This window comes from Escherichia sp. KTE52 (assembly GCF_000408325.1).
Lineage (GTDB): Bacteria > Pseudomonadota > Gammaproteobacteria > Enterobacterales > Enterobacteriaceae > Escherichia > Escherichia marmotae.
Map to the genome: position 1 here is coordinate 2,097,933 of NZ_KE138680.1, position 55,296 is coordinate 2,153,228.

64 protein-coding genes, 1 tRNA gene and 3 pseudogenes (1 of these 68 cut by a window edge) are annotated in these 55,296 nt (G+C 46.9%); 48 read left to right on the top strand and 20 right to left on the bottom strand.

Going from position 1 to position 55,296, the window contains the following annotated elements; all coding sequences use genetic code 11:
• Both A1SC_RS22815 and A1SC_RS0122545 read left to right on the top strand, forming a co-directional pair.
• Positions 1-1,418: RHS repeat-associated core domain-containing protein (locus tag A1SC_RS22815; RefSeq protein ID WP_187415757.1), on the top strand; the 1,418-nt coding region annotated here is incomplete at its 5' end.
• Positions 1,412-1,825: a hypothetical protein gene (locus A1SC_RS0122545; protein WP_016262914.1), complete on the top strand. Its 414-nt coding sequence runs from the start codon at positions 1,412-1,414 to the stop codon at positions 1,823-1,825. The genes A1SC_RS22815 and A1SC_RS0122545, both read left to right, overlap by 7 nt.
• Positions 1,826-2,063: 238 nt before the next feature.
• On the opposite strand, the gene yafV is transcribed toward A1SC_RS0122545, so the two are convergent.
• Complete coding sequence (gene yafV, locus A1SC_RS02040; RefSeq protein WP_001118059.1) at positions 2,064-2,834, bottom strand: 2-oxoglutaramate amidase; 771 nt, start codon at positions 2,832-2,834, stop codon at positions 2,064-2,066.
• Between the two features lie 180 nt (positions 2,835-3,014).
• Here yafV and ivy point away from each other — a divergent pair, with 180 nt between their 5' ends.
• Complete coding sequence (gene ivy, locus A1SC_RS02035; RefSeq protein ID WP_016248344.1) at positions 3,015-3,461, top strand: Ivy family C-type lysozyme inhibitor; 447 nt, start codon at positions 3,015-3,017, stop codon at positions 3,459-3,461.
• Between the two features lie 206 nt (positions 3,462-3,667).
• Here the strand turns inward: ivy and fadE are convergent, their stop codons facing one another.
• The gene (gene fadE, locus A1SC_RS02030) at positions 3,668-6,112 is read right to left on the bottom strand and encodes an acyl-CoA dehydrogenase FadE (RefSeq protein WP_016262915.1); all 2,445 of its coding nucleotides are present in this window, start codon (positions 6,110-6,112) and stop codon (positions 3,668-3,670) included.
• A 239-nt stretch (positions 6,113-6,351) separates the two neighbouring features.
• Between fadE and lpcA the strand changes: the two genes are divergently transcribed.
• Both lpcA and A1SC_RS02020 read left to right on the top strand, forming a co-directional pair.
• A complete protein-coding gene (gene lpcA / locus A1SC_RS02025; RefSeq protein ID WP_000284053.1) occupies positions 6,352-6,930 on the top strand; it encodes a D-sedoheptulose 7-phosphate isomerase in 579 nt (192 codons plus the stop codon).
• 202 nt (positions 6,931-7,132) lie between these two features.
• Positions 7,133-7,900, top strand: a complete 768-nt coding sequence (locus tag A1SC_RS02020; RefSeq protein WP_001515775.1) for a class II glutamine amidotransferase — start codon at positions 7,133-7,135, stop codon at positions 7,898-7,900.
• On the opposite strand, the gene dpaA is transcribed toward A1SC_RS02020, so the two are convergent.
• Entirely contained in the window at positions 7,871-8,611 is a 741-nt protein-coding gene (gene dpaA, locus A1SC_RS02015) for a peptidoglycan meso-diaminopimelic acid protein amidase (protein WP_001225687.1), read from the bottom strand. The genes A1SC_RS02020 and dpaA overlap by 30 nt on opposite strands.
• A 312-nt stretch (positions 8,612-8,923) precedes the next feature.
• Between dpaA and A1SC_RS02010 the strand changes: the two genes are divergently transcribed.
• Entirely contained in the window at positions 8,924-9,676 is a 753-nt protein-coding gene (locus A1SC_RS02010; protein ID WP_016262916.1) for a C40 family peptidase, read from the top strand.
• A 175-nt stretch (positions 9,677-9,851) separates the two neighbouring features.
• Complete coding sequence (gene rayT, locus A1SC_RS02005; protein WP_016248347.1) at positions 9,852-10,349, top strand: REP-associated tyrosine transposase RayT; 498 nt, start codon at positions 9,852-9,854, stop codon at positions 10,347-10,349.
• Between the two features lie 115 nt (positions 10,350-10,464).
• Here the strand turns inward: rayT and A1SC_RS02000 are convergent.
• Positions 10,465-12,183, bottom strand: a pseudogene (locus A1SC_RS02000) (flagellar biosynthesis protein FlhA); the annotation flags it as partial.
• On the opposite strand from A1SC_RS02000, the gene lafU reads away from it, so the two are divergent.
• The 6 genes from lafU (at position 12,149) to A1SC_RS01975 (ending at position 17,141) form a co-directional block, all read left to right on the top strand.
• Positions 12,149-12,916, top strand: coding sequence for a putative lateral flagellar export/assembly protein LafU (lafU, locus tag A1SC_RS0122550; protein WP_000207585.1), 768 nt, complete (start codon positions 12,149-12,151; stop codon positions 12,914-12,916). The pseudogene A1SC_RS02000 and the gene lafU sit on opposite strands and share 35 nt — an antisense overlap.
• 135 nt (positions 12,917-13,051) lie before the next feature.
• Positions 13,052-14,107 (top strand): DNA polymerase IV, encoded by a 1,056-nt coding sequence (dinB, locus tag A1SC_RS01995; protein WP_001226159.1) that lies wholly within the window; start codon positions 13,052-13,054, stop codon positions 14,105-14,107.
• Positions 14,104-14,556 carry a GNAT family N-acetyltransferase gene (locus A1SC_RS01990; protein WP_068981785.1) on the top strand — a complete coding sequence of 151 codons (453 nt, stop codon included), beginning with the start codon at positions 14,104-14,106 and terminating at the stop codon, positions 14,554-14,556. Before dinB ends, A1SC_RS01990 begins: the two co-directional genes overlap by 4 nt.
• A gap of 241 nt (positions 14,557-14,797) precedes the next feature.
• Positions 14,798-15,937 (top strand): RNA ligase RtcB family protein, encoded by a 1,140-nt coding sequence (locus A1SC_RS01985; protein ID WP_024214655.1) that lies wholly within the window; start codon positions 14,798-14,800, stop codon positions 15,935-15,937.
• Complete coding sequence (gene prfH, locus A1SC_RS01980) at positions 15,934-16,548, top strand: peptide chain release factor H (protein WP_000602119.1); 615 nt, start codon at positions 15,934-15,936, stop codon at positions 16,546-16,548. The genes A1SC_RS01985 and prfH overlap by 4 nt, the downstream gene beginning before the upstream one ends.
• Positions 16,549-16,610: 62 nt before the next feature.
• On the top strand, positions 16,611-17,141 hold the full coding sequence (locus tag A1SC_RS01975; RefSeq protein ID WP_016262919.1) for a metal-dependent hydrolase: 531 nt from the start codon (positions 16,611-16,613) through the stop codon (positions 17,139-17,141).
• A gap of 2 nt (positions 17,142-17,143) precedes the next feature.
• Here the strand turns inward: A1SC_RS01975 and A1SC_RS01970 are convergent, their stop codons facing one another.
• Both A1SC_RS01970 and pepD read right to left on the bottom strand, forming a co-directional pair.
• Positions 17,144-17,386, bottom strand: a complete 243-nt coding sequence (locus A1SC_RS01970; RefSeq protein WP_016262920.1) for a hypothetical protein — start codon at positions 17,384-17,386, stop codon at positions 17,144-17,146.
• A 58-nt stretch (positions 17,387-17,444) separates the two neighbouring features.
• Positions 17,445-18,902, bottom strand: a complete 1,458-nt coding sequence (pepD, locus tag A1SC_RS01965) for a cytosol nonspecific dipeptidase (protein ID WP_016262921.1) — start codon at positions 18,900-18,902, stop codon at positions 17,445-17,447.
• A gap of 260 nt (positions 18,903-19,162) precedes the next feature.
• Here pepD and gpt point away from each other — a divergent pair, with 260 nt between their 5' ends.
• The 3 genes from gpt (at position 19,163) to crl (ending at position 21,417) form a co-directional block, all read left to right on the top strand.
• Positions 19,163-19,621 (top strand): xanthine phosphoribosyltransferase, encoded by a 459-nt coding sequence (gpt, locus tag A1SC_RS01960; protein ID WP_001291991.1) that lies wholly within the window; start codon positions 19,163-19,165, stop codon positions 19,619-19,621.
• Between the two features lie 92 nt (positions 19,622-19,713).
• The gene (gene frsA, locus A1SC_RS01955; RefSeq protein WP_016262922.1) at positions 19,714-20,958 is read left to right on the top strand and encodes an esterase FrsA; all 1,245 of its coding nucleotides are present in this window, start codon (positions 19,714-19,716) and stop codon (positions 20,956-20,958) included.
• Positions 20,959-21,015: 57 nt separating this feature from the next.
• Positions 21,016-21,417, top strand: a complete 402-nt coding sequence (crl, locus tag A1SC_RS01950; RefSeq protein WP_000174683.1) for a sigma factor-binding protein Crl — start codon at positions 21,016-21,018, stop codon at positions 21,415-21,417.
• 38 nt (positions 21,418-21,455) lie between these two features.
• On the opposite strand, the gene phoE is transcribed toward crl, so the two are convergent.
• Complete coding sequence (gene phoE / locus A1SC_RS01945; protein WP_001515788.1) at positions 21,456-22,511, bottom strand: phosphoporin PhoE; 1,056 nt, start codon at positions 22,509-22,511, stop codon at positions 21,456-21,458.
• A 287-nt stretch (positions 22,512-22,798) separates the two neighbouring features.
• Here phoE and proB point away from each other — a divergent pair, with 287 nt between their 5' ends.
• The 7 genes from proB to A1SC_RS01910 all read left to right on the top strand — a co-directional run bounded on the left by proB (position 22,799) and on the right by A1SC_RS01910 (position 28,861).
• A complete protein-coding gene (gene proB, locus A1SC_RS01940; RefSeq protein ID WP_001285282.1) occupies positions 22,799-23,902 on the top strand; it encodes a glutamate 5-kinase in 1,104 nt (367 codons plus the stop codon).
• An 11-nt stretch (positions 23,903-23,913) separates the two neighbouring features.
• A complete protein-coding gene (gene proA, locus A1SC_RS01935) occupies positions 23,914-25,167 on the top strand; it encodes a glutamate-5-semialdehyde dehydrogenase (RefSeq protein ID WP_000893291.1) in 1,254 nt (417 codons plus the stop codon).
• A 115-nt stretch (positions 25,168-25,282) separates the two neighbouring features.
• A tRNA-Thr gene (locus A1SC_RS01930) sits at positions 25,283-25,358 on the top strand.
• Between the two features lie 166 nt (positions 25,359-25,524).
• Positions 25,525-26,739, top strand: a complete 1,215-nt coding sequence (locus A1SC_RS01925) for a tyrosine-type recombinase/integrase (RefSeq protein ID WP_016262923.1) — start codon at positions 25,525-25,527, stop codon at positions 26,737-26,739.
• Positions 26,740-26,867: 128 nt separating this feature from the next.
• Positions 26,868-27,623 (top strand): hypothetical protein, encoded by a 756-nt coding sequence (locus A1SC_RS01920; protein WP_016262924.1) that lies wholly within the window; start codon positions 26,868-26,870, stop codon positions 27,621-27,623.
• Positions 27,624-27,737: 114 nt separating this feature from the next.
• Positions 27,738-27,935 carry a helix-turn-helix transcriptional regulator gene (locus tag A1SC_RS01915; RefSeq protein WP_004027535.1) on the top strand — a complete coding sequence of 66 codons (198 nt, stop codon included), beginning with the start codon at positions 27,738-27,740 and terminating at the stop codon, positions 27,933-27,935.
• A gap of 77 nt (positions 27,936-28,012) precedes the next feature.
• A complete protein-coding gene (locus A1SC_RS01910) occupies positions 28,013-28,861 on the top strand; it encodes an antA/AntB antirepressor family protein (protein ID WP_016262925.1) in 849 nt (282 codons plus the stop codon).
• A gap of 414 nt (positions 28,862-29,275) precedes the next feature.
• Here A1SC_RS01910 and A1SC_RS26095 read toward each other — a convergent pair whose 3' ends face one another.
• Positions 29,276-29,476, bottom strand: a complete 201-nt coding sequence (locus A1SC_RS26095; protein ID WP_072024172.1) for a hypothetical protein — start codon at positions 29,474-29,476, stop codon at positions 29,276-29,278.
• 57 nt (positions 29,477-29,533) lie between these two features.
• Positions 29,534-29,836 carry a YlcI/YnfO family protein gene (locus A1SC_RS26100; RefSeq protein ID WP_016262926.1) on the bottom strand — a complete coding sequence of 101 codons (303 nt, stop codon included), beginning with the start codon at positions 29,834-29,836 and terminating at the stop codon, positions 29,534-29,536.
• A gap of 418 nt (positions 29,837-30,254) precedes the next feature.
• On the opposite strand from A1SC_RS26100, the pseudogene A1SC_RS26105 reads away from it, so the two are divergent.
• From A1SC_RS26105 to A1SC_RS01850, 11 genes and pseudogenes are all read left to right on the top strand, one after another.
• Positions 30,255-30,410, top strand: a pseudogene (locus A1SC_RS26105) (host cell division inhibitor Icd-like protein); the annotation flags it as partial.
• On the top strand, positions 30,403-30,627 hold the full coding sequence (locus A1SC_RS01895) for a hypothetical protein (protein WP_016262928.1): 225 nt from the start codon (positions 30,403-30,405) through the stop codon (positions 30,625-30,627). The pseudogene A1SC_RS26105 and the gene A1SC_RS01895, both read left to right, overlap by 8 nt.
• Complete coding sequence (locus A1SC_RS01890; protein ID WP_016262929.1) at positions 30,620-30,985, top strand: hypothetical protein; 366 nt, start codon at positions 30,620-30,622, stop codon at positions 30,983-30,985. The genes A1SC_RS01895 and A1SC_RS01890 overlap by 8 nt, the downstream gene beginning before the upstream one ends.
• Complete coding sequence (locus tag A1SC_RS01885) at positions 30,978-31,211, top strand: hypothetical protein (protein ID WP_016262930.1); 234 nt, start codon at positions 30,978-30,980, stop codon at positions 31,209-31,211. The genes A1SC_RS01890 and A1SC_RS01885 overlap by 8 nt, the downstream gene beginning before the upstream one ends.
• The gene (locus A1SC_RS01880; protein WP_000551489.1) at positions 31,204-31,404 is read left to right on the top strand and encodes a hypothetical protein; all 201 of its coding nucleotides are present in this window, start codon (positions 31,204-31,206) and stop codon (positions 31,402-31,404) included. Before A1SC_RS01885 ends, A1SC_RS01880 begins: the two co-directional genes overlap by 8 nt.
• A 4-nt stretch (positions 31,405-31,408) precedes the next feature.
• Positions 31,409-31,699 carry a DUF4222 domain-containing protein gene (locus tag A1SC_RS01875; protein WP_016262931.1) on the top strand — a complete coding sequence of 97 codons (291 nt, stop codon included), beginning with the start codon at positions 31,409-31,411 and terminating at the stop codon, positions 31,697-31,699.
• On the top strand, positions 31,696-33,501 hold the full coding sequence (locus tag A1SC_RS01870; protein WP_016262932.1) for a DNA primase family protein: 1,806 nt from the start codon (positions 31,696-31,698) through the stop codon (positions 33,499-33,501). Before A1SC_RS01875 ends, A1SC_RS01870 begins: the two co-directional genes overlap by 4 nt.
• A 380-nt stretch (positions 33,502-33,881) precedes the next feature.
• A complete protein-coding gene (locus A1SC_RS01865; RefSeq protein ID WP_024214656.1) occupies positions 33,882-34,412 on the top strand; it encodes a ProQ/FINO family protein in 531 nt (176 codons plus the stop codon).
• Positions 34,409-34,696 carry a PerC family transcriptional regulator gene (locus A1SC_RS01860; protein WP_016262934.1) on the top strand — a complete coding sequence of 96 codons (288 nt, stop codon included), beginning with the start codon at positions 34,409-34,411 and terminating at the stop codon, positions 34,694-34,696. The genes A1SC_RS01865 and A1SC_RS01860 overlap by 4 nt, the downstream gene beginning before the upstream one ends.
• A 134-nt stretch (positions 34,697-34,830) precedes the next feature.
• The gene (locus A1SC_RS01855; RefSeq protein ID WP_016262936.1) at positions 34,831-35,973 is read left to right on the top strand and encodes a hypothetical protein; all 1,143 of its coding nucleotides are present in this window, start codon (positions 34,831-34,833) and stop codon (positions 35,971-35,973) included.
• Positions 35,974-36,037: 64 nt separating this feature from the next.
• Positions 36,038-36,361: a hypothetical protein gene (locus tag A1SC_RS01850; protein WP_016262937.1), complete on the top strand. Its 324-nt coding sequence runs from the start codon at positions 36,038-36,040 to the stop codon at positions 36,359-36,361.
• Positions 36,362-36,423: 62 nt separating this feature from the next.
• Here A1SC_RS01850 and A1SC_RS0122560 read toward each other — a convergent pair whose 3' ends face one another.
• Positions 36,424-36,624 (bottom strand): hypothetical protein, encoded by a 201-nt coding sequence (locus A1SC_RS0122560; protein WP_024214657.1) that lies wholly within the window; start codon positions 36,622-36,624, stop codon positions 36,424-36,426.
• A gap of 15 nt (positions 36,625-36,639) precedes the next feature.
• On the opposite strand from A1SC_RS0122560, the gene A1SC_RS25555 reads away from it, so the two are divergent.
• The 7 genes from A1SC_RS25555 to A1SC_RS01815 all read left to right on the top strand — a co-directional run bounded on the left by A1SC_RS25555 (position 36,640) and on the right by A1SC_RS01815 (position 40,724).
• Positions 36,640-36,807: a hypothetical protein gene (locus tag A1SC_RS25555; RefSeq protein WP_016262938.1), complete on the top strand. Its 168-nt coding sequence runs from the start codon at positions 36,640-36,642 to the stop codon at positions 36,805-36,807.
• Positions 36,804-37,076: a hypothetical protein gene (locus tag A1SC_RS01840; RefSeq protein ID WP_001723130.1), complete on the top strand. Its 273-nt coding sequence runs from the start codon at positions 36,804-36,806 to the stop codon at positions 37,074-37,076. Before A1SC_RS25555 ends, A1SC_RS01840 begins: the two co-directional genes overlap by 4 nt.
• 99 nt (positions 37,077-37,175) lie before the next feature.
• Entirely contained in the window at positions 37,176-37,700 is a 525-nt protein-coding gene (locus A1SC_RS01835) for a MerR family transcriptional regulator (protein ID WP_016262939.1), read from the top strand.
• A 388-nt stretch (positions 37,701-38,088) separates the two neighbouring features.
• Positions 38,089-38,670: a hypothetical protein gene (locus A1SC_RS01830; protein WP_016262940.1), complete on the top strand. Its 582-nt coding sequence runs from the start codon at positions 38,089-38,091 to the stop codon at positions 38,668-38,670.
• Positions 38,671-38,719: 49 nt separating this feature from the next.
• Entirely contained in the window at positions 38,720-38,899 is a 180-nt protein-coding gene (locus A1SC_RS01825; protein WP_016262941.1) for a hypothetical protein, read from the top strand.
• Positions 38,900-39,231: 332 nt separating this feature from the next.
• The gene (locus A1SC_RS01820) at positions 39,232-40,125 is read left to right on the top strand and encodes a DUF4747 family protein (RefSeq protein WP_016262942.1); all 894 of its coding nucleotides are present in this window, start codon (positions 39,232-39,234) and stop codon (positions 40,123-40,125) included.
• A complete protein-coding gene (locus tag A1SC_RS01815) occupies positions 40,125-40,724 on the top strand; it encodes a hypothetical protein (RefSeq protein WP_016262943.1) in 600 nt (199 codons plus the stop codon). The genes A1SC_RS01820 and A1SC_RS01815 overlap by 1 nt, the downstream gene beginning before the upstream one ends.
• A 703-nt stretch (positions 40,725-41,427) precedes the next feature.
• Here the strand turns inward: A1SC_RS01815 and A1SC_RS25330 are convergent.
• Positions 41,428-41,601: pseudogene (locus tag A1SC_RS25330) on the bottom strand (integrase); the annotation flags it as partial.
• A 679-nt stretch (positions 41,602-42,280) separates the two neighbouring features.
• On the opposite strand from A1SC_RS25330, the gene A1SC_RS01810 reads away from it, so the two are divergent.
• Positions 42,281-42,895: a YagU family protein gene (locus A1SC_RS01810; protein ID WP_001019913.1), complete on the top strand. Its 615-nt coding sequence runs from the start codon at positions 42,281-42,283 to the stop codon at positions 42,893-42,895.
• A gap of 257 nt (positions 42,896-43,152) precedes the next feature.
• On the opposite strand, the gene A1SC_RS01805 is transcribed toward A1SC_RS01810, so the two are convergent.
• Positions 43,153-43,845 carry a substrate-binding domain-containing protein gene (locus A1SC_RS01805; RefSeq protein ID WP_016262944.1) on the bottom strand — a complete coding sequence of 231 codons (693 nt, stop codon included), beginning with the start codon at positions 43,843-43,845 and terminating at the stop codon, positions 43,153-43,155.
• Between the two features lie 2 nt (positions 43,846-43,847).
• Entirely contained in the window at positions 43,848-44,897 is a 1,050-nt protein-coding gene (locus A1SC_RS01800) for an ABC transporter substrate-binding protein (protein ID WP_000700644.1), read from the bottom strand.
• A gap of 209 nt (positions 44,898-45,106) precedes the next feature.
• On the opposite strand from A1SC_RS01800, the gene A1SC_RS01795 reads away from it, so the two are divergent.
• Both A1SC_RS01795 and A1SC_RS01790 read left to right on the top strand, forming a co-directional pair.
• Entirely contained in the window at positions 45,107-46,174 is a 1,068-nt protein-coding gene (locus A1SC_RS01795) for a FecCD family ABC transporter permease (RefSeq protein WP_016262945.1), read from the top strand.
• Entirely contained in the window at positions 46,171-46,944 is a 774-nt protein-coding gene (locus A1SC_RS01790) for an ABC transporter ATP-binding protein (protein WP_016248374.1), read from the top strand. The genes A1SC_RS01795 and A1SC_RS01790 overlap by 4 nt, the downstream gene beginning before the upstream one ends.
• Before the next feature lie 157 nt (positions 46,945-47,101).
• On the opposite strand, the gene A1SC_RS01785 is transcribed toward A1SC_RS01790, so the two are convergent.
• Entirely contained in the window at positions 47,102-47,779 is a 678-nt protein-coding gene (locus A1SC_RS01785; RefSeq protein ID WP_010377142.1) for a TetR/AcrR family transcriptional regulator, read from the bottom strand.
• A gap of 145 nt (positions 47,780-47,924) precedes the next feature.
• On the opposite strand from A1SC_RS01785, the gene A1SC_RS01780 reads away from it, so the two are divergent.
• The 3 genes from A1SC_RS01780 (at position 47,925) to A1SC_RS01770 (ending at position 50,693) form a co-directional block, all read left to right on the top strand.
• A complete protein-coding gene (locus A1SC_RS01780) occupies positions 47,925-48,572 on the top strand; it encodes an O-methyltransferase (protein ID WP_001515803.1) in 648 nt (215 codons plus the stop codon).
• An 88-nt stretch (positions 48,573-48,660) separates the two neighbouring features.
• Entirely contained in the window at positions 48,661-49,956 is a 1,296-nt protein-coding gene (locus A1SC_RS01775) for a prolyl oligopeptidase family serine peptidase (RefSeq protein WP_001143170.1), read from the top strand.
• Positions 49,957-50,015: 59 nt separating this feature from the next.
• Positions 50,016-50,693, top strand: a complete 678-nt coding sequence (locus A1SC_RS01770; RefSeq protein ID WP_001515804.1) for a tetratricopeptide repeat protein — start codon at positions 50,016-50,018, stop codon at positions 50,691-50,693.
• 94 nt (positions 50,694-50,787) lie between these two features.
• Here A1SC_RS01770 and ykgO read toward each other — a convergent pair whose 3' ends face one another.
• The 5 genes from ykgO to A1SC_RS01745 all read right to left on the bottom strand — a co-directional run bounded on the left by ykgO (position 50,788) and on the right by A1SC_RS01745 (position 53,243).
• Entirely contained in the window at positions 50,788-50,928 is a 141-nt protein-coding gene (gene ykgO / locus A1SC_RS01765) for a type B 50S ribosomal protein L36 (protein WP_000866436.1), read from the bottom strand.
• Positions 50,928-51,191, bottom strand: coding sequence for a type B 50S ribosomal protein L31 (locus A1SC_RS01760; protein WP_000812360.1), 264 nt, complete (start codon positions 51,189-51,191; stop codon positions 50,928-50,930). The genes ykgO and A1SC_RS01760 overlap by 1 nt, the downstream gene beginning before the upstream one ends.
• Positions 51,192-51,664: 473 nt before the next feature.
• Complete coding sequence (gene ykgR / locus A1SC_RS01755) at positions 51,665-51,766, bottom strand: small membrane protein YkgR (RefSeq protein ID WP_000662202.1); 102 nt, start codon at positions 51,764-51,766, stop codon at positions 51,665-51,667.
• A 317-nt stretch (positions 51,767-52,083) separates the two neighbouring features.
• Positions 52,084-52,335 carry a YdgH/BhsA/McbA family protein gene (locus tag A1SC_RS01750; RefSeq protein ID WP_000645741.1) on the bottom strand — a complete coding sequence of 84 codons (252 nt, stop codon included), beginning with the start codon at positions 52,333-52,335 and terminating at the stop codon, positions 52,084-52,086.
• A 125-nt stretch (positions 52,336-52,460) separates the two neighbouring features.
• Positions 52,461-53,243 (bottom strand): SDR family oxidoreductase, encoded by a 783-nt coding sequence (locus A1SC_RS01745; protein ID WP_016262946.1) that lies wholly within the window; start codon positions 53,241-53,243, stop codon positions 52,461-52,463.
• A 148-nt stretch (positions 53,244-53,391) separates the two neighbouring features.
• Between A1SC_RS01745 and A1SC_RS01740 the strand changes: the two genes are divergently transcribed.
• On the top strand, positions 53,392-54,285 hold the full coding sequence (locus A1SC_RS01740) for a LysR family transcriptional regulator (protein ID WP_000910707.1): 894 nt from the start codon (positions 53,392-53,394) through the stop codon (positions 54,283-54,285).
• A 34-nt stretch (positions 54,286-54,319) separates the two neighbouring features.
• On the opposite strand, the gene A1SC_RS01735 is transcribed toward A1SC_RS01740, so the two are convergent.
• Positions 54,320-55,296 carry the 3' portion of an aldo/keto reductase gene (locus tag A1SC_RS01735; RefSeq protein WP_016262947.1) on the bottom strand. Its footprint extends 13 nt past the window's final position, so 977 of the gene's 990 nt are visible here — the last part of the coding sequence; its start codon lies off the right edge, out of view — the gene reads right to left on this strand; it ends in the stop codon at positions 54,320-54,322.

Genomic DNA, 55,296 nt, shown 5'->3' on the forward strand with positions numbered 1-55,296 from the left:
AGGTGACGCTCACTCCCACGGAGGCGGGGGAACGGCTGCACCACATGCAGGCGGACACGGTGCGTTTTGCGTATGACCGCAGCGGGTGGCTGACGACGTTCAGCGGCTACAACGCCGACAACCGGTTAAGCTGGCAGCGCAGCCTGTCTGGCGGCAGCCAGAATCCGCAGCAGGCCGGTAAACCCCCGGCGCATAACGACAGCGTGACGGCGCGGGATTACATCTGGAACGCAGACGGTGAAGTCGGCGGCATCAATGACAAACTGCGCGGTTGCCTGGTGTTCAGCTATGACCGGAGCGGCTGGCTGACCAGCCGCACGGGTCAGATGTACGACCATGACCATTATTATTACGACAAAGCGGGCAACCTGCTGACGGACGAGTATCAGGGAGCGGTGCCGGATAACCGCCTGGCGGGCTACGGGCGTGACCGTTACCGCTATAACGAATGGGGCGAACTGACAGAGCGCAGGGACCAGCAACTGGAGTGGAACGCGCAGGGGCAGTTAACGCGGGTCATCAGCAGCAACAGCGAGACGTGGTATCAGTACGATGCGCTGGGCAGGCACATCAGCAAGGCGACGTATGGCCGCCATACGAACCAGCGGGAACAGTGGCGGACGACGTTTGTGTGGGAAGGATTCCGGCTGTTGCAGGAGACAACGTGGCAGGGAAAGCGGACGTACCTGTACGACGCGGAACAGCCGTACACGCCGGTGGCGGCTGTCACGGGGCGCGGGGAAAGCCGGAAAATCTGGTATTACCACACGGACGTGACGGGCACGGTGCAGGAGGTGAGCGCAGCGGACGGAACGCTGGTGTGGGCGGGCTACCAGGCGGGATTTGGTGAAAACCGGGGCGACATCAGCAACAGCGGGGCGTACTTTGAACAGCCGCTGCGACTGCCGGGGCAGTACTTTGACGAAGAAACGGGGCTGCATTACAATCTGTTCAGATATTATGCGCCGGAGTGCGGAAGGTTTATCAGCCAGGACCCGATAGGGCTGGCGGGTGGGTTAAATTTATATGCCTATGCGCCTAATCCTCTGTTATGGATAGATCCACTTGGATTAAGTGGTAGTGGTCTTGTAAATGGCGTACCTCAAAATCCTGGAATAGTTCGCCGTTTTATGTCAAAAGCTGAATATAAAGATTTCCTTAAAAATGGTTTTGTATTTGATCCAACAGATCCTCGAGGAGGAATAAGCGTCACCTCTGTTAAAGTTGATCCTAAAAACCCTGATGCGATAAAAAGAAGCACTGGGGCTTTAGGTGCTGATTATTATGTTGATATTGATACCACAAAGAAAAATGTTGAATTAAAAGGAAAAACGAAAGGTGGTGTAATGGACTGGAAAATTAAAGATAATGTCGATCCAACAGATATAGTAAATCGAGGGAAAGTCAGGAAATGTTAAGCGATACCTTAAAACAGTTCAGTGACATATATAACCAATTATGGCATGACATAAGAAGTTATAATGGAAAGCAAAATGACTTTAACCAGTTCTTATCTCCTGAAGATATTTCAATATTGGAGTTTTTAGTAACTAATAAAATATTTCAATTAAAAGCATTCGAAATTCTTTTACACGTTGCTCCAGATAATGCACTTAATTTATTAAAAAGACGCTATCTTTCCCTTGATCTTTCTAATAACGCTAAAGATCATGTGGCAGATCTTGAAGTTATGCTATCTGATATAAAGGAAATTCTCGGTAAAGATAAACTTGAAGACATATTAAGTTGGTCAGGTTTTTTATTAGCTAACAAAAAGAATCAGAGGGTAATAGATGCTATAGATTTTGCTCAGGGCAATGATTGAAACAAAAAATGCCGGAAGATTAATGATTTTCCGGCTTTTTATTATTTAACTCTCGTTCATCACACTAAACATCCCGTCCCGCATCCCCTTAACAGACTGTTTAACCTGATAAATTTCCTTCCTCAGTTCCTGTACTTCGTCGCTTTCAGCGATCAGGCTTAGGCATCCCTCCGAGATCTTCACGGTAAGGTTCGTGCCGATCTCAACTCCCGCTTCTCTCACCTATCTGGCGCTGATTTCACCACAACCTAAACTCATCCGCATCCTGCCATGCCGGGAATTTTTCGCGATACTCCCGTAACGCCACCATCGAAAGTTCAGCGTCTATACGCGTAGCCTGATGTGGTTCGGCGGTGGCGATAATCTCGCCTTGCGGATTAATCACCCGGCTGTCACCCCGATAATGACAGCCGTTGCCATCGCTGCCGACGCGATTGCATCCCGCCACATACGCCTGATTCTCAATCGCGCGGGCCGTCAGCAATGCTTGCCAGTGCAAAGAGCGCGGGGCAGGCCAGTTGGCAACGTAGATTGCGAGGTCATAATCATTGAGATTGCGCGACCACACCGGAAAGCGCAGGTCGTAGCACACCAGCGGCAAAATACGCCAGCCGCGCCATTGCACAATCACTCGCTCATTGCCTGCTTTATAATGCAGATGCTCATCTGCCATTCGGAACAGATGACGCTTATCATAAAAATGCACCGTGCCGCCTGGCTCTACCAGCAAAAATCGATTAACCGAACCAGCGTCCGTTTGCAATGCAACACTGCCTGCAATCAGCGCATTGCACTGTTGCGCTTTAGCGGTCATCCAGTTCACAACATCATCTTGCGCTAGCGATGAAACCGCAGCTTCCATGGCAAAGCCGCTGGTAAACATCTCCGGTAGAACGATCACATCGCGCCCGGTAATACCTTCCAGTTGACGATCAAAATGGCGCAGGTTGGCAGGACCATCCATCCACACCAACGGTTGCTGCAAAAGCGTAATCTTCAAACCAGGCACGGTGTACAACTCCTTTATTTGAGGGGTTTTATAACTTTAACACTTTATCGGGTTATTACCTTACTGCGGTAGAGATTGATAACAAATGCTGATATTGGAAATATCTTATTTGCAAATTACTGTGTTATAGCCAATCTTTAGGGCGTTAATAACATGGGCAGGATAAGCTCGGGAGGAATGATGTTTAAGGCAATAACGACAGTCGCCGCTTTGGTCATCGCCACCAGTGCAATGGCGCAGGATGATTTAACCATTAGCAGCCTGGCAAAGGGTGAAGCCACCAAAGCAGCGTTTAATCAGATGGTGGAAGGGCATAAGTTGCCCGCCTGGGTGATAAAAGGCGGTACTTATACCCCCGCGCAAACAGTGACGTTGGGAGATGAGACGTATCAGGTGATGAGTGCGTGCAAACCGCATGACTGCGGCTCGCAACGTATTGCGGTGATGTGGTCCGAGAAATCTAATCAGATGACGGGGTTGTTCTCGACCATTGATGAGAAAACGTCACAAGAGAAACTCACCTGGCTGAATGTGAACGATGCGCTTTCGATTGATGGTAAAACGGTGCTGTTCGCCGCGTTGACCGGCAGCCTGGAAAACCATCCGGATGGTTTTAATTTTAAATAATCAGCGGATAAAGAAACGGAGCCTTTCGGCTCCGTTCTGATTGTTGACAAAGTACGCGTTGTTCATGCCGGATGCGGCGTGAACGCCTTATCCGTCCTACAAAATCGTGAAAATTCAATGTATTGCATGAATCACGTAGGCCTGATAAGCGTAGCACATCAGGCAATCTTACGTTTGTCATCAGTCTCAAATGAAACCTTTCGGCATTACGCAGCTTCAACTTTCCGTACTTTCTCCGGCAACTTTACCGGCTTCGTCGCCAGCTCTTCCGGGTCAAAGTCATCAACGTTAATACTGCGCAGACGGCTCTCTTCTGCTTTTACCAGAATGGCGGCTTCATCTTTATCAATCAGCCCCTTCGCCAGCGCGTTGTGCGCCAGTTCATCCAGACGGGTAAACGGCAGGTTTTTACCCAGCTCTTTACAGATGCGCTGATGAATGGGGTCGGCGGCAATCACATCCACCAGTGCCTCTTCCAGCAAACCAACCGGATTATGCTCGCTCGGCGTCAGATACTGACCGCGGCCAATGCGTGAACGGGTGGCGTTTGGCACTTGTAAAATCTTCGCCACTTTATGATCCAGCTTGTCAGATGGTGCCAGATAATGACGTCCGGTCGGGAAGATCACCACATTCAGCAACCCGGCAACCACGCGGTTCGGGAAGTTTTGCAGTAAATCGTCCATCGCCTGTTCAGCCTGATACAGTGCATCTTGTACGCCCCAGTGCACCAGCGGCAGGTCAGCTTCATTGCGGCCTTCATCGTCATAACGCTTCAGAACGGCGGAGGCGAGGTAAAGCTGGCTTAAAATATCCCCCAGACGTGCCGAGATACGTTCACGACGTTTCAGGCTGCCGCCCAGTACCGCCATCGAGACATCAGAAAGCAGGGCGAGGTTGGCGCTCAGGCGGTTCAGGTGCTGATAATAACGTTTAGTCGCATCGCCGGTTGGCGTGCTGCTGGTTAAACCGCGCGTCAAACCAAGCCAGAAGCTGCGAACTTTGTTGCTACCGACGTGACCGATATGTTTGAACAGCAACTTATCAAATGCGTTAACGTCATTATTTTTCGCCGCTTCCATCTCTTCCAGCACATACGGATGGCAACGAATCGCTCCCTGACCGAAGATCATCATGCTGCGGGTCAGAATGTTGGCACCTTCAACGGTGATGGCGATCGGCGCGCCCTGGTAAGCTCGTGCCAGGAAGTTGCTCTGCCCGAGCATAATGCCTTTACCGCCGGTGATATCCATCGCATCAATAATCGACTGCTGCCCGCGATGGGTACAGTGATACTTAACGATAGCCGACAGCACGGCGGGTTTTTCACCGAGCATAATGCCGTAGGTAATCAGCGATGCCGCAGCATCCATTACGTAGGCGTTCCCGGCAATACGCGCCAGCGGCTCTTCAATCCCTTCCATCTTACCGATAGAGATTTTGAACTGACGACGAATGTGAGCATACGCACCGGTTGCCAGAGCCACCGACTTCACGCCGCCGGTTGAGTTGGAAGGCAGGGTGATGCCACGGCCCACCGAGAGACACTCCACCAGCATCCGCCAGCCTTGCCCGGCCATTTTCGGGCCGCCGATAATGTAATCGATCGGTACGAAAACATCTTTGCCGCGTGTCGGTCCGTTCTGAAATGGCACGTTCAGCGGGAAGTGGCGACGACCAATTTCCACGCCCGGCGTGGTGGTTGGGATTAGTGCACAGGTAATACCTAAATCTTCATCACCGCCGAGCAGTTTTTCTGGATCAGAGAGCTTAAACGCCAGTCCGAGCACGGTCGCAATCGGTGCCAGCGTAATGTAGCGTTTGTTCCAGGTCAGACGCATTCCCAGCACCTGCTGACCCTGCCATTCCCCCATACAGACAATCCCGGTATCTGGAATCGCACCCGCATCGGAACCCGCTTCCGGGCTGGTCAGTGCAAAGCAAGGGATCTCCTGACCACGCGCCAGACGTGGCAGATAGTGATTTTTCTGCTCGTCAGTACCGTAATGTTGCAGCAGTTCGCCCGGACCTAATGAGTTCGGCACGCCGACGGTAATCGCCAGGATCCCGCTCACGCCAGAGAGCTTTTGCAGCACGCGAGACTGGGCATAAGCCGAGAACTCCAGCCCGCCGTACTCTTTTTTGATGATCATCGCAAAGAAGCGATGCTCTTTCAGATATGCCCACAGCTCCGGCGGCAGATCCGCCAGCTCATGCGTAATCTGGAAATCATTTGCCATCCGGCAGGCTTCTTCTACCGGACCGTCGATAAACGCTTGCTCTTCAGCAGTCAGGCGTGGTTGTGGATAGTTATGCAGCTTTTTCCAGTCCGGTTTGCCCTGGAACAAGTCACCTTCCCACCAGGTGGTGCCTGCATCAATCGCTTCTTTCTCGGTGCGCGACATCGGCGGCATCACCTTACGGAAACCACGAAACACCGGCGCAGAAATCATCGATTTACGCATAGGCGCAAAGTTAAACGGCACGAGGATAATGGCCAGAGGCACCAGTACCCACGCCGACCACAGACCTGCGACGCCGAGGGCGGCTGTCCAGGCGAGCAAAAGCAGACTGCTGAAAAATAAGCTCACGCGGTGATAAAACAACGCGCCGAGCAGGACAACCGTAGCGAGAATACTCAAAATCATCATAACGAAAAGCCCCTTACTTGTAGGAGGTCTGACCACTTGTGATGATATGGTTGTAGTAGATGTAAAAATATTTAGCAATGTATTTACAATATAATTACAACAAAGCTCACATTGTTGCTGTTTTTATCCCCACTTCAGGTCAAAAAGTCCTGGCCATTGCGCTGCCCTGGACTTCTCGCTTCTGGCGGTATCCGGTACACTGCATTTTGTCTATTTAATTTATGCTGAAGGATATCCTCATGTACCAGGATCTTATTCGTAACGAACTGAACGAAGCGGCGGAAACGCTGGCTAACTTTTTAAAAGATGACGCCAATATTCACGCCATTCAGCGCGCGGCGGTCCTGTTAGCAGACAGCTTTAAAGCCGGTGGTAAGGTGCTTTCCTGCGGCAACGGCGGCTCCCATTGCGATGCTATGCACTTTGCAGAAGAGTTGACCGGTCGTTACCGTGAAAACCGTCCGGGCTATCCGGCGATTGCCATTTCTGATGTCAGCCACATCACCTGCGTCGGTAACGATTTTGGATTTAACGATATTTTCTCCCGCTACGTTGAAGCGGTAGGTCGCGAAGGTGACGTGCTGCTGGGGATCTCCACTTCCGGTAACTCTGCAAACGTGATCAAAGCGATCGCGGCGGCGCGTGAGAAGGGGATGAAAGTGATCACCCTGACCGGTAAAGACGGCGGCAAAATGGCTGGCACAGCGGATATTGAAATTCGCGTTCCGCACTTTGGCTATGCCGACCGTATTCAGGAAATTCACATTAAAGTGATCCATATTCTGATCCAGTTAATCGAAAAAGAGATGGCTAAGTAAGTCTGGCGTAGGCCGGATAAGGCGTTTACGCCGCATCCGGCATTTGTGCGCTGATGCCTGATGCGACGCTGACGCGTCTTATCATGCCTACAAATCTGTGCCCGAACTGTAGGCCGGATAAAACGTTTACGCCGCGTCCGGCCAGAAAATCCTTAAACCAATCTTCGCCGGGGGCATCCCCCTGCTGTTGTGGAGGTTACCGATGTGCGAACTGCTCGGGATGAGCGCCAACGTCCCAACCGATATCTGCTTTAGTTTCACTGGGCTTGTGCAGCGCGGTGGTGGAACCGGGCCGCATAAAGATGGCTGGGGGATCACTTTTTACGAAGGCAAAGGTTGTCGCACATTTAAAGATCCACAACCCAGCTTTAATTCCCCCATCGCCAAACTGGTTCAGGACTATCCGATAAAATCTTGCTCGGTAATCGCTCATATTCGCCAGGCGAATCGGGGCGAGGTGGCGCTGGAAAACACTCACCCGTTTACCCGTGAACTGTGGGGACGCAACTGGACGTATGCGCATAATGGGCAACTGACGGGCTATAAATCACTGGAAACCGGCAACTTTCGCCCGGTGGGCGAAACCGACAGCGAAAAAGCCTTCTGCTGGTTGTTGTATAAACTGACGCAGCGTTATCCGCGCACACCGGGCAACATGGTGGCGGTATTTAAATATATCGCCTCACTGGCGGATGAACTGCGGCAGAAGGGCGTCTTCAACATGCTGCTTTCGGACGGACGTTACGTGATGGCGTATTGTTCAACCAATCTGCACTGGATCACCCGCCGCGCGCCGTTTGGCGTGGCAACGTTGCTGGATCAGGATGTGGAAATCGACTTCAGCTCGCAGACCACACCGAATGATGTGGTCACGGTGATTGCAACTCAGCCGCTGACGGGCAATGAAACCTGGCAAAAGATTATGCCAGGCGAATGGCGCTTATTTTGCCTCGGGGAGCGTGTAGTTTGATGCCAGTTGTGGTTGCACCACTTCGTGGCTCAACGGCTTGCTGACCACGTAACGGCCATTGACGACAGAAACCGTCGGTGGCTTACGAGTCTGTTCAAAGTAGTCGTAGCCCGGCTTCAGTTGTTCCCAGAAGTCCTTAAAGTTGGAATACTTATGGCGCTTCATATTGGCGTCGGTCATACGGAAAGGATAAATGCTCACCTGCACACTCGGCTGACCAAACACCAGTGCGCCAGTAACGAACTGGAAAATCTCATCAATACCCTGATTGGTCATCGCGTAGCAACCGATAGAAACACAATCGCCGTGAATCATCAGGTATTTCCCTTCGTAACCATGTGCGCGGTCATAGGCGTTGGGGAAACCAATATTAATTGCTTTGTAGTAACGGCTGTCTGGTTTTAATTGATTACGCTGAACGCTATAAAACCCTTCCGGACTTTTGAAATCGCCCTGACGCTGTTTGGGGCCTAACCCGCCGGAATATTTACAAATTTTGTAGCTGTCGAGTAATTGATATTGCTCGCCCATTTTGACGTAGAGATCGAGCGTGCGCTCTTCCTTGAAGATTTGGATGTAGACAGGGGATCCCATCAACTGCTGCTTATACTCTTTGCTCACTGGCGTGGTGGAACTACCGCTGCCCAGCAAACTGGCAAACGAAACGCACGGGATCAACAACATCGCAAGAATTAATGCGATTTTACGCATACTGCTTATTCCTTGATAAAACGGTTACACACGCCAGGGCGGCAAAATAGATCCCAAATCGGAATAGTCTGGATTTGGAAGGCTCACATTAGCACCAAAAGAGTTTTACGCAAGCCTGTCGGTGCTGGGTTTACAAATTTAGCATAAGGGGCGATTTTCAAAAGTCCGAAAAGCGGCTGTATAGCGGATTTATTACTTATTTCCTAAGGTTATGAAACTGCAATAGTAATATGCAAATAAGCGATTAATAATCCTATTTACCCACCCGCTCCTTTAAAATTATCACCTTCATTCAGCCAGTTTATATCCTTCATGTATTCGTTCTCTCACGGCAGATTTCTGCGCCTGGGCGTGTTTTCTTTGTCCCTTTGGCTTCCTATATTTGCCAACGCCACTCCCACATCACACACCTCCTTCAGTTACGCCGCCCGCCAGCGGATGCAAAACCGTGCGCGATTGCTAAAGCGATACCACGCGCATCTGAAAAAACAGGCCAGCTACATTGTAGAAGGGAACGCACAAAGCAGAAGGGCGCTGCGCCAGCACAACCGCGAGCAGATAAAACAGCATCCAGAATGGTTTCCTGCGCCGCTCAAGTCGAGTGACAGACGCTGGCAGGCGTTGGCAGAAAACAACCATTTCTTAAGCAGCGACCACCTGCACAATATCACCGAAGTGGCGATCCACCGCCTGGAGCAACAGCTTGGTAAGCCTTACGTCTGGGGCGGCACGCGGCCTGATAAAGGCTTCGACTGCAGCGGGTTGGTTTTTTATGCCTACAACAAAATTCTCGAGGCGAAGCTCCCGCGCACGGCCAATGAGATGTATCACTACCATCGGGCAACGATTGTGGCGAATAACGACCTGCGCCGGGGAGATTTGCTGTTTTTCCATATCCACAGCCGCGAGATAGCCGATCATATGGGCGTGTATCTGGGCGATGGGCAATTTATCGAGTCGCCACGTACCGGCGAAACCATTCGGATAAGCCGGTTAGCCGAACCTTTCTGGCAGGACCATTTTTTAGGTGCTCGGCGGATTTTGACGGAAGAGACGATTTTGTAGGACGGATAAGGCGTTTACGCCGCATCCGGCAATTGTGCTCCGATGCCTGATGCGACGCTGGCGCGTCTTATCATGCCTACAAATCTGTGCATTTTTGCGAGCCGCTTTCCCGATATAACATAACCTCATTGTCGACTTTTCCTTTTCTTCTTACCGTTGAGAAAAAGGAGTCGCTATGTCTGAATATCGTCGTTATTACATCAAGGGGGGAACCTGGTTTTTCACGGTAAATTTACGGAATCGTCGAAGCCAGCTTTTGACCACCCAATATCAGATGCTCCGTAACGCCATTGTTAAAGTTAAGCGAGCCAGACCTTTTGAAATTAACGCCTGGGTAGTTTTGCCGGAGCATATGCACTGTATCTGGACATTACCCGAGAGCGATGATGATTTTTCTTCTCGCTGGCGGGAGATTAAAAAGCAATTCACCCATGCTTGTGGATTGCAAAATATCTGGCAACCGCGTTTTTGGGAGCACGCCATCCGCAATACCAAAGACTATCGCCATCATGTTGATTATATTTATATAAATCCAGTAAAACATGGCTGGGTAAAGCAAGTAAGTGATTGGCCATTCTCAACGTTTCATCGCGATGTCACGAAAGGGTTATATCCCATCGATTGGGCGGGAGACGTAATGGATTTTAGTGCCGGGGAGCGTATCATTTTGTAATTGTGCGCTGGTGCCGGATGCGCTTACGCTTATCCGGCCTACAAATCTGTGCTTTAACCGTAGGCCGGATAAGGCGTTCACGCCGCATCCGGCAATATGCACCGATGCCGGATTCTTACATCAACGCCCCCATAATCTTCAACTCCAGCTCATCCGGCACTTCGTTATACGACAGCACATGCAGCCCCGGCGCAAACAACCTTGCGTAGCGCGCCAGCAAAGGGCGTAACTGCGGCGGCACCAGCAGCACCGGGTCTTTCCCCGCCGCTTTCATCTGTTCCTTCACCTGCGGCATCGTACTCTGGAACTGGTTGAGCATATTCGGGTCAACCGGCACGCTGTCGAGCATCACTTTCCCGCCCTGTTGCGCCTGATTCACCACGTTGGTCAGCAGATTTTCCAGTTCATTATTCAGCGTATACACCGTCAGCTCCTGCTTGCGAACGAACGGATGGGTAATACTGCGCCGCAGCGCCAGGCGCACATCGGCCGCCAGCAGAATATGATCCTTGGTCACCGTGCTACTGGCGACCAGCACGGTGGCGATGGTGACGATATCGCGCAGGGAAACGCCTTCGGTCAACAGAGCCCGGTACACCTTCAGCAACTGGCTGTAGTTCAGCGCCGCGCTCAAATCTTCCGCCAGTCGCGGAGCCATCGACGACAGGCGGTTATGCAACTGCGTGATGTCATCATAGTTAAACAAATCAGGAATATAGCTGCGCACAATCTTGTTCACATGGGTGGCAATCACGCTGGCGCTGTCGATCACCTGATACCCCATGTTCAGCGCCTTCGCCTTCTGCGCAGGCTGTATCCAGGTCACCGGCATCCCATACGCCGGGTCGTTACCCAGAACGCCATCAATCTCGCCGTAGGTTTCGCTGGAGGGCAGGGCCATCAGTTTATCCGCCGGAATATCCGCTTCATCGGCCTTTATGCCGTTGATGAAAATAGCGTACTGGCTCGGCTTGAGGCGGAAATTTTCCCGAATGCGGATCTCCGGCAATAGCACGCCGTTGCCGTCGGAAATCACCTGCCGGACGCCGCGAATCCGCTGGGTGAGCGGGTTGCCCTGCGCTTTATCCACCAGCGCCACCAGCTTGTAGCCGAGGCTTAAACTGATGGGCTCAATCAGCGGAATGGTTTCCCAACTGACCTGTTGCTCGCTGGTTTCAGTGATGGTGCGGGTCAGCGTTTCGAGGCTTTTCTCTTCCGCCTCCGCCGCCTGCGGGCGTTTGCTCATCCGCCAGCCGGTATAGCCAAGCAGGGCGCTGAACATCAGGAACGGCAGGTGCGGCATTCCCGGCACCACCGCCAGCACAAACATAATTCCGGTGGCGGTGTAGAGCACCGACGGGCTTGCCAGGAGCTGGTTACGCACGTCATGGGCGATATCGCCGTTATCGCTGACACGGGTGACGATAATCGCCGCCGCCGTGGAGAGCAGCAGGGAAGGGATCTGCGCCACCAGCCCGTCACCGATGGTCATCAGCACATACTGCTGGAAAGCGGCATCGGCGCTCAGGTTATATTTGAAAATCCCGATACAGACACCGCCGATCAGGTTGATCGCCAGAATCATCATCCCGGCGATGGCATCGCCACGCACAAACTTCGACGCCCCGTCCATCGCGCCGTAGAAATCGGCCTCGCTGGCAACGTCTTTACGCCGGGTTTGCGCCTGTGCCTGGTTGATCAATCCGGCGTTAAGATCGGCGTCAATCGCCATCTGCTTGCCGGGCATCGCGTCCAGGGTAAAGCGGGCAGAAACCTCGGAAATACGCTCGGCTCCTTTGGTGACGACGATAAAGTTGATTGTCAACAGCGTCAGTAAATCTGAGCGGGAAAGCATTATCGCCGCGCTGCACGGGCAGTCGATTTTCAACGGCGGTGGATTGTCGCCGTTAAATAAAATTAGCCCGACCCACCCGCCGAAACCCGCTACCGTGGCGGTGCCGGAAGAGACGGAGAAAAAAGTGCGCGATGTGAACGAGAAAACGGCGCTGCTTAAGAAGAAATCCGCCACCGAGCTTGGCGAACTGGCGACCGATATCAACATCATCGCCCGCGATGCGCATATGGAAGCGAATCTGGAGATGGAAATTGTCCCGCAGGGATTGCGCGTGCTGATTAAAGACGACCAGAACCGCAATATGTTTGAACGCGGCAGCGCGAAGATTATGCCGTTCTTTAAAACCCTGCTGGTGGAGCTCGCGCCGGTGTTCGACTCGCTCGATAACAAAATTATTATTACCGGGCATACCGATGCGATGGCCTATAAAAACAATATCTACAACAACTGGAACCTTTCGGGCGACCGCGCGCTTTCGGCTCGTCGCGTGCTGGAAGAAGCCGGAATGCCAGAAGATAAAGTGATGCAGGTGAGTGCGATGGCTGACCAGATGTTGCTGGATACCAAAAATCCGCAAAGCGCGGGTAACCGACGTATTGAGATTATGGTGCTGACCAAAAGCGCGTCCGATACGCTGTATCAATATTTTGGCCAGCATGGCGACAAAGTGGTGCAGCCGTTGGTACAAAAGCTGGATAAACAGCACGGGTAGCAAAAACTACCTCTTGTAGTCTGGACAAGACGTGCCAGCGTCGCATCCGGCGATAAGGGGGCAGATTGCTGAATCTTTACGCATTTCTCAAACCCTGAAAACACTGTATACTTTACCAGTGTTGAGAGGTGAGCAATGCGTAAAATCATTCATGTGGATATGGACTGTTTTTTCGCAGCGGTGGAGATGCGCGACAATCCCGCCCTGCGCGATATCCCTATTGCTATTGGCGGCAGCCGCGAACGTCGGGGGGTGATCAGCACCGCTAATTATCCCGCGCGTAAATTTGGTGTACGCAGTGCAATGCCGACCGGTATGGCGCTCAAATTATGCCCACATCTTACGCTGCTTCCGGGGCGCTTTGACGCTTACAAAGAAGCCTCGAATCATATCCGCGAAATCTTCTCGCGCTACACTTCGCGCATTGAACCGCTGTCGCTGGATGAAGCCTATCTTGACGTCACCGACAGCGTACATTGCCACGGTTCTGCGACCCTCATTGCCCAGGAAATCCGCCAGACGATTTTTAACGAGTTGCAACTGACGGCGTCTGCGGGCGTCGCGCCGGTAAAGTTTCTCGCTAAAATCGCTTCTGACATGAATAAACCCAACGGTCAGTTTGTGATTACTCCGGCTGACGTTCCGGCATTTCTGCAAACCCTGCCGCTGGCGAAAATTCCCGGTGTCGGCAAAGTGTCGGCGGCAAAACTGGAAGCGATGGGGCTGCGAACCTGCGGCGATGTGCAAAAGTATGATCTGGTGATGTTGCTCAAACGTTTTGGCAAATTTGGTCACATTTTATGGGAGCGTAGTCAGGGCATCGATGAGCGCGATGTTAACAGCGAACGCCTGCGCAAATCCGTCGGCGTGGAACGCACGATGGCGGAAGATATTCATCACTGGTCTGAATGTGAAGCGATCATTGAGCGGCTATACCCGGAGCTGGAACGCCGTCTGGCGAAGGTAAAACCAGATTTGCTGATTGCTCGTCAGGGGGTGAAGTTAAAGTTCGACGATTTTCAGCAAACCACTCAGGAACATGTCTGGCCGCGATTGAATAAAGCTGACCTAATCGCCACCGCGCGTAAAACCTGGGATGAACGCCGCAGCGGGCGCGGTGTGCGGCTGGTGGGCTTGCATGTGACGTTGCTGGATCCGCAAATGGAAAGACAGCTGGTGTTGGGGTTATGAATAACATATTAATAAGAGACTATCGGCCCGGAGATTTTCAGCACATATGCGCTATTTTCCTTAGAGCGGTTACGATGACGGCTAGCCAACATTATTCTCCGCAGCAAATTGCCGCTTGGGCGCAGATTGATGAAACACGCTGGAAGAAAAAAATCGCGCAATCACAAGTGCGGGTTGCGGTCATTGATGAGCAACCAGTCGGATTTATTACGCTAATTGACCGCTATATCGACTTATTATTTGTTGACCCGAAATACACCCGCCGCGGTGTCGCCAGCGCCTTGTTAAAACCATCGATTAAGTCTGAATCCGAACTTACAGTAAATGCCAGCATAACGGCGAAACCCTTTTTTGAACGTTATGGTTTTCAGGTAGTTAAGCAGCAGAACGTTGAATGCCGGGGAGAGTGGTTGACTAATTTTTATATGCGTTATCAGCAGCCAGATTAATTCCAGCTTGCAATGTAAATATTGCCTGCCTAGTATGTGCGCGTTTTCTTATTCCACAAACTGCAAGGAGGTCAATCATGACAAATTCTTTATCAATGACGCTTTGCAGACCTTTCCAGGATTAATTCTTTTTTTTGCCCTGGATTCGTCTGCCATTTTCTGATTTTTTAATTGTTACTCTTGATAATTTGAGTCGCAGCTCATGCAACTTGAAGTATGATGAGTATAAATGGAATGGTACATGGGCAAATATATTCGTCCTTTATCCGATGCGGTATTTACCATCGCATCCGATGACCTGTGGATCGAGAGTTCAGCGATCCAACAATTACACACCACAGCAAAACTTCCCGATATGCAACGCGTAGTAGGGATGCCAGATTTACACCCCGGACGCGGCTACCCGATTGGCGCAGCTTTCTTCTCCGTTGGGCGTTTTTACCCGGCGCTGGTCGGCAATGATATCGGTTGCGGCATGGCGCTATGGCAAACAGATATCCTTGCCCGCAAATACAATGCCGATAAGTTTGAAAAGCGATTGTCTGCTCTGGATGATGTTGCCGAAGAAAGCTGGCTGGAGGAAAACCTGCTGTCAGCGTTTGCACAGCATCCGTGGCGCAGCTCGCTGGGTTCCATCGGCGGCGGCAATCACTTCGCTGAACTGCAACAGATTGATCAAATCATCAACGCTGAGTTGTTTGCACTGGCTGGTATGGATGCGCGGTATTTGCAACTGCTGGTTCATAGCGGCTCGCGTGGTTTGGGGCAGTCTATTTTACAGCGACATATTGCCTCGTTTTCTCATCATGGCTTGCCAGAAGTCTGTGACGACGCGCTACGTTATATCGCGGAGCATGACGATGCGTTGGCGTTTGCGCGTATGAATCGCCAGATGATTGCTTTGCGCATGATGCAGCAGGTGAAGGCGACGGGAAGTCTGGTTCTGGATGTGGCACATAACTTTATTACCGCGAGTCAAATTGGCGATCAACAAGGCTGGTTACATCGTAAAGGGGCAACGCCAGATGATAGCGGTCTGGTGGTTATCCCCGGCTCACGCGGTGATTTCTCGTGGCTGGTTCAGCCTGTCATTTGTGAAGAAACATTACATTCGCTGGCGCATGGGGCAGGACGCAAATGGGGACGTACCGAGTGTAAAGGGCGTCTGGCGGCGAAATACACCGTGACGCAACTCTCGCGTACTGAACTTGGCAGCCGGGTAATTTGCCGCGATAAACAACTCATCTTCGAAGAAGCGCCGCAGGCCTATAAATCAGCAGAAAGCGTGGTGCAATGCCTGGTACGGGCCGGTTTAGTTAATCCAGTCGCGCGGTTGCGTCCGGTACTGACGCTCAAAAACAGTGGAGGGAAAAAAGGATGATCTTGTTGCAACTCTCCTCTGCCCAGGGGCCAGAAGAATGCTGTCTCGCCGTCAAAAAGGCGCTGGACAGGCTGATTAAAGAAGCTACCCAACAGCGCGTCGCGGTAACGGTGCTGGAAACAGAAACGGGGCGCTACTCTGACACGCTGCGTTCGGCGCTGGTCTCTTTGGATGGCGATAATGCATGGGCATTAAGTGAACGCTGGTGTGGTACGATTCAGTGGATTTGCCCAAGCCCGTATCGACCTCATCATGGGCGTAAAAACTGGTTTCTGGGCATTGGGCGTTTTACCGCTGATGAGCAGGAACAATCAGATGCGATCCGTTATGAGACGTTGCGCTCGTCGGGGCCGGGCGGTCAACATGTCAATAAAACCGACTCGGCGGTGCGCGCCACGCATCTGGCAAGTGGGATTTGTGTGAAGGTACAATCGGAACGTAGCCAGCATGCTAACAGACGGCTGGCGCGATTGCTGATTGCCTGGAAGCTGGAACAACAGCAACAGGAAAATAGTGCGGCGCTGAAATCGCAGCGGCGAATGTTCCATCATCAGATTGAACGTGGTAACCCGCGACGGACGTTTACAGGGATGGCTTTTATCGCTGTGTAATTCAGGAACATGTCCCGCCGTTTTCTCCGTGAAAGCAGCGGGTGAAAACGAAAGGAATCATCATGTTTATCGGTCATCTTCCGGCTGGATATTTAATAAATTGTACTTTAGTAAAACGCTTGCCGCTGATTGCTCGTCATGCGCGGAGGGTGATGGTTATTGGCTTAGTCGGGGCAGTTGTACCCGATTTTGATCTCTTCTGGTGCTATCTGATTGATAGCGGGCAACGTCATCATCATCTTTACCCGTCTCATTGGCCATTGCTATGGTTCACACTTTTGGCTGCGACGCTACTCTGGGCTGGCGTCGCGAAGAATAAACTTCCGCCGTGGTTGGGGGTGATATTTTGCCTGAATGGTATTGTGCATTTATTACTTGATACGCTGGTTGGGGATATCTGGTGGCTAATGCCTTTCGTTAATAAACCGTTTGCGCTATTTCATATTACGGCGGTACATCAGCCGTGGTGGCTAAATTTTTTATTACACTGGTCGTTTTTACTGGAGTTGATATTGGTAACGGCGGCTATTGCTGTGTGGTGCAAGCGTAATGTCAAAATGATGATTGTAAAACGCGTGAAAAAATTGTTCTGACGTCAGGCTGCGTAACATATTTCCTTGGGAAATTCTCTCGTGGTTAAATATGTTCTTCTGACTTTGCCCCAGGCTCTGAGCATAAAAAAACTCTGCTTTTCACCTTCAAGCTCTTTCACGGATTTCAGCGCGAAATTTTCTTTGGTGATCAAAAATTCCCCCCATGAAATATGGTCGCAGCTATACAAATATGCGACTTTTTTATGGGTTTCATAATGCTTTGTTATCTCAATGTAAATCGCCATACAATTCTGCCCTTCATCCTTGAACAGTCCACGCCCGCAGGCGTGGACGTTATCGTTATTACTTCACAGGAATTTCTTTCAGCAGTTCAGTCAGCAGTGTCCAGTAATGACCAACGCTTTCGATATGAACTTGCTCATCCGGAGAGTGTGGACCAGTGATGGTTGGCCCGATAGAAACCATGTCCATTTCCGGATACGGTTTTTTGAACAGACCACATTCCAGGCCCGCGTGGATAATCTGGATGTTCGGCGTCTTGTTGAACAGACGCTGATAGGTTTCCCGTACCAGATGCATCACCGGAGAGTTAGCGTCCGGCTGCCAGCCAGGATATGCGCCTTTCGCTTCGGTCTTCGCGCCTGCCAGTTTACCCAGTGAATCCAGCATGCTCACCACGTAGTCTTTACCGCTGTCGATCAGTGAACGGATCAGACAGTGAATTTCTACGTTGTTGTCGGTCATGGCCACCACACCGACGTTCAGTGAGGTTTCAACCACGCCTTTTGCCACGTCGGAGTTACGGATAACGCCGTTCGGGGTGGCGTTCAACAGGCGAATAAAGGTATCGCGAGATTTAGCAATTAGTGCAGCTTTATCGTTCGCTACAGAGTCCAGCAACAATGCCAGGTTTTTCTCTTTCTCTGCCAGCTCGTTTTTCAGGATATCCTGATAGGTATTCACCAGAGATTTCAGTGCATCGACTTTATCGGTTGCAACAGCGATGGTCGCAAAGGCTTCACGCGGAATGGCGTTACGCAGTGTGCCACCGTTGAAATCGATAAGGCGCAGATCCAGCTCTTCTGCATGACCTGCCAGGAAGCGTACCAACAGTTTGTTGGCATTACCCAGGCCAACGTGGATTTCACCGCCGGAGTGGCCGCCTTTCAGACCTTTTAAGGTTAACTTAAAGGTTTCAAAGCCAGCCGGAACCGCTTCACGATCCAAATGCAGGTTAGAGGTGAAGTCGATACCACCCGCACAACCCATATAGATTTCACCTTCTTCTTCAGAGTCGGTGTTAATCAGAATGTCAGCCTGTAACCAGTTGCTCTGTAAGCCGAACGCGCCATCCATACCGGCTTCTTCGGTCATGGTCAGCAGCACTTCCAGCGGACCATGAACCACGTTGTCATCGGCAAGAACCGCCAGCGCAGAGGCCATACCAATACCGTTATCCGCGCCCAGCGTTGTGCCGCGTGCTTTAACCCATTCGCCATCAATATAAGGCTGGATAGGATCTTTAGTGAAGTCGTGCACGGTGTCGTTGTTTTTCTGTGGCACCATATCGAGGTGAGCCTGCAGGACGACCGGTTTACGGTTTTCCATACCTGCAGTGGCAGGTTTACGAATCAGGATATTCCCCACCTGATCGCGTTCGACATGGAAACCTTTCTCTTTTGCCCAACCTACAATGTATTCAGCAAGCTGCTCTTCGTGGTAGGACGGGTGAGGAATAGAACAGATTTTGGCAAAAATATCCCACAGCGGCTGTGGAGATAATTGAGACAGTTCAGACACGTTAAGTCTCCTTGTCGATCACCCGCAAAACAGTATTGCAGGTCACAGGGTTAGCAGAAAATGTTGTCAGCACAAGTCAGGCTTGCGAGATATGTTTGAGAATACCACTTTATCCAGCGACAGGTAGTAGCAGTGCGCAAAAAGACGCGGACTTATGTGAAATACTGGTTTTTAGTGCGTCAGATCTCTATAATCTCGCGCAACCTATTTTCCCCTCGAACACTTTTTAAGCCGTAGATAAACAGGCTGGGACACTTCACATGAGCGAAAAATACATCGTCACCTGGGACATGTTGCAGATTCATGCACGTAAACTGGCAAGCCGCCTGATGCCTTCAGAACAATGGAAAGGCATTATTGCCGTTAGCCGTGGCGGTCTGGTGCCCGGAGCCTTACTGGCGCGTGAACTGGGTATTCGTCATGTCGATACCGTATGTATTTCCAGCTACGATCACGACAACCAGCGTGAACTGAAAGTACTGAAACGCGCAGAAGGCGATGGTGAAGGCTTCATCGTCATTGATGACCTGGTAGATACCGGCGGTACTGCGGTGGCAATCCGTGAAATGTATCCAAAAGCGCACTTTGTCACCATCTTCGCTAAACCGGCTGGTCGTCCGCTGGTTGATGATTATGTTGTTGATATCCCGCAAAATACCTGGATTGAGCAGCCGTGGGATATGGGCGTGGTGTTCGTTCCGCCTATCTCTGGTCGCTAATCTTTTCAACGCCTGGCTTTGCCGGGCGTTGTTCTTTTTGACGTCAGGCAGGTTACAATAGCTTCCAGTAAGTATTCCTGGAGGCTGCATCCATGACACAGGCTAACCTGAGCGAAACCCTGTTCAAACCCCGCTTTAAACACCCTGAAACCTCGACGCTAGTCCGCCGTTTTAACCGCGGTGCGCAACCGTCGGTGCAGTCGGCCCTCGATGGCAAAAATATTCCTCACTGGTATCGTATGATTAACCGCCTGATGTGGATCTGGCGTGGCGTTGATCCGCGTGAAATCCTCGATGTCCAGGCGCGTATTGTGATGAGCGATGCCGAACGCACCGACAATGATTTATACGATACGGTGATTGGCTACCGCGGTGGCAACTGGATTTATGAGTGGGCCACCCAGGCAATGCTGTGGCAACAGAAAGCCTGTGCGGAAGAAGACCCGCAAGTCAGCGGGCGTCACTGGCTGCACGCTGCTACGTTGTACAATATTGCCGCCTATCCGCACTTGAAGGGCGATGATCTGGCTGAACAGGTACAGGCGTTGTCAAATCGCGCGTATGAAGAAGCGGCGCAACGTCTGCCTGGCACCATGCGGCAGATGGAGTTTACTGTGCCGGGCGGCGCGCCCATCATTGGCTTTTTGCATATGCCAAAAGGCGATGGCCCATTCCCGACAGTATTAATGTGTGGTGGTTTGGATGCGATGCAAACAGACTATTACTCCCTTTATGAGCGCTATTTTGCACCGCGCGGCATTGCGATGCTGACTATTGATATGCCTTCGGTCGGTTTTTCCTCAAAATGGAAACTCACCCAGGATTCCAGCTTGCTGCACCAACATGTTTTAAAGGCGTTGCCAAACGTGCCGTGGGTGGATCACACACGCGTCGCAGCCTTTGGTTTCCGTTTTGGTGCTAACGTTGCCGTGCGCCTTGCATACCTTGAATCGCCGCGTCTGAAAGCCGTTGCCTGTCTTGGGCCGGTGGTTCACACCTTGTTGAGTGATTTTAAGTGCCAGCAACAGGTGCCGGAAATGTATCTTGACGTACTGGCCAGCCGTTTGGGGATGCATGATGCTTCCGACGAAGCGTTGCGCGTGGAGCTGAATCGCTATTCATTAAAAGTGCAAGGATTGTTGGGACGTCGTTGCCTAACGCCAATGTTATCAGGTTACTGGAAGAACGATCCGTTCAGCCCGGAAGAGGATTCCCGCTTAATCACTTCGTCATCTGCCGACGGTAAATTGTTAGAAATTCCATTTAATCCGGTGTATCGGAATTTTGACAAAGCGCTTCAGGAAATCACCGACTGGATCGAAAAACGATTGTGTTAAAAATTTGCTAAATTTTGTCAATTTGGTAAAACAGTTGCATCACAACAGGAGATCGCAATGACGTTACCGAGTGGACACCCGAAAAGCAGATTGATCAAAAAATTTACCGCACTTGGCCCGTATATTCGTGAAGGTAAGTGCGAAGATAATCGATTCTTTTTCGATTGTCTGGCTGTATGCGTCAACGTGAAACCCGCGCCGGAAGTGCGTGAGTTTTGGGGCTGGTGGATGGAACTGGAAGCGCAGGAGTCCCGTTTTACCTACAGTTATCAGTTCGGTCTGTTTGATAAAGCAGGTGACTGGACGAGTGTTCCGGTAAACGATGCAGAAGTGGTTGAGCGACTGGAGCATACTTTGCGTGAGTTTCATGAAAAGCTGCGTGAACTGCTGACGACGCTGAATTTTAAGCTGGAACCGGCGGATGATTTTCGCGATGAACCGGTGAAGTTAACGGCGTGAGTGAAATGTGCCGGATGCCTCGCATCCGGCAATATTAATTAAAACTGATACGTCATCCCAACCGCGACAATATCATCATTATTGATATTCAACTTATTATCGCTATCCAGTTGGTTGATTTTATAATCAACAAATGCTGACATGTTTTTGTTAAAATAATACGTGGCACCAACATCAATATAATTGACCAGATCCTCATCACCGATGCCTTCAATATCTTTCCCTTTTGATAATACGTAACCCAGGGATGGACGCAGACCAAAGTCGAACTGGTATTGTGCGACTGCTTCAAAGTTTTGCGTCTTATTGGCAAAGCCGCCAGAAATTGGCGTCATGTTACGCGTTTCAGAATAGAAGGTTGCCAGGTAAATATTATTAGCATCGTATTTAAGACCCGTAGCCCACGCTTCTGCGCGTTTACCCGTGCCACGGCTTTGCTGATTCTGCTCGTTGGTACGATCAGAGTTGGTATAGGCACCGCTGATAGCGAAATCACTGCCGCCAAAGTCATATGTCAGTGACGTACCGAAGCCATCGCCGTTCTGCTTTTTAACATCGCGGTTTTCGTTTTTTCCTTGATATTGCAAGGTCAGGTTCAGGCCATCAATAACGCCGAAGAAGTCGGTGTTACGATAAGTCGCCAGGCCGCTGGCGCGTTTAGTCATAAAGTTGTCGGTCTGGGCGGAGGAGTCGCCACCGAATTCCGGGAACATATCTGTCCAGGCTTCAACGTCATACAATGCGCCAAGGTTACGACCATAATCGAATGAACCTAAATCTTTATATTTCAATCCGGCAAAGGCGAGACGCGTTTTTTGCTGTGCGGTATCACTCTCCGCTTTATTTCCGGCAAACTCCGCTTCCCAACGACCATAACCGGTCAGTTGATCGTTAATTTGTGTTTCGCCTTTAAAACCAAAACGGATATAACTCTGATCGCCATCTTTACTCTCATTATCACTGATATAATGCATGGCTTTTACTTTGCCATAGACATCCAGTTTATTACCGTCTTTATTATATACTTCTGCAGCTTGTACGGATGCAGATGCCACAATGCCCATCACCACTAATGCCAGAGTGCTCTTTTTCATTTTCATTCCTGATTTTAATTAACGCACAAATATTCAGCGGGAGAGTCCCGTTGAAAACAGGAAAGTTTTTAACCTGAGATTGTTAAAGATATATTACAGATTAATAATATTCTTAAAATGTGGTAATTTATTAAATCTGTAATAAAAGCGTAAACAACGGCTGCTACGCTTGCTGATCCCGCGCAACAAAACGCCATGCTTTGCTCGCAGATGGTTGGCAACCGGCGACAGTCCTGCTAAAACGTTCGTTTGATATCATTTTTCCTAACATTGAATGGCAGAGAATCATGAGTGACAGCCAGACGCTGGTGGTAAAACTCGGCACCAGTGTGCTAACAGGCGGATCGCGCCGCCTGAACCGTGCCCATATTGTTGAACTTGTTCGCCAGTGCGCGCAGCTACATGCCGCCGGGCATCGGATTGTAATTGTGACGTCAGGCGCGATTGCCGCCGGACGTGAGCACCTGGGCTACCCGGAACTGCCAGCGACTATCGCCTCGAAACAACTCCTGGCGGCGGTAGGGCAGAGCCGACTGATTCAATTGTGGGAACAACTGTTTTCAATTTACGGTATTCACGTCGGGCAGATGCTGCTGACGCGTGCAGATATGGAAGATCGTGAACGCTTCCTGAACGCCCGCGATACCCTGCGTGCGTTGCTCGACAACAACATCGTTCCGGTAATTAATGAGAATGATGCTGTCGCTACGGCAGAGATTAAAGTTGGCGACAACGATAATCTCTCGGCGTTAGCGGCAATTCTGGCCGGTGCCGATAAACTGCTGCTGCTGACCGATCAAAAAGGTTTGTATACCGCAGACCCGCGCAGTAATCCTCAGGCGGAACTGATTAAAGATGTTTACGGTATTGATGATGCGCTGCGCGCGATTGCCGGTGACAGCGTTTCAGGCCTTGGAACCGGCGGCATGGGCACCAAGTTGCAGGCGGCTGACGTAGCCTGTCGTGCGGGTATCGATACCATTATTGCCGCGGGTAGCAAGCCAGGCGTCATTGGCGACGTGATGGAAGGTATCCCAGTTGGTACGTTGTTCCATGCCCAGGCTACTCCGCTTGAAAACCGCAAACGCTGGATTTTTGGCGCGCCGCCAGCGGGTGAAATTACTGTAGATGAAGGGGCGACCGCCGCTATTCTTGAACGCGGCAGTTCCCTGTTGCCGAAAGGCATTAAAAGCGTGAGTGGCAACTTCTCCCGCGGTGAAGTCATCCGCATTTGCAACCTCGAAGGTCGCGATATTGCTCACGGCGTTAGCCGCTATAACAGCGATGCATTGCGCCGTATTGCCGGACACCACTCGCAAGAAATTGATGCAATACTGGGATATGAATACGGCCCGGTTGCCGTTCACCGTGATGACATGATTACCCGTTAAGGAGCAGGCCGATGCTGGAACAAATGGGCATTGCTGCGAAGCAAGCCTCGTATAAATTAGCGCAACTCTCCAGCCGCGAAAAAAATCGCGTGCTGGAAAAGATCGCTGATGAGCTGGAAGCACAGAGCGAAAGCATCCTCGATGCTAACGCCCAGGATGTTGCTGACGCGCGTGCCAATGGCCTTAGCGAAGCGATGCTTGACCGTCTGGCGTTAACGCCCGCGCGCCTGAAAGGCATTGCCGACGATGTGCGGCAGGTGTGTAATCTTGCCGATCCGGTAGGGCAGGTGATTGATGGAGGTGTGCTGGACAGCGGTCTGCGTCTGGAGCGTCGCCGCGTGCCGCTGGGTGTTATAGGTGTAATTTATGAAGCGCGTCCGAACGTGACAGTTGATGTCGCTTCGCTGTGTCTGAAAACCGGTAACGCGGTGATCCTGCGCGGCGGCAAAGAAACCTGTCGCACTAACGCTGCAACGGTAGCGGTGATTCAGGACGCCCTGAAATCCTGCGGTTTACCGGCAGGCGCAGTGCAGGCGATTGATAATCCGGATCGCGCGCTGGTGAGTGAAATGCTGCGCATGGATAAATACATCGACATGTTGATCCCGCGTGGTGGTGCTGGTTTGCATAAGCTGTGCCGCGAGCAGTCGACAATTCCGGTGATCACTGGCGGCATTGGCGTCTGCCATATTTACGTTGATGAAAGTGCTGACATTTCTGCAGCCCTGAAAGTGATCGTCAACGCGAAAACCCAGCGTCCGAGTACCTGCAATACGGTAGAAACGTTGCTGGTGAATAAAAACATCGCTGATAACTTCCTGCCTGCGTTAAGCAAGCAAATGGCGGAAAGCGGCGTGACGTTACACGCCGATGCTGCGGCACTGGCGCAGTTGCAGGCAGGATCTGCGAAAGTGGTGGCTGTTAAGGCGGAAGAGTATGACGATGAATTCCTGTCGTTAGATTTGAACGTCAAAATCGTCAGCGATCTTGACGACGCCATCGCCCATATTCGTGAACACGGGACGCAACACTCCGATGCGATCCTGACGCGTGATATGCGCAATGCCCAGCGTTTTGTCAATGAAGTGGACTCCTCTGCTGTTTACGTTAACGCGTCTACACGTTTCACCGACGGCGGCCAGTTTGGTCTTGGCGCGGAAGTGGCGGTAAGCACGCAAAAACTCCACGCACGCGGACCAATGGGGCTGGAAGCGCTGACCACCTACAAGTGGATCGGTATTGGTGATTACACCGTTCGTGCGTAAATAAAACCGGGTGATGCAAAAGTAGCCATTTGATTCACAAGGCCATTGACGCATCGCCCGGTTAGTTTTAACCTTGTCCACCGTGATTCACGTTCGTGAACATGTCCTTTTCAGGGCCGATATAGCTCAGTTGGTAGAGCAGCGCATTCGTAATGCGAAGGTCGTAGGTTCGACTCCTATTATCGGCACCATTCTAACGTCTCCCCAAGTCTACTCAAGTATTTAAAAACCTCTTATAATCCGCATGTTAGCGCCCCTTTTAGTCTTTTGACGTCTACTTAAGTACCCCAAAATCTACAGTCAATTGGGGGTACTTTTGGGGGTATTTGCTGTTCGGTTTAGTGGAGGTACCCCCAAGTGAAACTCAATGCCCGTCAAATAGACACTGCCAAGCCAAAAGAGAAGGCTTACAAGCTGGCTGATGGTGGTGGTCTGTATCTCTTGGTAAAACCTAGTGGAGGAAAATATTGGCGCTTCAAGTATCGTGTAGCTGGTAAAGAGAAGCTGTTAGCACTAGGTGTGTATCCTGAAGTTACCTTGGCTGATGCTCGTGCAAAACGTGAAGAAGCTAAAAGGGGTATCGCTGGGGGTATCGATCCGATGGAAGCGAAACGAGAGGAAAAGATTGCCCGGGAAACGCAGTTAAACAACACCTTCAAAGATATTGCCCTTGAGTGGCACTGCAGCAAATTAAAAAAATGGTCTGCTGGTTATGCTTCAGACATCCTCGAAGCCTTCAACAAAGATGTGTTCCCTTACATTGGCAAAAAACCAATCGCCGAAATCAAACCACTTGAACTGCTGAATGTGCTGCGGCGCATCGAGGGGCGCGGTGCTACCGAAAAAGCCAAAAAAGTGAGGCAGCGATGCGGGGAAGTTTTCCGCTATGCAATTGTCACTGGACGTGCTGAGTATAACCCTGCACCGGATCTCACCAGCGCGATGCAAGGTCATGAATCTAATCATTATCCTTTCCTCACAGCCAAAGAATTACCTGATTTTTTCAAGGCATTGTCCAGTTACTCAGGAAGTGCATTGGTTGTAATGGCGGCTCGTCTACTGATTATCACCGGTTTGCGGACTGGCGAACTGCGCGGTGCATTATGGGATGAAATCGATCTCAACAAGGCTATCTGGGAGATACCTGCTTCACGGATGAAAATGCGTCGCCCTCATGTGGTGCCTTTGTCTAAGCAGGCTCTTTCGCTTATTGGGCAGATTAAAGAATTAACTGGCAATTATCCGCTTATGTTTCCCGGCCGTAATGATCCAAGGAAAACAATGAGCGAGGCTAGCATAAACCAAGTATTTAAACGCATCGGCTATAACGGAAAGGTTACTGGTCATGGATTCCGGCACACCATGAGCACCATTTTGCATGAGCAGGGCTATAACACCGCGTGGATAGAGACACAGCTCGCACACGTCGATAAAAACTCAATTCGTGGCACATACAACCATGCGCAATATCTGGATGGCAGACGCGAAATGCTCCAGTGGTATGCCGACTATATGGATTCGCTCGAGCATGGCGGAAATGTGGTGCATGGTGAGTTCGGAAAATGCGGGTGACTGGTTGAGTATACAGTAGTAGACTTTGAGCGATTAAGAAAAGGCTGTGTCTAGGGTCGCTCCTGAAAACTCGTACACCTCTGCGGGCTGGCACAGCCACTTTTACAGAGGGTGCGAGGTAGCACAGAGTGACTTACAATTCAAAAAGCTGTAGTTCTCTTGAAAAGGCATATTACACTCCAATTGAAGCGGCGCTACGTTGGTGTAATTTAATTGCTCATGAAGTTTTAATATTGGAGCGAGTGGGAGATGGAGTTTTACCTAGCGTTGGAATGTTCCCTCAATGGCCTTGCTTGCGTGTTAATGCTGAGAAAATTTTAGATGCAATCCATAATTGTGAAATTCCTTATGGTCGTGATGGTAAAACTGTTCAACCTGGAGAACAGGTTGCTAAGCACCGTTTAACCGTCCGTCATTCCGATCTGAAATCATGGATGTCAAAAAACTATCCCAACCAAAAACCAGCTTTCCTTTTTGATGCTGTTGAGCAGCAGTTACATGCTGGAATTACAGTCGAGGCATATCAAACTCTTCAGGCTGAAAACAAACGTCTTAATATTCGCTTAGATAATGCTATGAAGACTTTCCAACAGCAGAAAAATGAAATTTCCGAATTACAAGGGGAACGTGATTCACTACGACGAATGGTTGATAACTCCGTGCAAAACATTGACCAACGTTCTGAAACAACATATTTAAACATTATTGGAGGGTTGCTTTTTCTAATGTTAGGGCGTTCACCTGCTGGTATTAAGCAATCTGTATTCGAAAATCAAAGCTCTATTATTAGTAATTTATTGGGGCATTTTGAAGGTAAGCCGGGGATGAGTTCAAGAACGCTGGAAGCAAAGTTTGCTGAAGCTAATAAATCAATTAAATCGTAGTTGTATTCCTATACCGCAATTGCGGTATCATTCTCCGCAATTGCGGTGATATCCAATGTCTTACCTGCTTCAATGTCTCCCGTAGGCATCAATAAACAACGGGAGACGATTATCATGTCACAATCTTTAATTCGTATGCCAGAAACCATGCGCCGTACAGGGTATGGAAGGGCATGGATCTATAAACTAATTGCCCAAGGGCGTTTTCCTAAACCTGTAAAAATTGGCTCGCGAGCGATTGCTTTCGTTGAGAGTGAAATTGACGAGTGGATTAATCAGCGTATTGCGGAATCACGCGGAACAGCTACCTGATTAAATGGCTACGGGGCTATTGCCCCCAGCTATCCACCAGCAAATAAAAGTAACTTAATTCGATAGCAGGAGTTTTTATGAAATTTCCAAAAACGCCCGTACAGGGGCAGGGCTTCGTTCGGCCTGAAAACCAGAATCTGCAAAATTTTGGCGAAATTATCCCGGTTATTTCCGGCGTTATTGGCGGGCGTGAAACCAATATTGTTAGCGCCAGAGCGTTGCATAAGGCGCTCGGGGTAGGCCGTGATTTCACTACCTGGATTAAAGGACGTATTGATGAGTACGGATTTAAAAATGGCGTGGATTTTGAAATTGTAGAAAATTTGTACTTTGATTCCCCGAAACGGGGGAACCAAAGTGTAAATATTGAACAGTTTGATTCTGATTGGACAACAAAGCGCGGCGGTGATCGCCGCAGTGAAGACTATTTGATCTCCACGAACATGGCGAAAGAACTGGCGATGGTCGAACGCACCGAACAAGGCCGCGCCGTTCGCCAGTATTTCATCAAATGCGAGGAGGAGCTACACAAGGTGGCGCCAGTGCGTTCCGCAGCGTTACGCCGGGAACTGAAAGCCCGTATCACCGTTGCCAGCTACTTTAAGCCGATGTGCGCTGCGCTGGAGGCGTACCGGGCTGAACTGGGTAAAAACACGTTCCAGCACCACTACACCACGGAAGCCAATATGCTGGCGCGTATCGTGCTGGGTGGCATGACTGCAAAACAGTGGGCACTGGCGAACGGCATCACAGGCGAACCACGCGACCACATGAGCGTGTTGCAGCTTGAGCACCTTTCTTACCTTGAGCAGAGCAATATCACGCTGATTGAGTTAGGCCAGGACTACCACCAGCGAAAAGCTGAATTAATTCGTCTTTCGCAGCGTTGGTTAGCCCGTCGCATGGAGGAAAACAGCCATGTGTAACGCTCTGACCGTTACAAAAAGAGAAAGCGCCCCGTTGCCGGAGCGCCTTTGTGAACGAATAGCCTACTGCGCCATATTGCTTACTGTCTACGAGGCAGATTATAGCGTTGTGGTTGCACAGAGTGAAGGCGTTGATCACCGTTACCACAGCACACCAGAAATGCAGAATATTTTGCTGCAAAATGTCGTTGGTCACGCTGTCCGGAAAGCAAAAAATTTTGCTGGTGGCGCGACTGATGCGATTTTGTCAGGTCGCCAGGTGCTGATCAATCTGATGTCTGATTTCGTTCTGGATAAAACAAAGGCGACCGCAGAGGGCCACCAGTGGGAAAGCTACACACTTGAACACATCGCCAACAATGCCAGATTTGCGGTTGGTGGGCAATGTGATCAGTGTGCTGGCTTGCTGGTGGGCTATTCCTGCTCTTTAACATTGCCATGCCGCGATGTTTTCCAGGTATGCGACCCCATTTTTGTGCGCCTGTACTCTTTAAGGAATTTCTCAAGGATAAACGCACAGGGCGCGAATCTGTCTGACCCATGCTCGTACGCTATCTTTCTGCGCTGTCTTTTCCGTGCCGGTGATGGTGTATTGGTTGATTCTTTGTTGGTCATGGCGCTGCCCTGTAAAACGATGCACCGTAGTTCCTTACACCACGGCGCTGGTGATGGTTACTCCTGTTCTTTGGCCTTGCGGCGCTGGAGTTCTTCACGTGCGACGGTGACGAGCTGCCCGATCTCCTCGACAGCTTTGACTCCGATTTTTTCCACCTGCGCCAGTGCATTGAGCGAAGAAACCAGGGGATTTTCTCCGCTTCCTTCTGCCTGGCGGCGGGCGATCTCACCACGCATGGCGGTTACTATGAATCCGGCGTTGCTTTCGCCGTCCAGTTTTACGGATTCCATACCCTCCATAACATCGTGGGGAACCCTGATCGTTGTCATTTGCGATTTTGCATTTTTGTATACAGACATAGTTAATCACCAATTAGTTATGTGTATATCACTATACACAAAAGTGAGATATAAAAACACTTGCAATGTATATCACCACAATATAATGTATATCTCACATTGTGATGGCTATGTATCTCACAATGATCGATTCATAAAAACGACGAAACCCGGCAGTGCGCTAACACTAACCGGGCTTCTAACCAAACCGTTAAATGAGGTAACGATTATGGCTGGGGCACAGCATACCCAAACTCACCCTAAATTTATATACACCTTCCTGGCGGTGCACCGTAATTGCATAGCTGACGGTAAAAACACTGTTCATGTAGCCGCCGATACGCTGGTTGATGCCTGCGAGATGCTCAATGACATGGGCTATATCTCGGCAACATGGAAAGGGCGCGAAGAAAACACGCTGTTTATTCAGAAATGCGAAAACAATTTTATCTGGCGTTTTATCGCCCTGAGCACAGCACAACCGCGTGTAATTCACATCGAGGCCACCAGCGAACAGGAAGCACGCCAGCAATCTCCTGATGGCTGCGTGATGGTATTCGCCGCCCGTATTCGCCAGGAGGTGGAACATGTGTAATGCAACATGGCCTGATGCAGCGGTAGACGCTATCAAAACGCTGGTGGATTCACTTATTGAGATTTCTGCTATCTCTGGTGTGGCGCATAAACACGCAGCCAGAGAATCAGAATGCATCTTCCATTATTTAGCATTTGTGCAGCTAAAAGCCGATCAGGCACTGGATAAGGCCGGAAAAATTATCATGGCTGATGTGCAGGAGGTGCACCATGCATAACCTGTCAATTTCTGACCTTAACAGCATTCAGTTTGACGAGAAATTTACCGGGCAGCTACTGGTCAATGTGGAGAATGGACGCGTGGTAAGTAATTATCACCTGCCGGATGGTGCAATTGCCGGAAGCGTTGAAGCATTGCTGGAGCTGGCAGAACGTGCGCGACTGATTAAGCCGTTAACGTGCCATCACGATGATAATCTGCATTTTACCGGACGCATGGTGAGTCACTACGAAAACGGCGTTGAAGTATCCTGCGAACGTCTGCGTGATGATTGCTGTTTCGGCACATTGCCGGAATTTATCGAATTGCTGACCAGTTGCGGTTATCAGGTCATTCAGGGGGGTAAACATGCGTGATGATCGTTTTAATTCCCTGAAACAGGAGTTTGATGGCGCACCGGAAGATACATCGGGCGCATTGTTGAACGTTGCTGACATGATGAAAGCTGCATATTTTCTTATCAATACCAATGGCTACAAGTCAGAGGGTGAAATGATTCTTAGTATTGCGTCGGACTATGCGGAATATGTGGCAGAGGTGCGTTACAGAAGAAAATTCACGGAGGATGTAAGCCATGCATAATCATGAAGCGCATGTACCCGTAGTGCTTAATGTGCCAGATGATTTCACCGGACGCGTACTGGTTTACCTGGATAAAGGGAAAGTGAAATCACAACGCCGACTGAAAAGTAATGAAATTGTGGGTTCTCCTGAGTTTTTTTCTGAACTCTGTATTCGTGCAGAAATAAAACCGGAACTGCTGACAGGAAAATAAAACCATGAAAAAGAAAAATTCTGGCTTTACTGCCAGCGGTCTCTCTCGGCCTGAAATCAGACACGGAGATATTTACCGCGACACCATACGTGGGGGACGAGCGGTTATTTGTCACGTTACGCCAGGAAATATCACCTACCGCCGTGAGGCTTATGAATATGACTGCATAATGCCGCGCCGTCAGTTTGAGCGTGATTTTATTCTGGTGGAGAACAAACAACAGGAAGCGACGAGACGTGCAGCCATGAATATTAAAAAAATCCGGGCAATGTTGGTTGCGGGAGGTAAGAAGTGAAAAACGCACCGAGTCTAAAATATCAGCCGAAGGATAAATTCACTGAGGTAATCATTTTTGCCGGGACGGATGCTTACGCCCATGCTCAACACTGGATTGAAAGTGAAGGACGAAAACACGGCGATAACGTGCCTCCTGTTTACCTGGGGCCAAAGCAACTGGCAGACCTGGCGAATATCCGCATTATTGATGAGAAACGCCGTTTTGCGCGTGTCTATATCGCGGGGGAGATAGAGCCAATCCAGATCAATACTATCGCTGAAAAGCTGGCGCTGGCTGGCGTACAGGAGGCGAAATTATACAAAGGTATCACCGACCAGGAACCGGAGAACTGGCGCGACTACCTGCAACGGATCCGCGAACAGGCTGAGCACGGGGAAGTTTCAGTGATGAAATTAGCTACAAAAAATAGTGGTCTACCCAAGCCTGCATTAAATCAGATGGGAGCCAGCCAGAGAGGAGAAGTGTTACTTGAACATTATGGAGGAGCACTGGCGATAAATGATGATTCTGATGTAGTTCACCATTACAACGGAATTGTTTGGGAGCCTGTATCTGATAAGGAACTCCAGCGGTCTATGGCGAAGATTTTTATTGATGCCGAAATTAGTTATTCGCAAAACGCCATTAAATTTGCCGTAGAGACAATGAAATTGAGTCTACCTGTTATGGGGGGAGCGGACAGAAATCTTATTGGGTTCAGTAACGGTGTTTTTGATATCAGGACAGGAAATTTTCGGGAACACAACAAAAATGACTGGTTGTTAAATGCCAGTGAATTACCGTTCAGCCCGCCAGAAGAGGGGGAAACGCTGGCAACACATGCGCCGAATTTCTGGAAGTGGTTGCGTCGTTCGGTGGCGGATAATGCTCGTAAAGCGGATCGCGTACTGGCGGCATTATTCATGGTACTGGCGAACCGGTACGACTGGCAGTTATTCCTTGAGGTAACGGGGCCGGGCGGAAGCGGTAAAAGTGTGATGGCGGAGATTTGTACCATGCTGGCGGGTAAGGCCAATACAGTATCGGCGAGCATGAAGGCGCTGGAAGACGCGAGGGAACGAGCGTTAGTGGTGGGATATTCTCTGATTATCATGCCTGACATGACCCGCTACGCAGGTGATGGTGCTGGGATTAAGGCCATTACAGGCGGTGACAAGGTGGCTATCGATCCGAAACACAAAGCGCCCTATTCCACGCGCGTTCCTGCGGTAGTGCTGGCAGTAAACAATAATGCCATGTCATTCAGCGACCGTAGTGGGGGGATCTCGCGTCGACGAGTGATATTTAATTTCTCTGAGGTTGTACCAGAGAACGAACGCGATCCGATGCTGGCGAAAAAGATAGAAGGGGAACTGGCCGTAGTGATTCGCCATTTGCTTACACGATTTGCCGACCAGGACGAAGCGAAAAGACTACTTTATGAGCAGCAAAAATCAGAAGAAGCACTGTTAATAAAGCGTGAAGGTGATTCGCTGGTGGACTTCTGCGGTTATCTGATGTCGTTGGTTAAATGTGAGGGGATGATAGTAGGTAATGCAGAAATAGTGCCATTTAGCCCGAGGCGATATCTGTATCATGCTTATTTGGCTTATATGTCTGCGCATGGTCTGGGAAAACCGGTATCACTGACACGCTTTGGTACAGATATGCCAGGGGCAATGGCTGAGTACGGAAAGGAGTACAAGCGGGCTAAATGCACTAAAGGTCCAGATAAAGGGCGAACGATCACAAATGTTCTGTTAGATAAAGATGCTGATGGATGGTTACCAGCAGCGGCAGGCATTAACGACAGAACATGATACGAAATTTATAAGTTGAAACTTAAAAGTAGACGGTTGGTAGACAGATACACTTAACCCTCTACCAACCATCTACTAATTAATATTTTGAATTATATAGGTATTTTTAATGTGGTAGAGAGGTGGACATTTTATTTTATATTTCTAAACCACGGGGGTATCTAAAAATAGATAGTTATGGGTTCATTTTTAAAATTTTTCTTTTAACTATCTACACTGTCTACCATTTAGTAAAAATCATTAATTATCAATGTATTAATACGGTAGAGAGTTGGTAGACAGTTTGCAGATTGTTTTTTGTTATGTGTGAACAACATTAAATAAATCAATCAATTATATCGATAGACAGTTGGTAGACAGTTGTAACGATGGGGCAAAGCATGACTAAGCTGACCATTAACAGAAAACCAAAAGGCATTTACGGCACGCCGCAGAAAACGACGCAGGCGGCGCAAGAGCAGGATAAAACCACATCGGCGCATAAAGTGATGCCCGGTAACCAGAAAGCGCAGCAGAAGCCCATAGGGGCGACACCGTGGCGGCATATGACCAAGCGCCAGCGCAAAAACCTCAGGCGCATTAACCGCCTCACTGAGTTGTGGCCTGAATTATTCAGCCGGGAAGCACCGAAGCCGCTTAAGGTGGGGATATTCGACGACCTGATGCAGGATCTCGCCGTCAGGGGGCTGGCATTCGGGCCAGGGGCATTGCGTGCGACGCTGGCATCTTATGCGCAGTGTCCGCGCTATTACCGCGCCTTAATGGCTGGTGGGGTACGCTACGACCTGAAATGCCAGCCGTGCGGCGAGGTGACACCACAGGAACAACAGGACGCAGAAACGCGGCTGGTTGCGCTGAATGAGAAACGCAAACGTCAGCGTCGGGCAGCAAAGGAGAAAACAGGCGCATGATTCACGACAGCAAAGCGGAAGCTCTGGAAGCGCGTGGTCTGTACCGGAGAGCGGCGGCGCGGTGGGCTGAGGTCATCATGCTGGCGAATGATGACAAGGCACGGGAACAGGCGGCAAAACGTCGCGCGGAATGTATCCACAAGGCAGCACGCCCACCAGCAAGGCAGGATAATTTCGGGGAGATGCGCAAAACCATCAGCCGGGCACATGCCGGGATGGGATTACATCAGCCCAATGGTGAGGCATTCAGGAAATACCAAAAAAAGAACAATTGTAGTCATTAACAGAGGATGGGATTCTCTTGGTTTTTTGTTGATGCTTTCTGAGGAAATCTACTACGTTGCTGAGCAGATGAATATTCAATTGCATCTGGGTTCCTGATAAGATTAATCTGAATATTTTCATTTGGAATAGGGATATGAATAAAACTTTAATTGCAACATTAGTCGGTATAGTAATGTTAACCGGATGTGGGCCAGAAGAGTTAACTCCAGAACAGAAACAGGAAGTAGCGGCTCTTAAAGCTGAACTGTCGCAAACGGAAGGTGAAATATCAGCAGCTAAGGAAGTTGACCAGCAGTTTTCTGGTGGGTTGATAAAAAATCTGACAACAGCAAGACTGGAAATATTAGGAACTAATAAAGCGCTTTTGGAACAGCGTATTAATGCTATTGAATCAGGCGCCAAAATTGATGTTGTTGTATCTGGAGTAAAACCTGATCCTGAGCTTGCGGCTTCAATTAAAACTGAAATTGACAGCTTAGATGCAAAAATCAACGAAGCCAAAGCTGATGCTCGTCAGTATAGTGGTGGTCTGATAAAGGTACTAAAATTATCTACTGTTGCCACTGAAGAGCAGACCATGGCAATGTTGCAGCAAAAGTACCTCACAGCCAAGTATGGCCTCGCTGAAGTTAAGCTGGCATCAGTACAAGATAATGACGCAAAAAACAGTACTGAAACGGAAGTAACAGCCAAAAATTCCCAAGAGCAACTTCCTTTACTCCCGCCAGCGGATGGTCCGTTTGGCTTAGAAGCCGGTCTTACACAGAAAAACATCGAAGATATGATCGGTGCTAAGCTCAAGCCACTACCAGACAGTGTGAATCTGTATACTTCTGATAAATTACCGAAGCAAAACGCAGATTTTGAAATGTATGGTTTGTTGATCTCCCCGAAAGCTGGTTTATGTCAAATACGGGCTTTAGGAAAAAATATTGATACTGATAGCTATGGATTGGCTCTTAAATCCAAGTTTGAAGAATTGAGTAATTCTTTAAGTTCTCTGTATGGAAAGGCTGATACTACAGACTTTTTGCTGGCTGGTTCAATTTGGAAAGATCCTCAGGACTGGATGAGGGGGCTAAACAAAAAAGAACGCTTCTTATCTGCCACATGGAAGGGAACAAAAGAAATACCATTAAAAAACAATATTGATACTATCTCTATTGAGGCCAGAGCGAACAATTCCACTCAGGGATATGTCTATCTGCAGTACTCATTTACAAATGACGAAATTTGTCAGGCAGAAATTGAAGGGGCGAAAAAAAGTTCCCTTTAAACAATCCGTGCAAAGCCCCTTAGTAAGGGGCTTTTATATATTAATGTTCAACGGGGGGGATTAGATGAAAGATAATCTAGAAAAACTAATTGAAAATACTTTAAAAGATATTCTATTAGCTAATGCTGCTCTAACATTCATTTTTGCAATACCAATGGCTATTATCAGTAGGCATGGGATGGGCATCACAATCTGGTTTATAACTGTGCTCATTGCACCTGCTCTGTGTGCAGTAGGTGCATGGCTTGTATCTCGAACATTCGGCCATGCTGAGGAGTTCTTTCATCGTCGGTGGGCTAAGCGAATTTATGTTTTTTATACTCTTGCGGCTGCCGAGTTTTTGCTTGTGTACTCAATCGCGCAAATAATGAAAAATCTGATGAAATAATTAACAAGTTATTATCATGGGGTTTGTGGCTGTTAACCTGCAGTGAGGCGACAATCGTGTATTTATAAAAACTTCCCCTTTTCACTCCCCGCTGTTTCTTCTGCTATTTCCTTTATGTTTGCATGCAGCAACATCTGCCATACCTTTGCAGAAAAATCAGAGCATTTAGTGCCGAAGGTTGGTTTATTGATGCTTTTTGTTTCATTTATTGCAATTATCGCTGGTATCATTTCAATTTGTGCAATAATTGCAATTATTGTCATTCAGAAGGGATCATCATGAAAAATCACGGAGTAAAGCCAGTTTTACTTTCCCGGGGGCAAATCGAAGCCCTGCAACGTATCCAGGCCGAAAGGCGTCAGAAATCTGTGCTTGGTGTGGCACCGTCGATTCATGTTATTGCCCGGCAACTGATGGATAAGGCACTTAAAGAGGTGAGGCTGTGAAATTAAATATCAGAGTGGATAAACGCCAGCTATGGCAGAAAAAAGAGAACAGCGAGGCATTCAGGGCTTTGCTGGTGGAAAATCTTCGGCACCGGTTCAGTGGAGAGTTGCCTGATGCACTGGGGAAGAAACTGGAATCCCTGACGGTGGAAATTGGCGATTATGGCTTTGTTGATGTTGAAAGCACGACTGCCAACACAGAAATCGTAAAGCAGGTCGTCAATGATGTAATGAAAACCACGCTTAGCCAGCCATCCTGGCGCAACTGAATCAGTAAGGGGCGGTTATTGCCCCTTTCCTCCATACCCACAACGCATTCCCTTTTCGCATGAAATTATTTTTTATCGTATATGCATGAGGTGAGCTACATGTTGATGAGTAAAGCCGAATACGCCAAATACAAAGGCGTAAGCCGCCAGACAGTTTACGACTGGATCGAGAAAGGCGAAGTGATCATGTCTGGCAAAAAAATTGATGTGGAGGCGACAGAGCAGCGGAACAGCCCACCGGCACAGGGGAAAGACACCGTTTCTGAAATGTGGCCAGAAAGAACGCTGGAAATGACGTGGGGCGAGTTCTGGAAAGCAGTTAAGGCCAGAGACGGTAAAATCCCTGCGCCAGTAACGGACGACGACATACAGCAACGTGTGCTGGATGCAGCCGGGGAATTCGGCTGGGAAGTGCAATTTCTTGATGATGGCGGGATTTGGATGGATGACGGCGATGCTGAGTTTTATTTCGAGCAATATGATCTCAGGCAGAATGCCGAACTGGTGATTGGTACGCTGCGACGTGAGGTCTGTTATGTGGCTGATGCTTGTCCTGACGAGCTGGATAACTGGAGCGAAGCCGGACTAAACGCCCTGGCTGCATGGGAAAAAACAGGTCATTAACGGCCGCAAAAAGTGTCAAGTTGAGCAGCTTGCCAGGTTGACACTTTACACTCTGAACACGAAAAAGTGTCAACCTCGCTGTAAGCCCCGCCGTTACTGGCTTTGCGCCATATTTACCACATCAAAAAGCAGAAAAAATCGCGAAAAGTGTCAAGTTGCCATGCTTAGAAATGCTAAGTTTTGTTAAGGTTTTTCGCGAAAAAGTGTCAAGTGTGTCAACCTGCGATATTAAGATTTATTAAGGTCTTAAGCCGGAAAGTGTCAACCAGCCCCTAAGATTTCCTAAGGTGTGATTGAACGTGCTGTAACCTTCTTGTCGTAATGTGGATGAATGACTATAGTGCTGGTAACTTTGACCGCAGAATCAGATTACTGAAGGAAGTGTGTGATGAGTTTTTTTAGTCTTTATGGGAAAGAACTATTTTCTTTTTTTATAGCGATTTTAACATGGATACTGAATAACAGATTTAAAAGCAAGGCAAAGTTATCCTATGGTTATCAGCATGGATTTACTTTTCTTCTCAATGAACCCTTACGGAATGCTAATGGTGAGGTAATATCTAATTCACAGTTGGTGTATACACGATCTATTATTCTTGTTAATGAAGGGCGAGAAAGTGCTACTAATATATCATTGGTTTTTAACTATAAACCAATGCATATTAATTTTTGGCCTGTCCACCATTTTGAAGAAAATATTGAACAGGATGGTCGCTATATTATCAAGTTTGAAAACCTTGCACCTAGTGAGTCTATTCAATGTGAAATATTATCAATAAATAGAGAAGTTCCAAGTATTCTATCGATAAGATCTAAAGAGTGTGTGGCTGAGCCAGTGAATATCGTGATGCAAAAATCGATTAGTAATATTGCCCTACGTTGCTATCAATTATTAATACTTCTTGGAACTGGCACATTAACATATTTAATTATCGTTATTCTGCAATGGTTAGTCACTAAAACGGGATAATCCATTGTGTTGAACTTATTAATTGGATATGAGTGCTGATAGGAAACCTATGACCATCACCGAAGCCGATATGCTGGAGATGATCCGCAGCATTGCCGGAATCAAACAACCAGCAAGCAAAATTAACAGGTGTTCAGCGCCTGTTTCCGTTGTGCTGCAACAGGAACGCCACCAGCAGGATGATGTAAGGCCGTATCAGTGGAAGAAACCGGACAGGCCGCGACGGTGAGCGGAGCGTTACGGTAAGGCTACAGCCAAGCCAAACATTAAGCCTAAGGGTAAGGTTTTTTGTTGCAGGTGGCATTAATTTGGATGTTGATTTAAGGAGCATTTTTACTGAGACGGCCTGTTCGGGGTAACTTTTTTGTATGCCATTCACTTGTATGAGAGCTGTACTACGAAATAGGTTGGCATGGTGGGGAGAGCATTCTGTACTGTTATTGAATAACACTATTGTTTTTTATTCCTTTTGGTTATTAAGTGGTGTGCGTTAAGACATGGTTTTCTTTATGTTTTTCATGTATATATTGCTTTTTAACTCAATAAGGAAACACTGATAAAATGGCAAGACCAAAAAAATTAACTTATGGGGCGGTGAATATAACAATGCATCCCCACTCGCCAGAAAAATATGTAGAATTGTTCAGAATGGCAAGAAAAAACGCGAGAAATGTTAATTTGAGGGGGGACTCTTTCGCGACTTTATCACACTTTTATCCTTACAGGAAAAATCAGGTAGTTAGTGAACCTTTTGAAGGGGAAATTCTAAAGTATACAGATATTGATGTTGATGGAGATTGGTTCGATATTGTAAAGAAAGACATTGCCTCAGATGAGCAAAAGGAAAGGATAAGTATACCTGAGAATTTAAAACCAAATGTGGCTCGATTCTCTTTTGTTTTTCTACCTGCCAGCCATCTTTTAGTTTATGAGATGCAGGACAAAGGTCGGCATCTTACATCAAAACAAATAGAAAATTTTTTGAATGGAATATTTTCTCATGAGAGAATTATAGAGAAGTTTGGGAAGATTAATGTTACAATATTAACCGAGCCAGATAACGTAGAACGTATGCTTTCTTTAAAAGGCATTACGTGTATAAATATGGTTACTCGACGTCCTAACCCAGATGATCTCGCTTCTGCAGAAAGTATTATGCAAAAGCGTTTCAAACGTATTGGCGTTATTGAAGAAGATAAAACATATAAATCTGAGCGTGGTCAGGAAATTAAACCTGATAGTGAGTTAAAGCAGGATGCTCTTATTGCTTCGAGAAATGGCGAAGTTAGCATACGTAGGATTAATGAGGCGGGATTAGTTGAGGTTCATGCCTCAAGCGATTTACCACTTCAAAGGGTTGAATCATATGATTCTGACGTAACATCAGTTACTGAGCTATTGTTATTAAGAGCAAAATCTTTAGCAGATGAGTTTAAGAGGCTTCTGAGAAAGTAATGAGTAAAGTAAAAGAATCAACCAGTGCAATGGCTAGATACTGGAAGATCTATGGTGGCGCTGGGGCTGTATTTAAAAGTCGCTATTTTTGGTGTGCTTTTTTTATGACAGTGATTCTTTATCCATCTTGGTCTCATCAGGGGTGGTGGAATGATATTCTGTCGTTAATGCCGAACCTTTTGGGTTTTTCACTGGGTGGTTTTGCTATGTGGATTGCTATTGGAGATGAGGCTTTCAAAAAAATAATAACTGGAGATGAAGAAAGTGAAAATGGAGAGGTAGAATATTCCCCTTATATGTCTGTGAATGCAACCTTTGTTCATTTTATATTATTGCAGTTGTTAACTATAATAACGGCCTTGGTCACCAAGGCCTATAGTAGCATTCTCATAAATAACGCTTTTATGTATTATTATTTAGGTGTTGCTTACAGGTATGTACTGTTAACATTCAGCTTCTTTGCATACTTTATATTTATTTACTCAGTATTCTCTGCGTTAGCTGCCGTTTTTGCTATATTTCGTGTTTCTAGTTGGTATAATACTTTTATGACCTTACGAAACAAACAAGATAACGCTAAAAATAATAAGGAGGAATAAAAGCTCATTTTTATGGGCTTTTATTTGTCAGTTTTTGTCATAACTTTTCTACCAAACTATTCCAATACCTATTTTTTCTTTAAATATATAAGGTAACCATAAGCTATTTTTACTCCATTTTAAAGTGGCTTCAATAACTTCTGCGTTTCAGGGCCGCATCATGGACTGCTTTAGATCATTCCTACTGGGAAAACATGTTCACATGTCAGCACAGATTTGTTTCATCATGTCCACTATCTCATATTCCTGTGTCGCTAGAGGAATGCAGATAGAAATATGCAAATTTTGTGCACGCTCTGCTATTAAGCGAAAACGAGCGTGGATATATCAACTAATAATTGCCCTCATCAACATAGGTGGTGGCGGGTATAATCTCTGTAACCCAGTTGTTCGTGACTACCCGCCTCGTCAAATTTTTACATCCGCGAAATTAAAAAAAAATGCGTTACGCTGGTGGGCGTGCTGTCGATATAGGGATTCCAATAACGTGTTACCCGTGTGCATCCACCAGCTTCATCATTGATTGTTGATGAGGCAGATACCCGAAGAAAAATAGTACAATAGAGTCGTTTTTTTGCACAATTTAGGACAATGGAAAATTAGTTGGGGGTACTTTTGGGGGTATCTATAAAAATGGAATATAAAAATATCATTAAATATCAATGCGTTTGTTATTTATGTTTTGTTCCTATTATCGCACCATTTAAATCAATAAATTATCTTGCTTTAAAACCACGTTCTCCTCTTGTGCCGTATTTGTGTCATTGCGGCTTATAATTGCGTCGATTTTGCTCGCGTGTCCGGTGAGATGCCTGGCTGAAAGGTGAGCATATCGACGAACCATTTCGATAGACTCCCAGCCTCCCATTTCCTGCAACGAAGTCTGTTATTAATACAAATTCAACAATCAGCCTTTGTGCTTCATGAGACTCCATCCAGCGGAGCCGTTTATTCTTCGGCTGAGACACTTTTATTATTCGTGCACTATCCGGCATCCCGGCTCAGTAACAAGGATACTCGGAAAAATGCACGTCATGCATGGGGCTGATGGTTCATAATTCACCAATACTGCTTATAAAAATCACAACAAAACCGCAGCAATACCATTTTTACCACCTGCGGCAGGTTGGTGACCTTTCAGTGGTATGTGTGTTGAATGATTAGCAATTCTTATTAATTTTCCTGTCTGTTTAAATATTAGCAGTCAGATAAAATATAACCAGAAAAGATTAACTATTGTAGTTTGTAACAGTCGGATAAGTGATAAGTTACGGTTATTTTGAATTATTTTTATTGTCTGTGTAATTTTTAGACTTTGCATAAAAAAAAGCCCACCGTTGAGGTGGGCAAAAGGAATGATTAATTATCTCTGAGAGAAACATCATACTCTCTTTACTATATTTAACATGAAAATGTGGAGAAATTATGGAGTATACGTTATCAGGTTATTAAATAACCTGTTATCAATACAAAACAATACAGTTCTTTACATTCTCATTATTTTTATGAATACTCCTAAAGAGGTGCTTTAACGTAATGAAATAAACAGGGTAAGTATGAATATATTTGAGCAAACTCCACCGAACCGTAGACGTTATGGTCTTGCTGCATTTATCGGGCTGATTGCTGGCGTTGTTTCAGCATTTGTTAAGTGGGGAGCAGAAGTCCCATTGCCGCCACGTAGTCCGATTGATATGTTTAATGCAGCGTGTGGTCCGGAATCATTAATCAGGGCGGCAGGACAAATTGATTGCTCCCGTAACTTTCTTAATCCTCCGTATATTTTTCTTCGGGATTGGTTGGGACTGACAGATCCAAATTCGGCGGTTTATACCTTCGCCGGGCATGTCTTTAACTGGGTTGGTGTAACGCACATAATCTTTTCGATAGTTTTTGCTGTTGGTTATTGCGTAGTAGCCGAAGTATTTCCCAAAATTAAACTTTGGCAGGGCTTGCTTGCAGGCGCTTTAGCACAACTTTTTGTTCATATGATTTCATTCCCTCTAATGGGACTTACACCACCTCTTTTTGATCTTCCGTGGTATGAGAATGTCTCTGAAATTTTTGGACATTTAGTATGGTTCTGGTCTATTGAAATTATTCGTAGAGATTTACGAAACAGAATTACTCACGAGCCTGATCCTGAGATCCCTTTAGGTTCAAACAGATAACGAATTGAATGATAAAAATGGCGCAGATATAGCGCCATTTTTATAGATCAAAGCCGTGGCTTTATTCTTCTTTTCATACGTCTACATCGCCATTTACTTTCTCCTGGACTATGCAGGTATCAATACGCATACTGGGTAAAACTGAGATTCATAAAGTTTCACATATTTTGGGACAGGGTGTGGAAATGCAGTTATGATGAATTAACTGATTTATTTATATAATGGTATTTATAGTTTGTAATGCGAAGAGTGTAGGCTCAACGTGATGACATAAACCCATGTTGCTCAAGTATCGCCCTGGCATCTGGCGAAACTAAAAAGTTGCAAAGTGGCCTGGCTTTCTCGGTCAGACAGGCAAATCCATAGATAGCAATCGGATTATAAGGTTCAGGTATTTCTATAACTTTTACTGATTCAATTGATTGTAAGCCGGGAGCGTAACTGGCATAACCTATGAACAAATCGGTATAATTATTTTCAATTAGCCACTGCGCGGCTATCACATTTTTTGGAAGAGGTAATGAATTTCTTCCCCCCACCAATGCAACCGCTCGTTGTCTTATTTTTACTCCAACACTACCCATATTTTCAAAAAGCTGGTGAGTGTAATCGCCAGCGGGATCACACCCCGCGGTTGATGTCCCGATTCGCAACGTTTCCCTGTTTAATAAAGAATACCAATCGTCATTTTCATTAAGTTTATTCGCCCGAACATACAGGCACAAACGATTATAGGCAAAAGGTTTAATACACAAGGCATGTCCTGTGGCCATTAACATTTGCGGATGAGCCATATTCGCTGATGCAAAAAGATCACATCTCTCACCCGCTTCAATACGTTCCCTCAATATACCGGCTGGACCAAAGTCACAATGAACATTATCATCCTGAAATCCCAATATAAGTGATTTCCATACCTGGCGTAAACTACCCGCAGCAAGTACACGCATTATTATTCACCTTGATAATTAGTACGGTAAAACTTTCTATACCAGTCATTGGCTATTTTATGCATATCGATATCATTGAATTTTTCAGGATACAGTTTTTTCGCCATCCACAACTCTCCAATACCCATAGCCTCGGGCATCGGATAACCCCATGCTTTTGCATACTCTGGCATCAAATAAACACGATGATTTTTGACAGCATCTATTACCTGCCATTGCGGATTTGACCGTATTTCATTCACCACGCCAGGGTAGCGATTTTGCACAAAAATTACCTGAGGATTCCATGCAATTACTTGTTCCATTGAGACTTGTTTGAACCCTTTAATGGTGGACGCGGCGACGTTTACTGCACCGGCATGTTTCATCATTAATCCTGTGTATTTTCCGGAACCATACGTTGTCAATTCTGGATTAGCCATATAGGCACGAATACGCTTTTCTTCGGGTAGATTCTGCAGCCGCTCACTCACAATATTACGACCATTTTCAGTGGCCTTGATTAACGCTTTAGCCTCTTCAGGCTTATTGATGATATTGCCTATCAGCATAATCCCTTCATATAACCCTTTTACGTAAGCCTGTTCTTCATCAGCCATTGTTGGATTAAGTTTATTCTTCTCTCCCTCGTCATCGTGCCGCAAAGAAATTGCTACTGCTGGAATTCCAAGGCTACTGATTTTGTCGATCATTTCTTGCGGCGCATAATTGGTGACAAAAACGACCTGTGGATGCAAGGCCACCAATTTTTCAGCATCGACATGGGTTAAATCTCCTAATGATGCCTTGCTGACTAATTCTGGTGCAAGACGTGCATAATTGCTGCCAAGTTGCTGTTTCCAGTTTGACATAACACCCACGATTTTATCGGTGGCATTCATCTGCACTAAAAGATTCAAAGTTTGATGTTGAAGTACAACAATACGATCAACTTTGTCGGGTACTTTCACCTCACGACCAATCTGATCGGTGAAAGTTCGTTCAGCTTGCGTAGTAAATGATAAAGAAAGCAAAAAAATCATTAATAAAAACAACTTATTATTTATTTTCATATTCCATCACACTAAAAATCGGTATATAAATGGTTATATACCGAAATGGTAACACCAGTCAGGCGCTGGGAAAAGTGATTCGGGGATATTTTTGATGTGGTTATATGAAGAGAATGTGATTTTTATTTGTTCAGCAGAAACTTTCAATTCAGTTATCTGTAACCCCAAAGACGTATTGCCAGAATAGCAGAGATAAAGGAGTCGTTACGTTGCCGTACCTCATCTATTCACAATCACCTGATGCGATAGAGTATCAGTACCACCAACTTGTCCGTAAACGAATTATATTGATTTCAATAATAACACTGGCGACACTTTTCTCACTATTTCTGGATATTATTCTGGGTTCTTCCAGTTTGTCAGTCAGTGAGTTATGGCACGCATTAGTGCATCCATTTAGCTCTGATACCAGCATCCAGGTCATTGTTTGGGAAATCCGATTACCCTACGCCTTAATGGCTTTGCTGGTTGGCATGGCTTTGGGACTCGCGGGCGCAGAAATGCAGACGATCCTCAACAATCCATTAGCCAGTCCCTTTACACTTGGGGTTTCCTCTGCAGCGGCATTTGGTGCAGCTCTGGCTATTGTCCTGGGGATCGGTATTCCTGGTATATCGGCAACATGGTTTGTTCCAGCAAACGCTTTTATATTTTCTCTTCTGTCAGCTTTATTACTCGATAGCATGTCTCGTTGGCTAAGAATAGCAACTTCGGGAGTGATTCTTCTGGGTATCGCATTGGTATTCACATTCAATGCACTTGTGGCAATGATGCAGTTTATTGCGGATGAGGATACTCTCCAGGGACTGGTATTCTGGACAATGGGCAGTCTGGCTCGTGCATCCTGGAGCAGACTGGGCGTTTTATTAGGCGTGTTTATCATTGTTTTTCTATGGTCATTTTCTCGCTCATGGCAACTTACAGCATTGCGCATGGGAGAAGAGAGGGCTATGGGGTTTGGTATCAATGCTTATCAACTGCGTCTTTCTTCCCTGTTACGTATAAGTTTACTTGCTGCATTGTCGGTAGCCTTCGTTGGTCCGATTGGTTTTATTGGTCTTGTCTCTCCGCATATTTCCCGAATGCTATTTGGTGAGGAACATCGTTTTTATCTGACGGGAAGCACATTAACTGGAGGTCTGGTGCTCTCTCTGGCTTCAATTGCCTCGAAAAATATTATTCCTGGTGTCATTATCCCGATTGGTATTGTCACATCACTTGTTGGTGTTCCATTATTTATTAGTATTATTCTGCGTTATCGCAGGAGTTTGTTATGAAAGGCCTTTCACTGTATAAATTAAACGCGGGTTATCAGAAAAAAAACGTAATATGTGATCTTAGTTTATCTGAACTTCCTCGCGGAAAAATAACCATCATTCTGGGGCCAAATGGTTGTGGAAAGTCGACGTTGCTACGTGCCCTGGCGGGGCTGAATAAGGTTAGCGGTAATATATTTCTTGATGGGGTCAACCTTATGCAGATGCCATTTTCAGCCCGTGCCGACAGTACAATATTTCTACCACAGTTCTTACCGCATGACGTGCATTTGAATGTGCTGGAATCTATTTTTGTTGCTCTGCGTGCTTCAAAGATAGGGAGCATAGATGAAAAAACACAATCAATAGCTATTCTCAGACAACTAGGAATAGAACATCTGGCCTTTTGTTATCTGGATCAATTATCCGGAGGTCAGCGGCAACTGGTTGGGCTGGCACAATCATTGGCCCGAAATCCATCTATATTACTACTGGATGAGCCACTGAGTGCATTGGACTTAAACCACCAGTTTCATGTTATGGATTTAGTCAGAAGCGAGACACGGAGTCGCAATATAGTCACAGTTATGGTAGTTCATGATATAAATATCGCATTACGATACGGTGATTATGTCGTCATGCTAAAAAAAGGTAAACTTATTGCCAGCGGAAATCCAGAAGAGGTCATTACGCCAGAGAATCTGGCTAGTGTATATCATATTCGTGGACGGATAGAGCATTGTTCTCAGGGCTTGTTACAACTTATTGTCGATGGTGTTATTCCGGATTAGCAACGCGTATTAAATATTTTTCATCCTGCGCCTTCCGGCGCTTTTCGACACTTTCATCAGTCAGATTGAGTAAACCGGTTTCATCTTTGATGGCAAGATTATTTGTATAAAGTATGAGTGCTACCTCGTAATTTGCATAAAAAACGTCCATCAAATGCTATGGATGAGCAGGCTCAGTTTTGATCCCTTGTATAACGGTTTCGATACGTTCTTTTATTTCCTCAAGTTGCTGCTGACGACCTTCAGGTGTTAGTGTCTGATCTTCGTTAACGTCCAAAACCCATCGACGAGGAATTAATGCGCCAAAAACAATATCCATTAGCATCCCCGCGCAATTACCCGTGTTTTTAACAGCAATACGCCCTTGTGCTTGTTGAATATCCAGCCATTCTATTAACAGTTCTCTTGAATGAAGCGTTTTAGTGGCATATAAATAGTCTGAAAGCTCTGGAAAAAGAATTGATTCACGTGTCATTAATTTTAAGAGTGCTTCTCTCTCTTTAGCTTCTTCCTGACTTATATCTAATCGGAATATGCGAAACAGAGTTTCATTAATAGGAAGCATCTCGTTTTCCGGTCTTGGAAGATCGAGGAACAGGGTTTTATATTCTTTAATTACTTCAGAAAAAATTTCCTTTTTATTACTGAATACTTCATAAATTGTTCTTTTTGATACTTTTGCCCGACGAGCAATTTCTGTGGTTGAGGTTTGGGCAAAACCAAGCTCAATGAAGGCACTATACGCACCAATAACTATTGCTTTCTTACGCTCATCAAGTCCCGCACTTTTGGGTCTTCCCCGTCGCACCGGTGTACTCACTTCGCTCTTGTTCATCAAAGACATTTACTCCTGTATTCATTTTTGGTACTTGACCAGTACCAAAAATGGTATCACTATACCAACAACATAAGCAATGATCATAACATGGTGTATGAAAACAACCAGGTAACATCACTTCATAAAATACAGGTCCTTATTTATGAGTCGATTAAATAATAGCATCAGCCCCATTCGTGATCCCCAGGTTATACGTGTTCTGGAACGCATGAATAATGAACGTAAACATCCCCCGCAGGAGATGTTTCGCGAAGCTCCTGTACTTGATCCTGAAAAATTTTCCGGTTATGGCTTTTCCATAGCCCCAGAGCAGGGGGAACTTATCTACTTACTGTGCCGGGCAATGAAAGCCACTCGTGTTGTGGACTTTGCAACTTCTGTAGGTATGTCAGCACTCTATTTTGCCGCTGCGATGAAAGATAATGGTGGCGGACTGGTGATTGGTTCTGAAATGGTTCGGGAAAAGGCTGAAGTCGCGTCCCGAAATCTGGCAGAGGCTGGTCTTACGTCTTTTGTTGATATTCGTGTCGGTGATGCGAGAGAAACGCTGAAAGATCTCGGTGGTCCTGTCGATTTTATTCTTATTGATGGTTTCCCTCTTGCTGATGGCCCAAGTCTTGCTCGTCAGGTTACTGAGATTGTTGCGCCGCAGCTACGAGTGGGAGGATATATATTAAATGATAACGCAGAACCAGATTTTTTATCTTATGTTCGTGATCCACAGAATGGTTTTATTTCTATAACATTACCGATAAAACGAGGTACAGAGTTAGCACTGAAGATAAGTTAAATATAAGTACGAATGATAAAGTTGAAAAATCATAGTCCTTGTTCATACTGATACTCATCTACTTTTTATCAGAAGTAAAGGGGCATTTATGCCGACGCGCAGAGAGTTTTTAATTAAAAGTGTTGCGGGTGCTTTAATTGTTTCAATGCCTCGCATTGTATTTGCAAACACAAATAACAAAGCAATAAATGCTACAGCTATTACACAAGTTTTTGGTGACGGAGTTCGACTTATTGCGATCGCTGTAGAATTTGAAAAACCTATAAACAAGGAAGAACTTTCAACAATAGAGTTTAGTGTAAAAAATTATCACATCAATAAAACATTTGTCAGCCAGTCAACAGCTTTGGTTGAAGCAAAATCAGGTAAGTACGCGATACTTGAACTGGAACACAGCAAACCACAAAATGAATGGCAAGAAACTATAACGGACCCAACAATACAAAAAGCAGCGCCCAAACAAGGGCAAGGTAAACCTACCTGGGTTGCAGGAGAAAAACTAAACCAAACAATTAAATATAAAGATGCTTCTGCTGTTGTCGTCACACAAAATACCACACTGGAAACTAACGCCGTTTCAAACCTGGTAGTGGATAGTTTTAGACAAGATGAATATAAAGATAAAGAAAGCGGGAAAATACTAAAATATAATTTCTTTATTCCTGAAGAACAAAATAAACCATTACCACTGGTTCTTTTTATGCATGATGCAGGGGCTACCAGTGCACAAGTTACAACGACTCTGTTTCAGGGGTTAGGCGCAGTAATTTGGGCAGAACCTGAAGAGCAAATGAAACGCCCCTGTTATGTTTTAGCTCCTCAATATAATGAAATCATTGCTGATGATGACTGGCGTACCTCAACATTGCTTGATACAACAATAAATCTTGTTCAGTATTTGGTAAAAGAATATAAAATAGATCCTGAGCGTATTTATGTTACTGGTCAGTCAGGGGGATGTATGCTGGCCATCGCCATGAATATTAAATATCCTGATTTTTTCACAGCAAGTTACCTGGTTGCAGGAAAGTGGGATGCGGAACAGGTTGCTCCAATAGCTAAAAACAAATTATGGTTTATGGCCTCAGAGGATGATTCAGGAGCTTTTCCCAGCTTCAACGCGATTACTGAACGTCTTGAGCAATTTGGCGGAAAGGTTTCTCGCGCGGCATGGAATGGCCAGTGGGAGCCTGAGCAATATCGATTTGCTGCCGACACTTTGTTTGAAGAACAAACTAATATCCGTTATACCGTTTTTATAAAAGACAGTGTATTTGATGAATACTCTTCGCGAGAAGGGGCAAGTGGGCATCGTAACACATGGCGTATTGCTTACAGCATAGAACCTATTCGCGAATGGTTATTTAACCAACGTAAACAATAAAAAATAGACCAGACTGTCATCAGGTAACGTGTTGGCAGTCATTTTTGCCGAGAGACAGAATGAAGACATTATTATTTGTAATTCTATTTTTTTCTGCATCTGTATATGCTGATACGGCATCAAAAATGAATTTTGACGAAATACTTACACGCTCTGCTCAAGGAGATGCAGAAGCACAAGCCAGATTGGGGGAAGCATACCTAAATGGAAACTACAATCAAACGGTGAATTACGCTCAGTCTTTTAAATGGTTGACGAAATCAGCAGCCAGCGGAAATCCCCGAGCGAAACTGGATTTAGGGATTTTATATCTTAATGGGTATGGCGTACCGTTTGATTATGCCAAAGCCTTAAGCCTTTTTGAGCAAGCTGACTTAGCGGGAGAAATGAAAGCTGCACGTTATCTTGGGATTATTTATGAAAGAGGATTAGGCGTTTCTCAGGACTATAAAAAAGCAGCGGAATATTATAAGAACGGCGATAAACATAATGATATTACGGCGCAGTATCGTCTGGCGAAACTTTATGAGCAAGGTTATGGTGTAGAACGCGATTACCAAAAAGCGATAAACCTTTATCTTAAACATATCAACAGAATGGATCATATCACTGCCCCCAGTTTTGTGGCTTTAGGTGATATTTATTCACTGGGATTGGGCGTCGAGAAAAATCCCCAACTGGCTGAAAAGTGGTATCAAAAAGCGATTGATGCAGCTAATACACAGCGTCAGCAGTAGGTGAGTTAATGCTGGCGTACTGAATACACCAGCATTAATCAGGCATGATTATGCGACCAGCCAGACAAGTATTGTTGAACCTTCGAACTCAGAGTTAACGCTTTTTCTTGCGCCCCTGAACAGCCTTAAAACGGGGATTAGATTTACAAATAACATATAGCCGTCCTTTTCGCTTCACAATCTGACAGTCTGGGTGGCGTTCTTTTGCTGTGCGCAGAGAGTTAAGGACTTTCATCATGCCCCCTTTTTCGTGCTAACAAAACGACCAAAACGCTGGGTAAATCGCGCCACATTTCCTTCTGATGAAACGGATCTCAGTTTCCCGGTATAGAACGGGTGTGATTTTGAAGAGACATCAATCGTTACATACGGATACGTTACGCCATCCAGTTCAATCTCACGGTCTGTTTTGATAGTGGAGCCAATTTTAAAGTACTCATCAGCACTGGTGTCGTGGAACACCACGGTACGATATTCAGGATGGATATTTTGTTTCATTACTTCTTCATGTTACGTTATAACATAACAATAAAGATACATTCTCGTCCAGATAATTTCAACAAAATCCTATGACCACCTGGATATGCGGGATTCCTGCAGCTAACCGAACGTGCCGGAAGTGAGAGATGTTGTTGGCTATCGTTGGTAACGGCACTATTCAGCAGCCGAACTGCTGATTTACGACACGACCCGCGGAGCAGTATGAAAGCATTTGAGAATGTGGGTAAGCTCTGCTTTACCGGCTGATTATTTATCACACAGCCAAAGTAGCAATTTAGTGAACCAACATGCGCATTGGGTAACTAAAATGCTGACTCAATGCGCAATCTCTTTCAGTGCGGCACAAATACGGTTTTTTTAAGCTTCCCTTTGAAACAGTACAAATACCTCTCCCACAGGCATAGCTATTATGAAGGAGGTAGAAGATACATATATTAAATATCACCTAAGGGAATTGTTTTTTGATGTAATTAATAGAAGTGGAGGAATAAATAGGCATATTCTACAATTGCAACAAAAACAACAATATTAATCAGTTTATTACTGATTTCCTGTATCTTATTCTCTTTCATTGGTATTTCCTCGCTTTAAAAAGAGCGCACCTCATAAGCGCCTTGTATATAGATAGCGAGTTTGGTCAACCAATTTTTTGAGGTGTATCACAAATTTGAAAAGATGTATTACATCAATTATTACTAATCGCACAAAAGTGATCCATATTCGACACCTGAAATTGGCCCTGAGGATTACTCTGCTCTTCTTGTAAGATCCCCGCGTAATTGTGCTATTCACATTTAGAGAGCACCGTATTTACAGCCCGCAGAGGCTGTATTTTCGCCGTAAGGGCAAGTCATGGAATCGATGCTCATGATAAACAGTCAGTTACTATTTACTTATAGATTTCAGCAACACCATGCAGTTTGTTATTCCCAGTCGTAGACAGGATTTTGAACGACGTTGCTCCTTGCTCATCAGCTTTACGAGAAAGCGCATTTGATACCTCATCAAGCGTCAGGGCATTACTGACTGAAACTACACCAATCTTTTCTTTGCCATCTGCATGACGAATCTCCTCAGCAGCAGATGCGGTATTTACCGAAATGAATCCCATGAATAATGCAGTAATTAGTAGTGCTTTCATATCTGATACCTGTTTTGAACGATATATTTGGAAGTTGACGAATATCAGGAGGAGCCTCCTCCTTCTTGATATGTAAATATACAGTTCTAAACTGTCATAAGACTGACTGTCATATGACAACGTTGTCAGATTTTTGAATTTTTTGAATACAGATTCAGGTCGTTAATAATGCATTCCGGTTCTTCAGTAAGGGGCATATTGTTTATATCGAAAACCCCATCATTTTTTTGTGGATTATCACTTTGCAACTCTGCAAACAGAGGGGTGAGATCCTGCTGTGCTTCTCCTCGCTCTGCGACCAGTTCGAACGTTTTATTTTTTGCTGCATCGTTGCTCAGAGCAGTTACCAGAACCTGGGCGATTTGTTCCCGGGAGATAACACCATCTTCCGGTGTTCCCGCATGGCGTCTATCCCCCTGAAGCATAACGATTCTGTGCTCATCATCATTGTTGTAATCAAACCAGCCGGGTCTGACGATAGTGTAGGTATGCCCACTGGCTCTGACCAGGCGTTCAGCTCGTCTTTTCCAGTCATGAACTTCAGTACATTGATTCCAGCTACTGAGGCGCTCAGTAACGCCAATTGTTGTCATCAGGGCGATGCGAACAGGTGTAGCCATGAATCTTCGCAAAATGTTACGTACACCGCCGTAATCTATCGCTCTGGCACCAATACGTCCCTGACCATCGGAGCCAAGTGTAAAAATGATGGCATCAATATCTTTCGGTAAATCGGTGAGTGTTTCAGGTATTGAAACATCGCCATAGAAAATATCTGTTCCACGAGGGAGTAATTTGATTTTCCGCCGATTCCTGACCAGAGCCACGGGCTGATGGCCCATTGCAATAGCAGTATTCACAACATGAATGCCAATGCTTCCTGTCGCTCCTGCAACGAGTATTTTCATGATAAACCTTCTGATAATTCAGCCTTATTTTCGATACAGCCAGAATATCAATTATCATTATTGTCAATAATGGGGCTAAAATGATTGTGTCTATGAACACCCTTCATGAGTGCGTTTTGAAGGGAATGCTTCTACAAGGAAATTGCCAATGCTCAAAGAAAACTTCAACGAATTGCAAATATTTCTTGTGGTGGCAAGGGAGCGAAGTTTTACCAAAGCCGCGGGCAAACTCGGTGTTTCTCAGTCTGCTCTCAGCCATGCGATTAAGGCGCTGGAGGAAAGGCTAAATATCCGCCTCTTAACCCGAACTACCCGCAGCGTGGCTCCCACGGAAGCAGGGGAGAGAATAATTGCCTGTCTTGAGCCTCGTATTGACGAGCTTGAACAGGAGCTGGAATCACTTATTCAACTGAACGGCACGCCCTCCGGGAATATTCGTTTATCTGCCGGGGAACATGCTGCGCGCAGTCTGGTCTGGCCGAAGCTAAAACCGTTCCTCAGGGAGTATCCCGAAATCAATGTTGAACTGGTGGTAGATAACGGTTTTGTCGATATTGTTGAAGGCCGCTTTGATGCCGGGATCCGTCTGGGTGAAAGTGTGGATAAAGATATGATTGCCGTGAAGATTGGACCGGATATGCGGATGGCCGTGGTGGGAGCACCGGCGTATTTTGCGGCTAATTCCTTACCAGAAACGCCTCACGATCTACAAAATCATCAGTGTATCAATATGCGTTTGCCAACTGCCGGTGGAATTTATCACTGGGAGTTTGAGCGAGAAGGCAAACCGTTACGGGTCAGAGTTGATGGGCAACTGACGTTTAATCTGCTGCCAGAAAGAATTGATGCAGCATTATCAGGATTTGGTATCGCCTGTGTTCCCGAAAACTCGGTTCAGGATTATGTAAAGTCAGGCGAACTTATTCAGGTTTTACAGGAGTGGTGTCCTTCTTTCCCTGGATATTATCTTTACTATCCCAGCCGTAAGCAGCACCCGCCTGCTTTTGCGCTGTTGATCGATGCACTTCGCTACTCGGAATAACGGGTCCGCATTTTGCTGTGGACCCGTTTGGGCATCAACGACCTACGCGTGCCTGGTGCTCAGGCGAGTAACGTTCACCGACGATTTTAATTGTTTCCAGTGCCTGGGTTATCTGCTGTGTATCTTTCTGCGAAAGAATAATGTCGACAGCGCCCAGGTTTTCTTCCAGCCGGTGCAGTTTAGTGGTGCCCGGGATGGGAACAATCCACGGTTTTTGTGCTAACAGCCAGGCCAGTGCAATTTGGGCAGACGTTACCCCTTTCTCTGCAGCCAGCTCACCCAACAACGTGACCAGTTTTTCATTGGCTTCAATGGCTTGTGCAGCGAAACGCGGTACGGTGCTGCGGTAATCATCCTTACCAAAAGTTGTCCCTGGTTTAATTGACCCCGTCAGAAAACCTTTACCTAATGGGCTGAATGGCACAAAACCAATTCCCAGCTCCTCCAGCAACGGCAGAATTTCCTGCTCAGGCTCACGCCACCACATGGAGTATTCGCTTTGCAGGGCGGTGACAGGTTGTACTGCATGTGCACGACGAATGGTTTGCGCACCCGCTTCGGACAGACCGAAATGTTTGACTTTACCTTCTGCGATAAGGTCTTTCACCGTTCCAGCAACGTCTTCAATCGGGACATCTGGATCGACACGGTGTTGATACAACAGGTCAATAACATCTGTCTTCAGACGGCGTAATGATCCTTCAACGGCTTCACGGATATGTTCCGGGCGGCTGTTTAAAATCTGCTGCTTATTATCATCACCGAAGGTAAAGCCAAATTTAGTGGCAATCACCACGCGGTCACGAAACGGTTTTAAGGCTTCGCCAACAACTTCTTCATTCAGATACGGACCATACACTTCGGCGGTATCGAAGAAGGTAACGCCACGTTCAACGGCAGCGCGAATGAGTTCGATAGCCTGACGGGTATTTGTTGCCGGACCGTAGCCGTAGCTCAAGCCCATGCAACCGAGTCCAAGGGCGGAGACTTCGAGTCCGGATTTACCCAGAT

Excerpts from the sequence above, each read along its gene's own strand:
- A1SC_RS0122545 (WP_016262914.1), top strand. The coding sequence starts at position 1,412 with ATGTTAAGCGATACCTTAAAACAGTTCAGTGACATATATAACCAATTA.
- ivy (WP_016248344.1), top strand. The coding sequence starts at position 3,015 with ATGTTTAAGGCAATAACGACAGTCGCCGCTTTGGTCATCGCCACCAGT.
- fadE (WP_016262915.1), bottom strand. The coding sequence starts at position 6,112 with ATGATGATTTTGAGTATTCTCGCTACGGTTGTCCTGCTCGGCGCGTTG.
- lpcA (WP_000284053.1), top strand. The coding sequence starts at position 6,352 with ATGTACCAGGATCTTATTCGTAACGAACTGAACGAAGCGGCGGAAACG.
- A1SC_RS02020 (WP_001515775.1), top strand. The coding sequence starts at position 7,133 with ATGTGCGAACTGCTCGGGATGAGCGCCAACGTCCCAACCGATATCTGC.
- dpaA (WP_001225687.1), bottom strand. The coding sequence starts at position 8,611 with ATGCGTAAAATCGCATTAATTCTTGCGATGTTGTTGATCCCGTGCGTT.
- A1SC_RS02010 (WP_016262916.1), top strand. The coding sequence starts at position 8,924 with ATGTATTCGTTCTCTCACGGCAGATTTCTGCGCCTGGGCGTGTTTTCT.
- rayT (WP_016248347.1), top strand. The coding sequence starts at position 9,852 with ATGTCTGAATATCGTCGTTATTACATCAAGGGGGGAACCTGGTTTTTC.
- dinB (WP_001226159.1), top strand. The coding sequence starts at position 13,052 with ATGCGTAAAATCATTCATGTGGATATGGACTGTTTTTTCGCAGCGGTG.
- A1SC_RS01990 (WP_068981785.1), top strand. The coding sequence starts at position 14,104 with ATGAATAACATATTAATAAGAGACTATCGGCCCGGAGATTTTCAGCAC.
- A1SC_RS01985 (WP_024214655.1), top strand. The coding sequence starts at position 14,798 with ATGGGCAAATATATTCGTCCTTTATCCGATGCGGTATTTACCATCGCA.
- prfH (WP_000602119.1), top strand. The coding sequence starts at position 15,934 with ATGATCTTGTTGCAACTCTCCTCTGCCCAGGGGCCAGAAGAATGCTGT.
- A1SC_RS01975 (WP_016262919.1), top strand. The coding sequence starts at position 16,611 with ATGTTTATCGGTCATCTTCCGGCTGGATATTTAATAAATTGTACTTTA.
- A1SC_RS01970 (WP_016262920.1), bottom strand. The coding sequence starts at position 17,386 with ATGGCGATTTACATTGAGATAACAAAGCATTATGAAACCCATAAAAAA.
- gpt (WP_001291991.1), top strand. The coding sequence starts at position 19,163 with ATGAGCGAAAAATACATCGTCACCTGGGACATGTTGCAGATTCATGCA.
- frsA (WP_016262922.1), top strand. The coding sequence starts at position 19,714 with ATGACACAGGCTAACCTGAGCGAAACCCTGTTCAAACCCCGCTTTAAA.
- crl (WP_000174683.1), top strand. The coding sequence starts at position 21,016 with ATGACGTTACCGAGTGGACACCCGAAAAGCAGATTGATCAAAAAATTT.
- phoE (WP_001515788.1), bottom strand. The coding sequence starts at position 22,511 with ATGAAAAAGAGCACTCTGGCATTAGTGGTGATGGGCATTGTGGCATCT.
- proB (WP_001285282.1), top strand. The coding sequence starts at position 22,799 with ATGAGTGACAGCCAGACGCTGGTGGTAAAACTCGGCACCAGTGTGCTA.
- proA (WP_000893291.1), top strand. The coding sequence starts at position 23,914 with ATGCTGGAACAAATGGGCATTGCTGCGAAGCAAGCCTCGTATAAATTA.
- A1SC_RS01915 (WP_004027535.1), top strand. The coding sequence starts at position 27,738 with ATGTCACAATCTTTAATTCGTATGCCAGAAACCATGCGCCGTACAGGG.
- A1SC_RS01910 (WP_016262925.1), top strand. The coding sequence starts at position 28,013 with ATGAAATTTCCAAAAACGCCCGTACAGGGGCAGGGCTTCGTTCGGCCT.
- A1SC_RS26095 (WP_072024172.1), bottom strand. The coding sequence starts at position 29,476 with ATGACCAACAAAGAATCAACCAATACACCATCACCGGCACGGAAAAGA.
- A1SC_RS26100 (WP_016262926.1), bottom strand. The coding sequence starts at position 29,836 with ATGTCTGTATACAAAAATGCAAAATCGCAAATGACAACGATCAGGGTT.
- A1SC_RS01895 (WP_016262928.1), top strand. The coding sequence starts at position 30,403 with ATGTGTAATGCAACATGGCCTGATGCAGCGGTAGACGCTATCAAAACG.
- A1SC_RS01890 (WP_016262929.1), top strand. The coding sequence starts at position 30,620 with ATGCATAACCTGTCAATTTCTGACCTTAACAGCATTCAGTTTGACGAG.
- A1SC_RS01885 (WP_016262930.1), top strand. The coding sequence starts at position 30,978 with ATGCGTGATGATCGTTTTAATTCCCTGAAACAGGAGTTTGATGGCGCA.
- A1SC_RS01880 (WP_000551489.1), top strand. The coding sequence starts at position 31,204 with ATGCATAATCATGAAGCGCATGTACCCGTAGTGCTTAATGTGCCAGAT.
- A1SC_RS01875 (WP_016262931.1), top strand. The coding sequence starts at position 31,409 with ATGAAAAAGAAAAATTCTGGCTTTACTGCCAGCGGTCTCTCTCGGCCT.
- A1SC_RS01865 (WP_024214656.1), top strand. The coding sequence starts at position 33,882 with ATGACTAAGCTGACCATTAACAGAAAACCAAAAGGCATTTACGGCACG.
- A1SC_RS01860 (WP_016262934.1), top strand. The coding sequence starts at position 34,409 with ATGATTCACGACAGCAAAGCGGAAGCTCTGGAAGCGCGTGGTCTGTAC.
- A1SC_RS01855 (WP_016262936.1), top strand. The coding sequence starts at position 34,831 with ATGAATAAAACTTTAATTGCAACATTAGTCGGTATAGTAATGTTAACC.
- A1SC_RS01850 (WP_016262937.1), top strand. The coding sequence starts at position 36,038 with ATGAAAGATAATCTAGAAAAACTAATTGAAAATACTTTAAAAGATATT.
- A1SC_RS0122560 (WP_024214657.1), bottom strand. The coding sequence starts at position 36,624 with ATGACAATAATTGCAATTATTGCACAAATTGAAATGATACCAGCGATA.
- A1SC_RS25555 (WP_016262938.1), top strand. The coding sequence starts at position 36,640 with ATGAAAAATCACGGAGTAAAGCCAGTTTTACTTTCCCGGGGGCAAATC.
- A1SC_RS01835 (WP_016262939.1), top strand. The coding sequence starts at position 37,176 with ATGTTGATGAGTAAAGCCGAATACGCCAAATACAAAGGCGTAAGCCGC.
- A1SC_RS01830 (WP_016262940.1), top strand. The coding sequence starts at position 38,089 with ATGAGTTTTTTTAGTCTTTATGGGAAAGAACTATTTTCTTTTTTTATA.
- A1SC_RS01825 (WP_016262941.1), top strand. The coding sequence starts at position 38,720 with ATGACCATCACCGAAGCCGATATGCTGGAGATGATCCGCAGCATTGCC.
- A1SC_RS01820 (WP_016262942.1), top strand. The coding sequence starts at position 39,232 with ATGGCAAGACCAAAAAAATTAACTTATGGGGCGGTGAATATAACAATG.
- A1SC_RS01815 (WP_016262943.1), top strand. The coding sequence starts at position 40,125 with ATGAGTAAAGTAAAAGAATCAACCAGTGCAATGGCTAGATACTGGAAG.
- A1SC_RS01810 (WP_001019913.1), top strand. The coding sequence starts at position 42,281 with ATGAATATATTTGAGCAAACTCCACCGAACCGTAGACGTTATGGTCTT.
- A1SC_RS01805 (WP_016262944.1), bottom strand. The coding sequence starts at position 43,845 with ATGCGTGTACTTGCTGCGGGTAGTTTACGCCAGGTATGGAAATCACTT.
- A1SC_RS01800 (WP_000700644.1), bottom strand. The coding sequence starts at position 44,897 with ATGAAAATAAATAATAAGTTGTTTTTATTAATGATTTTTTTGCTTTCT.
- A1SC_RS01790 (WP_016248374.1), top strand. The coding sequence starts at position 46,171 with ATGAAAGGCCTTTCACTGTATAAATTAAACGCGGGTTATCAGAAAAAA.
- A1SC_RS01785 (WP_010377142.1), bottom strand. The coding sequence starts at position 47,779 with ATGAACAAGAGCGAAGTGAGTACACCGGTGCGACGGGGAAGACCCAAA.
- A1SC_RS01780 (WP_001515803.1), top strand. The coding sequence starts at position 47,925 with ATGAGTCGATTAAATAATAGCATCAGCCCCATTCGTGATCCCCAGGTT.
- A1SC_RS01775 (WP_001143170.1), top strand. The coding sequence starts at position 48,661 with ATGCCGACGCGCAGAGAGTTTTTAATTAAAAGTGTTGCGGGTGCTTTA.
- A1SC_RS01770 (WP_001515804.1), top strand. The coding sequence starts at position 50,016 with ATGAAGACATTATTATTTGTAATTCTATTTTTTTCTGCATCTGTATAT.
- ykgO (WP_000866436.1), bottom strand. The coding sequence starts at position 50,928 with ATGAAAGTCCTTAACTCTCTGCGCACAGCAAAAGAACGCCACCCAGAC.
- A1SC_RS01760 (WP_000812360.1), bottom strand. The coding sequence starts at position 51,191 with ATGAAACAAAATATCCATCCTGAATATCGTACCGTGGTGTTCCACGAC.
- ykgR (WP_000662202.1), bottom strand. The coding sequence starts at position 51,766 with ATGAAAGAGAATAAGATACAGGAAATCAGTAATAAACTGATTAATATT.
- A1SC_RS01750 (WP_000645741.1), bottom strand. The coding sequence starts at position 52,335 with ATGAAAGCACTACTAATTACTGCATTATTCATGGGATTCATTTCGGTA.
- A1SC_RS01745 (WP_016262946.1), bottom strand. The coding sequence starts at position 53,243 with ATGAAAATACTCGTTGCAGGAGCGACAGGAAGCATTGGCATTCATGTT.
- A1SC_RS01740 (WP_000910707.1), top strand. The coding sequence starts at position 53,392 with ATGCTCAAAGAAAACTTCAACGAATTGCAAATATTTCTTGTGGTGGCA.